51 protein-coding genes, 1 tRNA gene and 2 pseudogenes (1 of these 54 running past the window's edge) are annotated in these 57671 nt (G+C 35.2%); 26 read left to right on the top strand and 28 right to left on the bottom strand.

The features are described from left to right. The 5 genes and pseudogenes from ACQH3L_RS01440 to ubiA form a co-directional block, all read left to right on the top strand. Positions 1-1471 (top strand): annotated as a pseudogene (locus ACQH3L_RS01440) (efflux RND transporter permease subunit) (it extends 1603 nt beyond the left edge of the window). A gap of 88 nt (positions 1472-1559) precedes the next feature. Further along, positions 1560-3122: a transcription termination factor NusA gene (gene nusA / locus ACQH3L_RS01435; RefSeq protein ID WP_425384893.1), complete on the top strand. Its 1563-nt coding sequence runs from the start codon at positions 1560-1562 to the stop codon at positions 3120-3122. Positions 3123-3131: 9 nt separating this feature from the next. Next, positions 3132-5456: a translation initiation factor IF-2 gene (infB, locus tag ACQH3L_RS01430; RefSeq protein ID WP_070357031.1), complete on the top strand. Its 2325-nt coding sequence runs from the start codon at positions 3132-3134 to the stop codon at positions 5454-5456. A gap of 9 nt (positions 5457-5465) precedes the next feature. After that, entirely contained in the window at positions 5466-5864 is a 399-nt protein-coding gene (locus ACQH3L_RS01425; protein WP_006279769.1) for a ribosome-binding factor A, read from the top strand. 3 nt (positions 5865-5867) lie between these two features. Then, entirely contained in the window at positions 5868-6725 is an 858-nt protein-coding gene (gene ubiA / locus ACQH3L_RS01420) for a 4-hydroxybenzoate octaprenyltransferase (protein ID WP_425384892.1), read from the top strand. A gap of 777 nt (positions 6726-7502) precedes the next feature. Here the strand turns inward: ubiA and ACQH3L_RS01415 are convergent. From ACQH3L_RS01415 to ACQH3L_RS01405, 3 genes are all read right to left on the bottom strand, one after another. Next, a complete protein-coding gene (locus tag ACQH3L_RS01415) occupies positions 7503-8981 on the bottom strand; it encodes a UbiD family decarboxylase (RefSeq protein WP_425384891.1) in 1479 nt (492 codons plus the stop codon). Positions 8982-9068: 87 nt separating this feature from the next. Further along, positions 9069-10142 carry a Fic family protein gene (locus tag ACQH3L_RS01410; protein WP_233395584.1) on the bottom strand — a complete coding sequence of 358 codons (1074 nt, stop codon included), beginning with the start codon at positions 10140-10142 and terminating at the stop codon, positions 9069-9071. 16 nt (positions 10143-10158) lie between these two features. Next, on the bottom strand, positions 10159-10311 hold the full coding sequence (locus ACQH3L_RS01405; protein ID WP_010081826.1) for a hypothetical protein: 153 nt from the start codon (positions 10309-10311) through the stop codon (positions 10159-10161). A 256-nt stretch (positions 10312-10567) separates the two neighbouring features. On the opposite strand from ACQH3L_RS01405, the gene ACQH3L_RS01400 reads away from it, so the two are divergent. Beyond that, entirely contained in the window at positions 10568-11326 is a 759-nt protein-coding gene (locus tag ACQH3L_RS01400; protein WP_010963174.1) for a DsbA family protein, read from the top strand. A gap of 190 nt (positions 11327-11516) precedes the next feature. Beyond that, on the top strand, positions 11517-12113 hold the full coding sequence (locus ACQH3L_RS01395) for a TIGR02217 family protein (RefSeq protein ID WP_425384890.1): 597 nt from the start codon (positions 11517-11519) through the stop codon (positions 12111-12113). Between the two features lie 130 nt (positions 12114-12243). Here the strand turns inward: ACQH3L_RS01395 and ACQH3L_RS01390 are convergent, their stop codons facing one another. The 4 genes from ACQH3L_RS01390 to purE form a co-directional block, all read right to left on the bottom strand. Further along, positions 12244-13032, bottom strand: coding sequence for a hypothetical protein (locus ACQH3L_RS01390; RefSeq protein ID WP_425384889.1), 789 nt, complete (start codon positions 13030-13032; stop codon positions 12244-12246). A gap of 244 nt (positions 13033-13276) precedes the next feature. After that, positions 13277-15931, bottom strand: a complete 2655-nt coding sequence (locus ACQH3L_RS01385) for a 2-oxoglutarate dehydrogenase E1 component (RefSeq protein WP_425384888.1) — start codon at positions 15929-15931, stop codon at positions 13277-13279. Between the two features lie 1018 nt (positions 15932-16949). Next, a complete protein-coding gene (mutL, locus tag ACQH3L_RS01380; RefSeq protein WP_138265030.1) occupies positions 16950-18776 on the bottom strand; it encodes a DNA mismatch repair endonuclease MutL in 1827 nt (608 codons plus the stop codon). A gap of 7 nt (positions 18777-18783) precedes the next feature. After that, complete coding sequence (gene purE, locus ACQH3L_RS01375; RefSeq protein ID WP_179943748.1) at positions 18784-19275, bottom strand: 5-(carboxyamino)imidazole ribonucleotide mutase; 492 nt, start codon at positions 19273-19275, stop codon at positions 18784-18786. Positions 19276-19711: 436 nt separating this feature from the next. On the opposite strand from purE, the gene ACQH3L_RS01370 reads away from it, so the two are divergent. The 9 genes from ACQH3L_RS01370 to ACQH3L_RS01330 all read left to right on the top strand — a co-directional run bounded on the left by ACQH3L_RS01370 (position 19712) and on the right by ACQH3L_RS01330 (position 25505). Beyond that, positions 19712-20008 (top strand): helix-turn-helix domain-containing protein, encoded by a 297-nt coding sequence (locus ACQH3L_RS01370; RefSeq protein ID WP_425384887.1) that lies wholly within the window; start codon positions 19712-19714, stop codon positions 20006-20008. 60 nt (positions 20009-20068) lie between these two features. After that, positions 20069-20476: a DNA-directed RNA polymerase subunit omega gene (gene rpoZ, locus ACQH3L_RS01365; protein ID WP_007548528.1), complete on the top strand. Its 408-nt coding sequence runs from the start codon at positions 20069-20071 to the stop codon at positions 20474-20476. Between the two features lie 28 nt (positions 20477-20504). Continuing rightward, on the top strand, positions 20505-20750 hold the full coding sequence (locus ACQH3L_RS01360; RefSeq protein WP_007548527.1) for a monovalent cation/H+ antiporter complex subunit F: 246 nt from the start codon (positions 20505-20507) through the stop codon (positions 20748-20750). Positions 20751-20756: 6 nt separating this feature from the next. After that, positions 20757-21044 carry a monovalent cation/H(+) antiporter subunit G gene (mnhG, locus tag ACQH3L_RS01355; RefSeq protein WP_006279703.1) on the top strand — a complete coding sequence of 96 codons (288 nt, stop codon included), beginning with the start codon at positions 20757-20759 and terminating at the stop codon, positions 21042-21044. Position 21045: 1 nt separating this feature from the next. Beyond that, complete coding sequence (locus tag ACQH3L_RS01350) at positions 21046-21573, top strand: DUF4040 domain-containing protein (protein WP_425384886.1); 528 nt, start codon at positions 21046-21048, stop codon at positions 21571-21573. Next, positions 21566-21985, top strand: coding sequence for a Na(+)/H(+) antiporter subunit B (locus tag ACQH3L_RS01345; protein ID WP_006279705.1), 420 nt, complete (start codon positions 21566-21568; stop codon positions 21983-21985). The genes ACQH3L_RS01350 and ACQH3L_RS01345 overlap by 8 nt, the downstream gene beginning before the upstream one ends. Then, positions 21982-22293, top strand: a complete 312-nt coding sequence (locus ACQH3L_RS01340) for a cation:proton antiporter subunit C (protein WP_006279706.1) — start codon at positions 21982-21984, stop codon at positions 22291-22293. The genes ACQH3L_RS01345 and ACQH3L_RS01340 overlap by 4 nt, the downstream gene beginning before the upstream one ends. Positions 22294-22431: 138 nt before the next feature. Beyond that, on the top strand, positions 22432-24384 hold the full coding sequence (rpoD, locus tag ACQH3L_RS01335; protein WP_425384885.1) for an RNA polymerase sigma factor RpoD: 1953 nt from the start codon (positions 22432-22434) through the stop codon (positions 24382-24384). Between the two features lie 140 nt (positions 24385-24524). Then, entirely contained in the window at positions 24525-25505 is a 981-nt protein-coding gene (locus tag ACQH3L_RS01330; protein ID WP_010082050.1) for an SGNH/GDSL hydrolase family protein, read from the top strand. Positions 25506-25685: 180 nt separating this feature from the next. Here the strand turns inward: ACQH3L_RS01330 and ACQH3L_RS01325 are convergent. The 3 genes and pseudogenes from ACQH3L_RS01325 to carB all read right to left on the bottom strand — a co-directional run. Further along, positions 25686-26274: pseudogene (locus tag ACQH3L_RS01325) on the bottom strand (IS110 family transposase); the annotation flags it as partial. Then, positions 26271-26486, bottom strand: a complete 216-nt coding sequence (locus ACQH3L_RS01320) for a hypothetical protein (protein WP_080717592.1) — start codon at positions 26484-26486, stop codon at positions 26271-26273. The pseudogene ACQH3L_RS01325 and the gene ACQH3L_RS01320, both read right to left, overlap by 4 nt. Positions 26487-26650: 164 nt before the next feature. Continuing rightward, a complete protein-coding gene (gene carB, locus ACQH3L_RS01315; RefSeq protein ID WP_425384884.1) occupies positions 26651-30106 on the bottom strand; it encodes a carbamoyl-phosphate synthase large subunit in 3456 nt (1151 codons plus the stop codon). A 138-nt stretch (positions 30107-30244) separates the two neighbouring features. On the opposite strand from carB, the gene ACQH3L_RS01310 reads away from it, so the two are divergent. Continuing rightward, positions 30245-30418 (top strand): hypothetical protein, encoded by a 174-nt coding sequence (locus ACQH3L_RS01310; RefSeq protein WP_425384883.1) that lies wholly within the window; start codon positions 30245-30247, stop codon positions 30416-30418. Positions 30419-30542: 124 nt separating this feature from the next. Here the strand turns inward: ACQH3L_RS01310 and ACQH3L_RS01305 are convergent, their stop codons facing one another. Further along, entirely contained in the window at positions 30543-31298 is a 756-nt protein-coding gene (locus ACQH3L_RS01305; RefSeq protein ID WP_022626173.1) for an SDR family oxidoreductase, read from the bottom strand. Then, complete coding sequence (locus ACQH3L_RS01300) at positions 31285-32100, bottom strand: YihY/virulence factor BrkB family protein (protein WP_095742838.1); 816 nt, start codon at positions 32098-32100, stop codon at positions 31285-31287. The genes ACQH3L_RS01305 and ACQH3L_RS01300 overlap by 14 nt, the downstream gene beginning before the upstream one ends. Before the next feature lie 136 nt (positions 32101-32236). Between ACQH3L_RS01300 and ACQH3L_RS01295 the strand changes: the two genes are divergently transcribed. The 3 genes from ACQH3L_RS01295 to ACQH3L_RS01285 all read left to right on the top strand — a co-directional run bounded on the left by ACQH3L_RS01295 (position 32237) and on the right by ACQH3L_RS01285 (position 33513). Continuing rightward, positions 32237-32581 (top strand): TrbC/VirB2 family protein, encoded by a 345-nt coding sequence (locus ACQH3L_RS01295; protein WP_425384882.1) that lies wholly within the window; start codon positions 32237-32239, stop codon positions 32579-32581. A gap of 17 nt (positions 32582-32598) precedes the next feature. Then, positions 32599-32952 carry a TrbC/VirB2 family protein gene (locus ACQH3L_RS01290; RefSeq protein WP_425384881.1) on the top strand — a complete coding sequence of 118 codons (354 nt, stop codon included), beginning with the start codon at positions 32599-32601 and terminating at the stop codon, positions 32950-32952. 216 nt (positions 32953-33168) lie between these two features. Beyond that, positions 33169-33513, top strand: a complete 345-nt coding sequence (locus tag ACQH3L_RS01285) for a TrbC/VirB2 family protein (protein ID WP_425384880.1) — start codon at positions 33169-33171, stop codon at positions 33511-33513. A 534-nt stretch (positions 33514-34047) separates the two neighbouring features. Here the strand turns inward: ACQH3L_RS01285 and recF are convergent. From recF to ACQH3L_RS01270, 3 genes are all read right to left on the bottom strand, one after another. Beyond that, entirely contained in the window at positions 34048-35145 is a 1098-nt protein-coding gene (gene recF, locus ACQH3L_RS01280; protein WP_138264925.1) for a DNA replication/repair protein RecF, read from the bottom strand. A gap of 16 nt (positions 35146-35161) precedes the next feature. Beyond that, positions 35162-35629, bottom strand: coding sequence for a thioredoxin-dependent thiol peroxidase (gene bcp / locus ACQH3L_RS01275; RefSeq protein ID WP_010963157.1), 468 nt, complete (start codon positions 35627-35629; stop codon positions 35162-35164). A 189-nt stretch (positions 35630-35818) separates the two neighbouring features. After that, a complete protein-coding gene (locus ACQH3L_RS01270) occupies positions 35819-37246 on the bottom strand; it encodes a HAMP domain-containing sensor histidine kinase (RefSeq protein ID WP_317050438.1) in 1428 nt (475 codons plus the stop codon). A 65-nt stretch (positions 37247-37311) separates the two neighbouring features. Here ACQH3L_RS01270 and ACQH3L_RS01265 point away from each other — a divergent pair, with 65 nt between their 5' ends. The 4 genes from ACQH3L_RS01265 to ACQH3L_RS01250 all read left to right on the top strand — a co-directional run bounded on the left by ACQH3L_RS01265 (position 37312) and on the right by ACQH3L_RS01250 (position 40341). Beyond that, positions 37312-38487 carry an aspartate aminotransferase family protein gene (locus ACQH3L_RS01265; RefSeq protein ID WP_010963155.1) on the top strand — a complete coding sequence of 392 codons (1176 nt, stop codon included), beginning with the start codon at positions 37312-37314 and terminating at the stop codon, positions 38485-38487. Positions 38488-38501: 14 nt separating this feature from the next. After that, a complete protein-coding gene (rimM, locus tag ACQH3L_RS01260) occupies positions 38502-39008 on the top strand; it encodes a ribosome maturation factor RimM (protein WP_006279718.1) in 507 nt (168 codons plus the stop codon). A 62-nt stretch (positions 39009-39070) separates the two neighbouring features. Beyond that, complete coding sequence (gene efp, locus ACQH3L_RS01255; RefSeq protein WP_425384879.1) at positions 39071-39637, top strand: elongation factor P; 567 nt, start codon at positions 39071-39073, stop codon at positions 39635-39637. 8 nt (positions 39638-39645) lie between these two features. Further along, a complete protein-coding gene (locus ACQH3L_RS01250) occupies positions 39646-40341 on the top strand; it encodes an inositol monophosphatase family protein (RefSeq protein WP_006279720.1) in 696 nt (231 codons plus the stop codon). Between the two features lie 118 nt (positions 40342-40459). Here ACQH3L_RS01250 and hemA read toward each other — a convergent pair whose 3' ends face one another. The 5 genes from hemA to ispH all read right to left on the bottom strand — a co-directional run bounded on the left by hemA (position 40460) and on the right by ispH (position 48737). Next, a complete protein-coding gene (gene hemA, locus ACQH3L_RS01245; protein ID WP_006279721.1) occupies positions 40460-41668 on the bottom strand; it encodes a 5-aminolevulinate synthase in 1209 nt (402 codons plus the stop codon). Between the two features lie 64 nt (positions 41669-41732). Beyond that, positions 41733-44498 carry a host RNA manipulator TomO gene (locus tag ACQH3L_RS01240; RefSeq protein WP_425384878.1) on the bottom strand — a complete coding sequence of 922 codons (2766 nt, stop codon included), beginning with the start codon at positions 44496-44498 and terminating at the stop codon, positions 41733-41735. Between the two features lie 38 nt (positions 44499-44536). Continuing rightward, entirely contained in the window at positions 44537-46432 is a 1896-nt protein-coding gene (gene htpG, locus ACQH3L_RS01235) for a molecular chaperone HtpG (RefSeq protein WP_425384877.1), read from the bottom strand. 444 nt (positions 46433-46876) lie between these two features. After that, on the bottom strand, positions 46877-47146 hold the full coding sequence (locus ACQH3L_RS01230; protein WP_244663114.1) for a hypothetical protein: 270 nt from the start codon (positions 47144-47146) through the stop codon (positions 46877-46879). Positions 47147-47807: 661 nt separating this feature from the next. Next, a complete protein-coding gene (ispH, locus tag ACQH3L_RS01225) occupies positions 47808-48737 on the bottom strand; it encodes a 4-hydroxy-3-methylbut-2-enyl diphosphate reductase (RefSeq protein ID WP_010963148.1) in 930 nt (309 codons plus the stop codon). A gap of 20 nt (positions 48738-48757) precedes the next feature. On the opposite strand from ispH, the gene ACQH3L_RS01220 reads away from it, so the two are divergent. Continuing rightward, positions 48758-50305, top strand: coding sequence for a peptidoglycan D,D-transpeptidase FtsI family protein (locus ACQH3L_RS01220; RefSeq protein WP_070357019.1), 1548 nt, complete (start codon positions 48758-48760; stop codon positions 50303-50305). 2 nt (positions 50306-50307) lie between these two features. Here the strand turns inward: ACQH3L_RS01220 and ACQH3L_RS01215 are convergent, their stop codons facing one another. Continuing rightward, positions 50308-50616 (bottom strand): hypothetical protein, encoded by a 309-nt coding sequence (locus ACQH3L_RS01215; protein ID WP_425384876.1) that lies wholly within the window; start codon positions 50614-50616, stop codon positions 50308-50310. Positions 50617-50791: 175 nt separating this feature from the next. Continuing rightward, the gene (gene elbB / locus ACQH3L_RS01210) at positions 50792-51499 is read right to left on the bottom strand and encodes an isoprenoid biosynthesis glyoxalase ElbB (RefSeq protein ID WP_425384875.1); all 708 of its coding nucleotides are present in this window, start codon (positions 51497-51499) and stop codon (positions 50792-50794) included. A 136-nt stretch (positions 51500-51635) separates the two neighbouring features. Between elbB and ACQH3L_RS01205 the strand changes: the two genes are divergently transcribed. Beyond that, a complete protein-coding gene (locus ACQH3L_RS01205) occupies positions 51636-52670 on the top strand; it encodes a hypothetical protein (RefSeq protein ID WP_425384874.1) in 1035 nt (344 codons plus the stop codon). A 36-nt stretch (positions 52671-52706) separates the two neighbouring features. On the opposite strand, the gene ACQH3L_RS01200 is transcribed toward ACQH3L_RS01205, so the two are convergent. From ACQH3L_RS01200 to ACQH3L_RS01175, 6 genes are all read right to left on the bottom strand, one after another. Continuing rightward, entirely contained in the window at positions 52707-53258 is a 552-nt protein-coding gene (locus ACQH3L_RS01200; protein WP_010963143.1) for a 5-formyltetrahydrofolate cyclo-ligase, read from the bottom strand. Beyond that, a complete protein-coding gene (locus ACQH3L_RS01195; protein ID WP_006279429.1) occupies positions 53242-53862 on the bottom strand; it encodes a hypothetical protein in 621 nt (206 codons plus the stop codon). The genes ACQH3L_RS01200 and ACQH3L_RS01195 overlap by 17 nt, the downstream gene beginning before the upstream one ends. Positions 53863-53959: 97 nt before the next feature. Continuing rightward, positions 53960-55105: a SurA N-terminal domain-containing protein gene (locus ACQH3L_RS01190; RefSeq protein ID WP_095742874.1), complete on the bottom strand. Its 1146-nt coding sequence runs from the start codon at positions 55103-55105 to the stop codon at positions 53960-53962. A gap of 176 nt (positions 55106-55281) precedes the next feature. Then, positions 55282-55372 (bottom strand) — tRNA-Ser (locus ACQH3L_RS01185). 399 nt (positions 55373-55771) lie between these two features. Continuing rightward, positions 55772-56278 carry an inorganic diphosphatase gene (gene ppa, locus ACQH3L_RS01180; protein WP_010082061.1) on the bottom strand — a complete coding sequence of 169 codons (507 nt, stop codon included), beginning with the start codon at positions 56276-56278 and terminating at the stop codon, positions 55772-55774. 59 nt (positions 56279-56337) lie between these two features. Next, complete coding sequence (locus ACQH3L_RS01175) at positions 56338-57561, bottom strand: WD1261 family protein (protein ID WP_208571592.1); 1224 nt, start codon at positions 57559-57561, stop codon at positions 56338-56340. Between the last annotated feature and the right edge of the window lie 110 nt (positions 57562-57671).

The following is a 57671-nucleotide window of genomic DNA, read 5'->3' as shown; positions in this document are numbered from 1 at the left end:
CGTTTTGTTTTCATTTAGTGTGCTGTACTTTACTTTTGGTCCTGGAGTAAAGTTTTTTCCGAAAGTGGATTCAGATAATATTTTAATCAGTGTTAAAGCAAAAGAAAGCTTATCAGCCAAAGAACGAGATCTGATACTCAAAGAAGTGGAAGAACGCATTTTGAGCATTGAAAAAGAAATTCATGTTTCTTATGCTAGATCAGGAGCATTTTCAGACAACGTTATCGCCAGAATACAACTAGAACTTATGGATTGGCGCTTCAGGCGCAAAGCTAAGCACATACTAAATGATATAAGGAGCAGTGTGCAAGACATGAAAGGAATAATAATTAATGTTCAAGAGGAAAAGCCAGGACCGTCGGCTGACAAGCCAATACAAATTAACCTCAGCGGGAGTGTATCCAGTTTGAATTTAGCAGCAGAGAAAATTCTAGAAATTATGAACCAACCTTCATCCGGGTTTATAAATATTCAAGATAGCAGATCAGCACCTGAAATAGAGTGGAATATGAGTGTTGATAAGAGTAAGGCTACAAGCTCTGAAGTAAGTGTTGCAACCATTGGCGATTTTATAAAGATGGTTACAAATGGAGTATTGATTGGAAAATATAGACCAAATAACACGGATGAAGAAATCGATATTGTACTCCGTTTCCCCAGAAAGGACCGCAATATGAAGACTATAGACAATCTTTTTATCAATACAGTTAATGGCCCGTATCCTATGAGCAACATAGTAAAATATGCTCCCGAAAAAAAGGTAAACAAACTAAACAGGATTGATGGATTACGCACAGTGACAATCTCTGCTGACGTTGATACTGGCTATCTTGTTGATGAAAGAGTAAAGTTCATTCAGAATTCTATTGCCCAGGATTGGGACAAGGGAGTAAAAATTGATTTTAAAGGCGACAAAGAAGATCAACAAAAATCAGGAGCATTTTTGTTAAAGGCTTTTATATTAGCGATTACACTAATGATATTGGTATTAGTGACACAGTTTAATAATGTATACCATACATTTATCGTAATGACAGCAGTGTTTTTATCCACAACATGTGTGTTTTTTGTTTTCTTTCTTATCCAACAAGTTTTCGTAGTTGTTATTTGTGGAGTGGGGATAATTGCTTTGGCAGGAATTATAGTGAATAATAACATACTATTGCTTGATGCCTTTCATCATCAAATTAAGGTACACAAAAATGACATCAAGCGATGTGTAATAAACGCTGCAATTTCTCGCGTTAGGCCAATATTGCTTACCGTTGCAACCACAGTTCTTGGTTTAATACCGATGATTACCAGGTTAAATATCAATTTTTTTACGCTACAAATCACATATGATGCTCCATCAAGCCAGTGGTGGGTTGACATTTCAACAACCATAGCAAGTGGAATATTGGCTGCAACGGTTTTAACTTTATTCTTTACTCCTGCGTTGCTTGTTATACAAAAACATGAAAAAACTTGACTTAAATTAGCAATCATTTAACATTTAAGATAGTGTTCTTTGCCCGTTGGAGCTATAATTATAACTAATTACATTGGATTTATTTATTATGATTGCTAATCGTAAAAGCAGTGTTAATCAGAAAAGTAACAAGAATAACATAGTTGGAAGCCTTGATGTAATAAAAACAGCAGGAGAGCTTTCACTTCAAAAAGGTTTAGATTTTGATGTTGTAATAAAGGCACTAGAAAGTGCTATAGAAGCAGTGGCTCATCAAAAATATGGTAGCAAAAGTAAAATTGTAGTTGATATAGATAGAAACACAGGCAAAGTTACTTCATATAGAAAACTAAAAGTTATTGATGATGAATCAAATGAAAAAGAGAATACTGAGTGTGAATCAATTACGCTTACACAAGCTAAATTAATAAAAGGAGATGCAAAAGTTGGAGATACTGTTAGTGAATTGCTCTCTCTTAACACTGATCTTGCTTCAGCAAGAATTGCCCAGCAAAAGATTGCTCAAGTAATTAAAGATGAAGAGTCAAAAAAGCAATATGAGGAGTTTAAAGATAAAGTGGGAGAAATAAGGTATGGTATTGTTAAACAAGTAGAATATTCAGATCTTATTATAGACATAAATGGCACTAGGGCATATCTTCCATTGCGAAATTTAACTGGTGGTGAATCATTTCGTGAAGGTGATAAGGTTAAAGCTTACATACAGACTGTTAAGCGCTCTGATGATGGACGTCAAATTATTCTTTCTAGGACTCATGAAGGCTTTTTGGAGGCATTATTAAATCAAGAAATACCAGAAATTGCTGACGGATTAGTGACAATTAAAGGTATAGCTAGAGATGCTGGTTCAAGGTCTAAGGTTGCCGTTTTCTCTCCCGACAAGAACATTGATCCAGTAGGTGCTTGTGTTGGAGTTAAGGGAGATAGAATAAAAACTATTATACACGAATTAAATGGTGAAAAAATTGACGTTATAAATTACTCCTCAGATTTGGGTCAATTCGTTATTAAAGCCATTACTCCTGCAGAAGTATCGAAGGTTATTATTGATGAAAATGAAAATTGCATAGAGTTAATAGTTGCTGAAGATCAATTGAGTTTAGCGATAGGAAAAAAGGGCCAGAATGTAAGATTAGCTTCAGAGCTTGTTGGATGGAAAATTGAGATATTAAGCACTCAGCAAGAATCAGAAAGGCGAAGTAAAGAACTTAGTCAATGTTCAGCTTTATTTGCTGAAGCTTTAAACTTAGAAGAGATTATGGGTCAGCTATTGGTAACAGAAGGTTTTTCAAGTGTAGAAGACATATCTAGCGCTTCAATTAAAGAGCTTGCTTCAATAGAGGGCTTTAATGAAGATATTGCAAACGAACTTCACAATAGAGCAAATAAGTACCTGAAAGCAGAAAATGATAGAAAAATAGAAGAGCTAAAAAGTTTAGGTATGGAGGATGATGTAATCAATTTAACTTTATCAATAGACAATAAAATTGCTCTTAGTAAGCATGATATTAAGACTTTAGAGGACATAGCAGATTTATCAAGTTATGAGTTTTGCAGCATACTCTCTTCCTCATCCGATAGCAAAGAAGATCTAAAAGATACAGTAGATTCAATAATCATAGAAGCACGTAAAAAGCTTGGATTAATATAATAAAATAATATGAATAATGAAGATATCAGTGATAAAAAATTAACGCTCCAAGGTTTAAGCAAGCTTAAATTAGACCTCAATTTAAACTCTTCAGCTAGCCCAAGTACTGGAGCTACAGTAGTAAAAAAAAGAAGAAAAAAATCTCATGATGCAGAAGAACATAATTTATTTGACGAGAGTAAATTATGTTCTTTAACAGAGAAAGAACAAATTTTTCGCATTAATGCTGTGCAGAATGCTGCTTTGCTGAAAGAAAGAAATCAGAGAGAAGAAAAAGAGAAAACAGCAAAAGAAGACAGCAATAAAGAGATTGACGAGAAAAATGAAGCGGACGCTTTATCTAAGGAAATAAATAAGCAAGTTTTAAGTAATACCCACTTAGTTGAACCAAAAGAAGATAGTATTGACCATGAGGACAACGATAAAAAGTCTTTTAAAGTCAACAAAGATATATATTCTAAGCATTCTAAACTGGTAATTGCACAGGCAATAGATGAAAAAACTGAACAACCCCCTGTATTTAAGCAAAGGTTTGGTATAAGAGGTAGAAAGTCAAAGTTTACTAAGGGTAAAAATATATCAAGAGAAGTTATTATACCAGACAAAATAACTATCAGGGAGTTATCTATTCGCATGGCAGAAGATAGCAAGAGTGTGCTAAAAATGTTCAAAGAAGAAGTCGGTGAGAGTTATAGAGTAGATGATCTGGTGGATCCAGATATAGCATGTGAAATAGTGGAAAAATTTAATCATACGGCTAAACGAGTGAGCGATACCAACAGAGAAAAAGATTTATTTTTTATAGAAGGCAGAGAAAGCCTGCCTAAAAAACCTAAACCACCAATCGTCACTTTTATGGGACACGTCGATCATGGTAAAACCTCATTGCTCGATGCATTTCGTGAATCTAATGTTGCAGAAAGAGAGTCAGGTGGCATAACTCAACACATAGGTGCTTATCAAATAACGACAAAAGATAAGCAAAAAATTACCTTTATTGATACACCAGGACATGAAGCGTTCACTGCGATGCGTGCACGTGGTGCCAATATTACTAATATAGTTGTAATAGTAGTTGCAGCTGACGATGGAATCATGAAACAAACAGTTGAAGCAATAAATCATGCAAAAGCAGCAAATGTTTCCATTATAGTTGCTATTAATAAAATTGATAAATCTGAGCCTGGTGATGTAGAAAAAATAATTAATAGTTTGCCTCAATATGATCTCATCCCTGAAGGGCTTGGTGGTGATGTTATGATTATGCCAGTATCAGCAAAAAAGAAAACTAATTTAGATAAACTAGAAGAGGCGATTTTGTTAATCGCTGAATTAATGAAGCTAGAAGCAATAGAAGATTGTCGAGCACTTGGATGGGTAATAGAATCCAAAATAGATAAAGCGAAAGGAATATCAGCCACATTGATAGTTGAGGAAGGAACGTTAAAGGTTGGTGATATATTGGTAGTTGGTACAACATACAGCAAAGTACGTAGTATGGTTAATCACCTCGGTCAAAGAGAAAAAGCAGCACTACCCTCCGCTCCAATTGAAATTACTGGTCTAAATGGTGTACCAAATGCTGGAGATAAATTTGTTGTTGTAAATTCTGAAAAGCAGGCGCGTGAAATTGTTGAATACAGGCTAGAGTTAATCAAGAAAAAGAAAGAAGATTTGGGCGACAATAATTTAGATATATTCAGTCGTAATAACAGCGAAACAGAAGAACTATCTGTAGTTTTAAAGTGCGATGTAACTGGTTCTATTGAAGCAATATCAAGTTCAATTGATAAACTCGGTAAAGACCAAGTGAAATTAAATATCCTACACAAAGCAGTAGGAGGGATAACAGATTCAGATGTGCTGCTTGCAGAAGCATCAAGTGCAGTAATTTTAGCTTTTAATGTAAAAGTGGACTCAAAAATAAGGGACTTGGCAAAACAAAAAGGTATAGAAATACATACTTATAACATAATATACGAGCTCATTGACGACATGAGAATGTATTTAACTAAAATGTTAAAGCCTGTTACACGAGAGGTTCGTGTTGGCTTTGCATCTGTGAGGCAAATATTTAACGTATCTAAAGCTGGTAATATCATTGGATGTTACGTAAGTGATGGAGTCATAAGAAAAGATTCTTTAATTAAGGTAATGCGTGGTGGCAAATTGGTGCATGAAGGAAAGTTAAAAGCACTACGTAGATTTAAAGATGATGTTAAAGAAGTAGGTGTAAACTTTGAATGCGGAGTATCACTAGAGGGTAATGTCGATATTAAAGTTGGAGATATTTTGGAAGCTTATCAATTAGTGCAAGAAGAAAGGGTGTTATAGTAGCTGGATATGAAAAAGGAAATTAGAAACCTAAAGATAGCATCGGTATTGCATAGAGCAATATCAAGAGTTCTAATGGAAGGTAAGGTGTTCAATAAAAATGTAGCGGTATCTGACGTAAAATTAAGTAAAGATTTGAAAAAAGCAGATGTATATATTGTGTTATCTTCATTGAATATTCAAGTAGCTGACTACTTAGATCCAGAAAAAAGACGCACTGGAGATCCTTCTGAGAATAATTGTGATATTAACACTGTTGTTAATGAAATGAACCAGTCTGCATGGTCAATACGTAAATCTATATTGTGTTATGTTGATTTGCGATTTATACCTGAGTTAGTTTTCAAGCCTGATTTAGCGTTCGATAATTTTGTTAATGTAAGCAAAATATTACATAATCACACTTAATTAATGTATTTCAACCATTACTTTTCATTAATGAGGTTGCACAGTTTAACAGGTTTGTGGCTTGTGCTATTTCCCAGTTTGAGCGGTATTCTTTTAGCCTCAACTTCTCTATCGTATCAGGTTCTTTTTCTCCTTGTTTTGTTTACTATAGGTGCATTTTTAATGAGACCCGCAGGGTGCATAATCAATGATATCTTCGATAGAAAAATAGATGCGCACGTTGAACGAACAAAATATAGGCCACTTGCAAGTGGTGCATTAAACATAAAGCAGGCTTTAGCTTTACTTTCACTGTTACTGTCTATTGCCCTGGTAATCTTATTATTAACTAATAAAACTACACTCATACTTGGAATAATCTCAATGTGTATGATAGCTACTTACCCTTTATTAAAGCGGTATGTTTGGTGGACACAATTGTTCTTAGGGTTTACCTTCAATATGGGATCGCTCATGGGCTCAGCAGCAATAACAAACCAGATCAGTATAGAATCCTTGCTGTTTTATATAGGATGCGTCTTTTGGACACTTAGCTATGACACCATATACGCCCATCAAGATAAAAAAGATGATGAAAAACTCGGGATGAAATCTACCGCATTATATTTTGGTGATACAACAAAATCTTGGTTGAAAAGATTTTATTTAATATCTCTTATGACGTGGCTATATGCTGGTATCTTATCATCATTAAATAACATTTTTTATATTGCTCTACTTGCTGTAGGGTTCATATTTCACCGCCAATACAAAAATTTCAATCCTGACGATCCCAGTCAATGCATGTCCATATTTAAAAATAATTCCTACGTAGGGTTGCTTCTCTTTTTTGGCATCCTTTTAGATAGAATTATCACCTAGGTCTCAAGAGTTTTGGCTCTAATGAAGTCAATAAACTCAGGTACTCGCAGAAACGAAAATTGCTTGACAAACTCCGCCAGCCCTCTTATCATGAAACTGAAGCTATTGTATTTGCTTTCGCCAATCTGCAGATTAAAAGGTAAGGATTACTTAATGTATCGGCGTCTTATATTCAATTTTTTGCAGTATATAGATACTGTATGTCTTTACAAAACTTCATCTACATCTAGATTTTTATCTAAATAAGCTGAACGCGCTTATAAAGCGTTACAAGACATCAAAAAATGCCAATACTCGACAGAGATAGTAAAAGACTAGCTAACTCGGGGATTCTTTGTCTTTTTTTCTGCTTAGTAAATTTCTTAAACATTTGCAGCGTAAGTTAGTTGCAATTAAAAGCGGCTGAATCTCGCTTGTCAAGCGTTTAAAACATAAAAAACGCCAATATTTTAAAGCGGATAATAACCCCAGGGCTTCTTTTGCCTTTTTTTCATTTGGTAAATTTCTTAATATTTACAGCTAAACAACAACCGTCATCCCTAAGTATCCCGCTGCTTGTTAGCGGCTGAGATACCGCGAATGAATCGCGGTATGACGGTTCGCGGCAGGATGACGATAAGCTCGTCATCCCACTACTTGTTAGCGGCTAAGAGATACCACGGCGGTATAGCTATAGGATGACAAAAAAAGGGCACTGTGACGAACTTAAATCACAATTATCAGTTAATGCGGCATTATAAAAAACGCCAAACTTTTTTCTGCTTTTATGCAAGAAGTCTAGTCCATATATTCCTCCCACTTCTCCGCGACTTTCCTTACTATTTCCTCACTCATCTCAATTTTCTTTCCCCACTCTCGTTTGGTTTCAGGCGGGATTTTATTTGTCGCATCAAATCCCATCTTACCTCCAAGTCCACTTTCAGGGGAAGCAAAGTCTAAATAATCAATAGGTGCATTTTCTATCATGATTGTATCACGCACAGGGTCCATCCTTGTTGACATTGCCCACATCACTTCCTTCCAATCACGTACATTTATATCATCATCAACAACGATAATAAACTTCGTGTATAAAAATTGCTTTAGAAAGGAAAGTATGCCCATAACAATTCTTTTTGCCTGCCCTGGATAGGATTTTTTTATCGACACTACCGCTATTCTATATGAGCAACCTTCCGGTGGCAGATAAAAGTCCACTATCTCTGGAAATTGATTGATAAGAATGGGCACAAAAATTTCGTTGAGTGCTTCACCAAGAATCGATGGTTCATCAGGTTGCTTGCCAGTGAAAGTGCTGAGATAAATTGGATTTTTGCGCATAGTAATTGCAGTAATATTAAATTCAGGAAATTGCTCAACAGAATTATAGTAGCCAGTGTGGTCTCCGTATGGCCCTTCGTCTTGATAGCTATCCAAACTCACATAGCCTTCCAGAACGATTTCTGCGTGAGCTGGCACTTGAAGTGGAATAGTCTTACAATTTACAAGCTCAAGCGGCTTCTTTCGCAGTAGTCCAGCAAATTGGTATTCTGACAATGTTTCTGGCACTGGAGTTACCGCAGCAATAATCGTTGCAGGATCACTACCGATCACAGCAGCAGCAGGAAATTTCATATCTCTGCCTTCTTCCTTCCAACGCTTATGGTGAGTTGCGCCACCTCTTTGTGCAAGCCAACGCATTAGTGTTGTTTTTTTATCTATAACCTGCATACGATATATTCCAAGATTAAAATTATCTTGCTTTTCTTTCGTGGGTCCTTTTGTTACCACAATCGGCCAGGTGATAAGTGGTGCAGGTTCATTTGGCCAGCATGTTTGAATGGGCAGTAGACTTAGGTCCACTTCATCTCCGGTTAGCACTACCTCTTGACATGGAGCCTTGCTCACGACTTTACTTCGCATCGATAACACGACTTTCAACAAAGGAAACATTTTTATAGCATCCTTAAAGTTTTTTGGCGGCTCAGGTGATTGCAAAAATGCTAAAAGTTTACCAAGATCTCTTAGTTCATCAGGATTTATGTTCAACCCCAATGCAATCCTCTTAATAGTACCAAATAAATTCACCAAAACTGGAATCGAATTTTTGCCATTTTCTGTGATAACATTTTCAAAAATGATCGCTGGCCCTTTGCTTGACAAAACTCTGCGATGAATTTCTGTCATTTCAAGAACTGTTGAAACTTCCTCCTTAATCCTAATCAGATCTTTTTTTTCTTCTAAGGCTTTGATGAAGTCGCGTAAGTTGTTGTACATATTCCAGTTTTTAAAATTTTAAGTTTATATCTAGTTTTCAAGCACTTTATTGAAATTTGACCTATGCACTGTCTAGCGAGCTTTCAGTTAATTTGAGATCAAATCTTCATATTGCTTACTAAGTTTGTATTTCCTTCCTCTATTGGAAAAATCTACAATCTTGATAAACCCCATTTCCACCCACTTTTTACAAAGTTGCGCACTGGTACGAGGCTTAAAATTAAATAGTTCGCCAACCTGACTAGCTGTAATAGCGGAAAACTCCTGGAAGAGCTCAAGAGCTTTGCGTTGTTTAGGATCAAGCTTACGTATAAGATCAGTCTGATCAGTGTGGTATTCTTCTTCATTTATACGTTGTAAAACGTTCTCAAATGAATTTGCCATACCTTCTACGAAATACTCCACCCACTTAGTGATATCTGCTTCAGCTCGTCCCATATAATAATTGTGCGATGGACCTACACTGATTGCCTCATAATAAGCTCCTAGATTCTTAGCATAATATTCTTCCAATGAATAAAGTCCTTTTAGGTCATACCCACCAAGGTGTAAAATTAATGTAGTCAACAATCTTGCAGTACGACCATTACCGTCATAGTAAGGGTGAATTGTTACAAATTGATAATGCGCAATACCTGCAATAATTGGGCAAGGCACTTGCTCACTGTTACGAATCCAATCAATCATACTGCTCATGAGCTTTGGTACATCCTTTGCTTCAGGTGGCATATAAATTATTGCACGTGTAAGACTATCGCGGATAACATTTTGACCATCACGATAAGGTGTTGATTTTATTTTAGATTTTCCACTTGCTATTACTAGAGCATGTAGTGTTTGAACAGCTTTCTCAGTAATGGGTATTCTCCTTGCTGCCCATTGTTCAACTTGAGTTAAAGCTGCATAATATCCTTTAACCTCATTTTCATCTCTCCTATATTTTGGAAAGTGGCTTTTACCACTTAAAACCTCTTCAATCTGTTTAGGTTCAAGTCGATTTCCTTCAATCATAGTAGAATAGTGTGTGGTATAAAGCCGTGCAGTTTCACGAAGAGACAAAAGCATTGATACAGTGAGCGGCAAATGTAACACTTTTTCTTTTGCTGCTTCAATCCTTATAAGACAACTAGCAATTTTAGAAGTAATCGTATAATTTGGCATCGGCATAATATCTGCATTACATTACTTCTATATTATGCTGATAAAATGCAGATAATACAACATTTACACGACGCCGACCATAAACAGCAATAAATTCGGCTGATTGAGAAAGAAGTTTGTCTTGTAGAATAGCTATTTCTTTTTCTCTACCAATTATTGGCTCGTTCATATGTTTATTCCGCGGAAAATTATACACAGCGGAAACAACTTAAATCTACGCTCCGCGCGCCTCTGCTACCAAGTCTTCTGATGAACTTTGTGGTAATGTGCTTGAGTTTTATTGTGTAAAGTTTGCATTTGAGGCAAAACTGGTTATAAAATACACTTGATATAAATGTTTTTATATATTAACATTAGATGCTTCTTTTAATATATAGATAAATGTGTACTAAAAGTTTTATATTGTAGGTTTTTAAATAAATTGTATGTCTAGAATATCGTTTTTATTAATTTTAATAATAGCAATAGCAAGCTTGCCGATAATAAACAATTGGCTTTCAAATCGCAGCCAAATGCTAAACGATGATTATATAGGTGAGAAATTAGATAATTATATAAGCAGAAATTTTGATAAGATCGTAAAAACTCTCAAAGAGGAGTCGATTAAAAGTAGTTACGCTGCTCGAGATAATGTAACCAAAAGTAAAATTTCACAATACAAGGATCAAATATTTGACCTTACTTATCCTTACTCCGGAAATGAAAATAGTAGTGTTATAGCTGTAGGCTTCCTTGACTATTCTTGTGGACATTGCAAAGCTATAAAGAATGATATAAAGCAGTTAATTAACGACGGCAAAATTAAGTATATCTTTAGGGATGCTCCAATACTTGGTAACGCTTCTTTAAAGGCAGCAAAAAGTGCTTTAGCTGTCTATTTTCTCGATAAAGAAAAATATTTCGATTTTCACCATGCTGCTTTAAGTCACAAAGGAGAATTTTCAGACGAAAGCATATTGGATATAGTGAAAAACATAGGGATTGATGAGGACGATTTTAATGATTCCATAAAAGATAACGCGGACAAAATTGAGCAAATGATAAACAACAGTAGGCTTCTAGTAAGAGATTTGGGAGTAGGTGGTACACCTTTTTTAATAATTGGAGATAGCCTGTTTGTAGGAGCAACTGATTTGAATGTATTACGCAAAAAAGTAGATGAATTAAGTCACAAGCAAGGCTAGTTACAGTTTGCCATAAAATTTTATTTTTTTGCTTGACAACTCAAATGAACCTGAGTATAGTAATTGTGGGTGTGACAGCAGTTTAACTCAGTAGTCTCATCCACTTTCCATAGCGTCATTTACTATGTGAAACGCTTTCAAATTACAACATTTTCTTCAACCAAACTATTTTACTTTCACAGGAGGACATATGTCATTCACAGAAATTAGATTTCCAGAAAATATATCTTATGGTTCCACTGGAGGACCGGAATTTTCCACTGACGTTGTAACAACTCACAATGGTTGTGAACAGCGCAACATCAATTGGTCTCATGCACGCACTAGATACAACATAGCTTACGGGGTCAGATCAAACGAGCAGCTACTAGAACTAATAACATTTTTTCATGCACGAAAAGGTAAAGCAATAGGGTTTCGTTTTAAGGATTGGTCGGATTTTATAGCCATCAACCAAGAGATTGGTATAGGAGATAACAAAAAAACGACTTTTCAGCTAATCAAAACTTATGTAAGTGGGGAAGATAAGCATATACGTATGATCAAAAAGCCAGTGCATGGGACAGTAAAGATTTATTTAAATGGTAAAGAAGAGAGTGAATATTCAGTAAATTATTCAACGGGAGAAATAACATTCATGAACCCGCCAGTAAAAGATGCAATAATCACTGCGAGCTTCGAATTTGATGTGCCCGTGCGCTTTGATACAGATTACTTAAACGCTTCTATTGATGACTATGGAAGCAATAGCTGGAATAATATCCCCTTGGTGGAAGTGAAATTTTAGTTATAAGCGAGCATAGATCCACATCATAGTAGGGCTACTAGTCTACCATAAATTGAAAAATTAAGCACCACTGAGGCTCTATACCTAAATGAGCCTCAGTATATGCAATTATTTTAAACTTTATCACCAGCTATATACTACAATGTTGCTGAGCTTTGCTAACATTTACACTTGAAGCTTGGGGAGATTCTAACTCAGTGCTTTTTTCTTCCTGCAAAATAGAAAGCTTCAACAACTCCTTTAGAGTTGATTTTGCAAGTGTTGTATCATCTTTGTTTAAGATGTAGTCTAGCATGCCGTTTTTCTGTAAGAGATTAACAAAATATCTATCTTCCTCATTAAGAACCTCTATCTTGTTAATACAAGATAATACTAAATCCGAATTCTTTGTTGCTAAAATTCCATTCAAAAAGATATCTAATTTTGTTTTATCTTCAGTTAAGTCTTCAGCTAACCTATTTCTGATATTCTCATTGTCAAACACAATGTACTCGAGGTACGAGGAAGGCTCAATAAGTATAAAGTCCTCTAAAGGCACTAGTTCTGGATAGGTGCCAGCGTAATCAAGTATGCCACACTCAGTAATACACCCTCCTTTTCTTATAACACAGCAATTGAGACGACCCTGATACATTGATAACAAAGAAAAAAGACGTATTATACTTGTACCTCTATCTTTCATTTCCTCGAAAAGCTTCCTATCATTTATTAATTTGTGCAAAATGTAATCCATAGCAGGACCTGATTTGCGGAAACGAAACATATTATTCTCTTCAAAAATGGCCTCAGCTAATTCGATAGATTCTTTATCCTCATCTACAAAAGCTTTTTCATTTCTATTTAACTGTATGATCTCAGCTTTGCTATCTCTGCGTAGACCAGTTCTCCTTATTAACATCTCAAATATTTTTGTATTCATATATATCCTATATTAATTAAAGTAAATATTAATAATGTTTACTTTTTAAATAAAAATAAATGAAAATTTTAATAAAAATTAAATTTTTTTTAATAGAATAAAAATCTTTTATATTTGCTTGAGTACCAAAAGGGCTTTATTGGTGTAATGCGTTTTCTATTGCGCCTGGCTGCAGTGCCCAGCGTCAAGATCTGATGAACAATGTTCGCTTGCCAGCTTTCGCTTCAATATTTGCACAATTGTGCTAGATCCCCTGCATAACCTGCTTTAAAATCTCCTCCTGCTGCTGAGTGTGAACACTAACATAACCACATGCAGGAGATGCAGCAGCAGGTCTTGCGATACACTTAGGTCTTTTTGCTTGGATATCGAGATTAGATAACACTTCTTCTATCAATGGGTTGACAAAAAACCATCCTCCCATATTTTTTGGTTCTTCTTGACACCATATAATTTCAGCGTTTTTGTACTTTTCAAGTTCATTACTTAGTTTATCTGCAGGAAAAGGATAGAATTGCTCCAAACGTATTACTGCTATATCGTTTATTTTTTGTGCTTCACATATGTCGTAATAAACTTTACCACTGCATATTACAACTTTACGTATTTTATCATTCGAAACTAAACCTGTTCTACATTCTGGAATTACTGTGAGGAATTTTCCTTCAAAATCAGATAGGTTAGATACTGCTCTTTTGTGGCGCAGTAGCGATTTAGGTGTAAACACTACCAGAGGCTTACGAAAGTCTCTATGCATTTGTCTGCGTAAGACATGGAAGTAATTCGCCGGAGTGGAACAATTAACTACCTGCATATTATCCTCTGCGCAGAGTTGCAAAAATCTCTCTATACGTGCGGAGCTATGCTCAGGTCCCTGTCCTTCATAACCATGAGGCAGCAATAAAACTAGACCGCTTGATCGCAACCACTTTGTTTCTGCAGATGCGATAAACTGGTCGATCATAATTTGCGCACCGTTTGCAAAATCACCAAATTGTCCTTCCCAGAGCACCAGTGAATACGGAGAATCAAGACTATATCCATATTCAAAGCCCATTACAGCATACTCAGATAGTGCGCTATCTATGACCTCAAAGTGAGCTTGCTTTTCATTTATATTGTTTAGCGGAATAAATGCTTCTTCTGTTACCTGATCAACAAGCCTTGAATGACGGTGCGAGAAAGTTCCACGACCAGAGTCTTGTCCTGATAAACGCACTCCTATTCTTTCTGTGAGCAGTGATGCAAACGCAAGACTTTCGGCAGTTGCCCAGTCTATATTACTACCAAAATTTATGCTGTCTATTCTGCCATCGAGTATTTTTCTAACCTTATTGTTAATGTTAAAGTTACTTGGGATATTGCTATTTATACGCACACCTAATTTTTTCAGCTCATCTGGCGGAACACCAGAATCCGTGTAGTATTCGCTCAAATCGTTCAGCTTTGCTCTTCTTAATTTTGACCACACTCCACCGAACCAGTCAGCTTTTTTTGGAGTGTAAGCCGCTGATTCAGCAAGACTTTTATCTAATTTTGCCCTGAATTCACTGCGCAATTTATTTACTTCATCGCCATCTAATACTTTCTCTGCAGTCAATTTTTCTTCATACAATGTTCCAGGAGTTTTATGCTTTGATATCGCCTTATACATAAGTGGCTGAGTGAAATTCGGTTCATCACCTTCATTATGGCCATATTTGCGGTAGCACATTATGTCAATTACTACGTCCTTTTTAAATTTCTGCCTATATTCCATCGCCAGACTTGTAGCAAAACTCACAGCTTCCGGGTTATCTCCATTGACGTGAAACACTGGAGCTTCTATTGATTTTGCTATATCAGTGCAATAAAAAGAGGATCGTGCGCAACATGGGTTAGCAGTAAAACCAACTTGGTTATTAATGACAATGTGCACAATGCCATCCACTTTATAGCCTTCAATATTGCTTAAGGTTAAAGTTTCAGCAACCACTCCTTGACCGATGAAAGCCGCATCACCATGAATTGATATGCCAAGCACAGATCTTATATTCTGTTTTGCTCTTATTCTTCCAGCCAAAACCGGATTTACCGCTTCAAGGTGAGATGGATTAGGGCATAAACTTAAATGTACTTTTTTGCCACCTGAAAGTGCTCGATCAGAAGAGTAACCAAGGTGATATTTAACATCACCGGACACCTCAAGACCACTTGGGTATGCAAGATTGCCTTGAAATTCAGACAGCATTGCCGCATATTCTTTCCCCATCACTTTGGTTAGAACATTGAGTCGTCCGCGGTGAGCCATGCCAAGGACTATTTCTTCAATACCAAAAACCGTAGAATCACTAATGATTTTTTCAATTGCAACGATAGCTGATTCTCCACCTTCAATAGAAAAGCGTTTATATCCAGGAAATTTCATATGGAGAAATTGCTCGAACATCTCAGATTCGATCAAGTGCCTCAGTATTTCCTTTTTATCTTGTGAACTCAGCGTATAGGTTTGATTTTCGATCTTTTCCTTCAGCCACATCCTCTCCTCATAAGAGGAGATATGCATAAATTCAAAACCGATGTTCTTGCAGTAAATATCTCTATAGATTCCAGCGTCACTTGCCGGATATAGATTCGAATATTTCTGATAATCTACTTCCTTATTCACATTGGGTAATAACGGATTAAGATCCGCAAAAAAATGACCGTAAGATCTGAAAAAATTTGCTAAACTAGAAACTGAATCATCCACCTTAGTTACATGTTGTGCACCGCAGGTCTCCGCTTTATTAACTTCTAAATTGCTTGAAAAAATTCTATACCAATCCTCCCCGATTGATTTATCACCCTGCAAATAACGGCTATACATTTCTTCCACAAATTCTGCATTATCACCATAAAGGCAGCTTAAACTCGACATAATCACTATAAAAAGTATCAAATACTTATAAGTATAACTTAAGTTTTTTAAAAAAGAACTTTTTTAGTTTCTATACGTCATACCGCCGCGGTATCTCTTAGCCGCTAACACGTAGCGGGATGACGATTGTCAGGGTGTCATCCCAGTGCGTGACACTGGTTCACTCTATAATGGCAGCGCCCCTATGGTGTCATCCCAGTGCCCAGACTACTTGGATCCAGAAAAAAGAATGGTGTCATCCGAGTAGCTGACACTGGGACCCAGAAGACTTAATTTCAACCAAGTGGCTGCATAATAAAGGCTAGATCCCAGTGTCACGCACTGGGATGACAAGGTATAAACCTTATCGTCACGCCGCCACGAACCGTCATACCGCGATTCATTCGCGGTATCTCAGCCGCTAACAAGAGATCCCGCTAACAAGCAGCGGGATGACGAGCTTATCGTCACGCCGCCACGAACCGTCATACCGCGATTCATTCGCGGTATCTCAGCCGCTAACAAGAGATCCCGCTAACACGTAGCGGGATGACGAGGTTATCGTCATACCGCCGCGAACCGTCATACCGCGATTCATTCGCGGTATCTCTAGATCCCGCTAACAAGCAGCGGGATGACGATTGTCGGTGAACTTAAGTTACTTTAGCCATAAATATTTAAGAAATTTACCAAACGAAAAAAAGGCAAAAGAAGCCCCGAGTAGCGAGTTTTGACTCTATATTACTGTAAGTGGCGCTGTAATAATGTGCTGACGCTTAGTTTAAGCGCGGTTTGGCTGAATGTAGAAAAAATTTAAAAGACATGCAGCCGCTATAATTTTATGTAATCCGCCAAAAAATACCCTGAGTTTTTTACTGAATTTTGTCATTGAGCCTGCAGGTCAAAAACAAGTTTTGAGTCATAAATACCCTTAATACTATAATAAGGGCGCTGGAGGAGTTTGTCAAGGAAGTTTTTTCGTTTCTATGAGCTACTTGGATGACGAGAAAGGAGCACTTACATATTTATGGCAACCTCATTACCTACGCTCAAAAAGTTTTTCAATATCACTGAGTTTCATTTCTATATAAGTTGGTCTTCCGTGGTTGCATTGCCCGGAATATGGGGTTTTTTCCATTTGTCTAAGCAGCACATTCATTTCTTCTAATCTCATTTTTCTACCCGCTCTAATTGATCCATAACAAGCGATAGTGGCCAATATTTTGTTCACTTTATCTTCTACTGGCAATGTATCTTCTATTTCCGTTAATCTATCGACTATATTAATTAGCATCTCTTTCACATCTATTGCTCCCAAAATTGCAGGGATTTCTTTTACTATCACTTTATTTTCTGGTTTGATCTCAATATCAAAACCCATTTCAAATAACTTATCTTTATAGATTTCAATCATCTCCATTCCGGCTTGATTTTTGATTTCAACCGTTTCAGGAAGAAGTAGTTTTTGTCTTTTTACACTTGATTTTTGTTTTAAGCATTCATATACTAGCCTTTCGTGGGCTGCATGCTGGTCGACTATAATCAATTTGTCTCTTACCTCAGCAATAATGTAAGTATTATAGACCTGACAGCGTGCAAACCCGAGCGGGTGGCTCTCTATCAAATCAACTTGCTCTAACACCTTTTTTTCTAGAACCATAGTCTCCGCTTGTGATGGAAATTTCTGTATGCCGGTATAATCAAACGATTTTGACTGTTCTGATAAGCCTTTTGCTTTTTCATTTGGAGAAGCAAATTCTTTTATTAGTTGATTTTTAAAAGGACTTGGTCTTTTTTCATAAAATTCTTTTTGAACATTAGGTTTATCAAAAGGATCCGGCAATGTTGAATCCATTTTCTGGTCATGCGCTGGAAAAGTGCCTATCCTTCTTGACAATGCTTTAATTAATCCTCTTGTCATTATCTCATATATGAGCTTCTTATTCTGAAACCTTACTTCTGACTTATTTGGATGCACATTTACATCTACTTGATCATAAGGTATCTCTAAATGTAACGCTGCAAAAGGATACCTATCGCTTGGAATAAAATCATGATATGCATACCTAACTGCGCCAATAAGTAAATTATCTTTAATTGGCCTTCCATTAACAAACGTATAGATCTGAGTGGACTTACCACGATTGACGGTCGGCTTACAGATGTGTCCCGTAAGTTTAATGCCGTCTTCTTCTTCATTGATCTCCAAAGAATTGCCCTGAAATTCTTCTTCTACTTCACACAATCTATGAAATAACGAAGTCTGCTTAGCGTATTTTAAGAGCTTTTTATTACCTGAAGTGAGAGTAAACCCTATATGATAGTTAATCATTGCTAGGTTGTTTACAATATCAACAATGCTTTGAGTTTCTGCTCTTTCAGTTTTTAGAAATTTTAGTCTATTTGGAGTGGCAAAAAATAAATCTCGTACTTCAATATGTGTGCCTTGTGATAAAGAGTAAGGAGTTTGCTCCCCTATTTTCTCTCCACCCTCATAACTTATAGACCATGCTTCATTTGCTTCTCTTGCCTTAGACGATAATTTTATCCTACTTACTGCTGCTATTGAAGGCAGAGCTTCTCCTCTAAAGCCAAGATGCTTGATTTCTATCAACTCATTGTCGCTCAATTTTGAAGTAGCATGGCGCATAAACGCAAGTTCTAAATCGTTTTTTTCTACTCCGTTACCATCATCTGTCACAATAATAAGGTTACGCCCACCACTTTCTATTTTAATCTCTATTTCTAAACTTCCAGCATCTATTGCATTTTCCACTAATTCCTTTACTACACTTGCTGGCCTTTCTATCACCTCCCCCGCTGCTATACGGTTTATGGTTTTTGTGTCTAAAAGAATTATTGCCATAGATTTATTATGAAACTGGTTTTTCTTTTACTTCTTTGGTCTGCTTCTCTCTCCACTTTTTTAACCTACCTGCAATTTCACTGTTAGAAATTGACAATATAGATACGGCGGTAATGGCAGCATTATGTGCTCCATTTTCCCCTATAGACATGGTTGCAACTGGAACACCCTTTGGCATTTGAACTATAGAGAGTAGGCTGTCCAGCCCATTTAATTGTTTACTATGCACAGGAACGCCGATAACTGGTAAACAAGTTAGTGACGCAACCATACCAGGTAAATGAGCTGCACCTCCTGCACCAGCTATAATAACCTTAAAACCTTCTTCTTGTGCAGATTTAGCAAAATTGAAGAGCCTTTCTGGTGTTCTATGTGCAGATATTATGAATATATCATGTGAAACTTCTAATGCTTTTAACATATCAACAGTATGGACCATAGTGGTGTAATCTGACTCACTTCCCATAATAACAGCAACATCTTTTTTTATTTTTGTCATATTCAACACAATTTTACTTACTAACTAAATAATGTTCCAGCTAAAAAGCAACAAATATTTAAATTATATTATAAATATAATATATAGAATTCTCGTTAAAATAGAAATTTTAAAAATTTAAATAAATATTTATATTAAGATATAGAGATATAAACTTCTTATGTAAGATAAATTTATAAAATAATTATTTTTGTATTTCAAGCTTTGTAATCTTAGCTTGTTCTTTCTATAAATGGTTTTTTCAGATAGACTGATGGTAAAATGGTAATTTAAAATTACTAGAAATTTGATAAAAATATTAATATATAATCAACTTAAAGTTTTAAATATTGATATCATATAATTATTGACAAGTTACATGATATTAATATCTTGGTATATTAAATATTATGTTATAATATTTAATAAAGTTAATTGATATGTGAGTGTAAGAATTATGGAAATAATATCGTTTAATAACTTAGACAGTGCAGGAATAAAAACAAAGTTGCTTTATATAATAAATAAAATTATAGAAAAAAATGCTTGGACTCAGGCTTTTGCAGCTGAGAAACTTGGTATTGATCAGCCAAAGGTATCGCAAATTAAAAATGGTAAAATAGATGGTTTTTCTTTAGAGCGATTGTTAGGATTTCTAAAAAAACTTGATCATGAGATAACAATCACGATGACAGAAAGCCAAGAAATAAAATCTGAGGCAGAAAAAGTAAAACATGAAGTTGAATCGCAATAGATACAAAGTTGACAACTTGTTTTTTGTGATATAGTATAAAACTTATTAAGGTAGTATCTTATGGCTGAGTCTATTGTAGAAAAGTGTATAGAACGGGTAAGTAACCGTTTCAAATTGGTTCTGTTGGCAAGTCAAAGAACACATGATTTAAATACAGGGGCAAGTAATCCAATTCAAGCAGCTAAGTTTAAAGGTCATAAAAATACCATAGTTTCCTTACATGAAATAGCAGGAAAACAGGTGGATACTCATGAGCTGTTTAGCCTTTTGGTAGGTAGATGCAAGGAATACATGAAAGGAAATATGAATAATGTTTACAGCAGTAATACAAGTAAGCTAGCGAATTTATTAAATTTTTCTGATAACACAGATCTTGATGCAAGTCAAGAAAGCCAAGATTATGAAGTGGATGGTGAAATAGATGATGAAATAAATGATCAAGATGGCGATGAAGAAGTATCCGTTTAGAAATCTACTGAAGTCACATAGTCTTTAAATGATTTGCATTGCTATCTATACACTGTTGTTCTGTATGAGTGTAATGTTGTGTTGCATAGTGTCTAAGTCAAATGATGTGTACAATAAGGTTTTAGCGTTCAATAATTTCTCAACGCAAGTAGTTGTACTTATAACAGCAATATCAATCATTCTGAATAATTTTTTTTTAATTGATATAGCATTGTTGTATGCTAGCGTTAGCTTTATATCAACTATAGCACTAATGAGATTAATGTTGTTTTGATAATTTATGATAGGATCCATTTTCATATTTTTAGGTATTTGTTTGATAATTATTTCAAATATAGGAGTGATCAGATTTCCTGATTTCTATACTAGGTTACATGCAGCAGGTATTACAGATTCTAGCGGTGCAACGTTATTGTTAATTGGTTTTGCTTTGCAGAATGGATTTTCAATCAATACTGTTAAAATAGTATTATTAATTTTTATAATATGGGTAGCTAACTCAACTAATAGCTATATTTTAGCGCGCACTCATTATAAAGTTAAGAAAAAAACTGTTAAAGAAGGCTAAGGTGTTAGAAATATTAAATGTAGTGTTACTTTTGTTGTTACTAACAGTTACGGTTTTTATAGTTTTCTCGCGACATTTAGTCGTAAGTGCTGTTCTAATGTGTGTATTTAGTTCACTGATTGCGCTTATATACTTAATTATGAATGCACCTGATGTTGCAATTACTGAAGCTTCTGTTGGTGCGGGGCTCAGTACAGTTTTTACGTTTGCAGCACTCTCCTTGATAAAGAATCATAAAGTAAATCTATCTTATAACCCTATAACGCTTTTTTTTATGTTATTTCTGGCTGTATGTTTGTCATATTTTATGATTCAATTGCCAGATTTTGGCAGCCACAATGCTCCGATCCACTTGCATGTTGCTCCTTATTATGTGGAAAATACCGAAAAAGCTACCGGTATTCCTAATATAGTGACAGCTATTTTGGCAAGCTTTCGTGGTTATGACACGTTTGGAGAAACTATAGTAGTTTTTACTGCTGCGCTTTGTATAACGTTGATATTAAAAGAAGAAAAAGAAAATGATTAAAGATCCGATATTAAATGCAGTAACATTTTTGATGATACCTTTTATCATTTTATTTGGTTTATACATACAATTTCACGGTGATTACACTCCGGGTGGAGGTTTTCAAGCAGGAATAATTATTGCCTCCGGGATAATATTATATTCAATGCTATTTGGTGTATCTACAACTCTAAAAGCAATACCTTATTCTGTGATTAGATTGACTAACGTGTTAGGTATTTTAATTTATGGAGGAACGGGCGTTGCAACAACTTTACTTGGCCAAAATTTTTTATCTTATGATATCTTGTTAACCAATAATAGAACCGGTCAAAAATTAGGTATTTTTTTGGTGGAATTAGGTGTAGCATTTACTGTCTGCTCCTCTATGTTAATTATATATATAAATTTTGCTCGTAGGAAAAAACAATGACTTTATATAATTATACGATTATTATTGTATTAATGGTGCTAGGTTTATATATTATTATAAACGATAAAAATTTAATCAAGAAAATGATAGGGGTAAGCGTCTTCCAAGCATCTGTTTTGTTATTTTACATATCTCTAGGATATATAAAAAGTTCCTTGCCTCCTATATTGGTTTCAAATTTTTATTCATATAGCAATCCTATACCCCATGTTTTAATGCTTACTGCTATAGTGGTTGGAATTGCAACATTTTCAGTTGGATTATCCATAGCAGTAAAAATGGAAGAAAAGTATGGAACAATTGATTAAGACAAGTGTACATAAATTAACAGTATCTTAAACTATATGAAGTAACAAATAGCCACAAGTTAAAAGTAAAATTATAGACTTGCTCGTTGTAAGTTTGTTTGTTAATAAGAAATAAAATTATAAACTATAAAGGTAATGATGTCAACTATTAATGATGCAGAAGATAAGAAAAAAATTATCAAAGATCTGGTAACTAAGAGTATAAAAAAGGGTGGTTTTATCACCTTTGATGATATAAATGATAAATTATCAGATGAAAATTTTTCGTCTGACTTTATAGATGATGCTATATCTTTATTGCAGGATTCCGGAATTAATGTGCTTGAAAGTAGCGAAGATGAAGAAGATATTCCTTCCAACAGTGATGATAGTAAACTTGATGATGATGACACATCGCCAAATGTTACTGCAACTTTAGTACAAAATGATGATCCAGTGAGGATTTATTTACAAGACATGAGCTCCGTAAAGCTTTTATCAAGGGCAGATGAAATCGAGATAGCAAAAAAAATTGAATCTGAAAAGCATAACATGTTACGTGCAATAATTGAAACATCAGTAACATTAAAGGTGATAAAAGTATGGCGTGATGATTTAAGTAATGGAGCTCTCTTACTGAGAGAAATTATAGATCTGGATGCAATTTATAACTCTGATTTTAATGTGGTACCCAAAGAAGAAAGTGAAGAGAGTGAAGAAAGTGCTGAAGATGTTGAGGATTCTGAGGATGTTTCTGAAGATGCTGAGTACTGTAGTGATGATGAGAAAGATAGTAAAAAAAGTGATGATGAGAAAGACGGTAATAATGAAGATATAAGTTCAGTCAATTTAAATGTTTCTATTCTTGAAATGGAAAGTGACTTATTGCCAAAGGTCATAGTTGCATTGGATGAGATAATTACTTTAACAAATGGAGCGTTGATATTAAGAAAAAATTCTAAAAATTTCTCTAATGAGCTAGAAAATTTGTATAATCAAATATGGTCTATAGCATTACAAATTAAGTTAAGTGATGCTGCTGTTGCCAGAATTACACAAGAACTTTATAAGATAAATAGATCCATTACGCTTGAAGAGGCTAATCTTATTGCTGAGGCTAGAAAATACGATATCGATAGAGAAAGTTTCTATAAAGTTTATGATGACGTGCTTTTAAAGCACGAATTGAAAAAGATAAGTCTTTTAAAGATCAATGAAAATCAGTCCTCTTTTACAGGTGAATTAAAAAACAAATTTTTAAGGTTTATAGACGATAACTCTGAACATATAGCTAGTACCTTGAACGGTATTAAGCAGCATATACAGGAAGATAACGTACAAGAATTTAAGGAGCTAATCAAGAGAATACAAAAACACGAACGAGAAGTCTCTGAAGCAAAGCAAGAAATGATTAAGGCTAACTTAAGGCTAGTAGTTTCCATTGCTAAGAAGTATTCAAAAAGAGGCCTTGATCTGCTTGATTTGATACAAGAAGGCAATATTGGTCTTATGAAGGCCGTGGATAAGTTTGATTACAAACGTGGATATAAATTTTCAACTTATGGCACTTGGTGGGTAAGACAATCAATCACTAGAGCAATACCTGAGCAGTCTAAAGTAGTTAGAATACCAGTTCATATGGTGGAAATTATCAGTAAAATCAACAGAGCATTAAGAAAGATGACTCATGAGATGGGAAGAGAGCCGACGTTAGAGGAATTGAGTGTAGAACTGACAATGCCACTGGAAAGAATACGCAAAGTTATGAAAATAGCAAGGGATCCAGTAAGTCTTGAAGCTCCAACAGGAAAAGATGATAGTAATACCTTTGGTGATTGTATAGAAGACAAGCGAGTCTCCAGGCCAGAGGATGCTGCAATACTTGCTGACTTGCGTGGCATTACAACCAATGTTCTTGCAACTTTAACACCAAAGGAAGAAAGAATTTTAAGAATGCGTTTTGGCCTTGGTAAAGATGGGAAGGAACATACCTTAGAAGAAGTAGGAAAAATTTTTAATGTAACACGTGAGAGAATTAGGCAAATAGAGGCAAAAGCACTGCGCAAGTTGAAACATCCAAGCCGTGCTAGAAAACTTAGAGGGTTCTTTTAAGTATACGTGTCAAGTTAAGAAGAAGCTGATTTTGCCCGGAAAAAGTGGAGAGCAAGTTAGGCCAAAGTTGTATAATTTCACCGCTATTTTTCTTTTTCTATGAATCTAATGAAACAACATGCTAATCTACGGTAAATATTATGACAAATAAAAATGACAATTCTAATTCAAAGTATAGAAATTTTTATGTTCTGGGTGATAGCTTATCCGATAATGGCGCAATCATTGGAATTTTAAATAATTTATCCTTTGCAAAAAGCGTAAAATTTGATGATCCTTTTTATCAAGGAAGATCTTTTAGCAATGGCCCTACTGCTGTTGAATATATAGCAAAATATTTAGATTTAGATGAATTTAAACCTGGGTGGAGTTATTCATTTTTTGGGAGATGCCACGAACAGCAAGGTCAGAATTACGCAGTTTCATATGCAACAGCATCTGAAATTTTTGACCCTATTTTTTCTTATTTCTTCAATAAATTTCGTTTAGCTAACCAGCTAGATGCGGTAATTAAACATCATCCAGATATAGGTAAAGAAGATTTATTTTGCATCATAATCGGCGGAAATGATGTTATGGTTGCCACTGCTTATGACGATACTAAAGCGGAAGAAGTGTTGGAACAAGCAGTGAGTGAAATATGTAATGCACTTAAGGTTCTAAATGAACATGGTGTTAAGCATGTAGTTGTTGCAAATGCACCTGAAGTTGGCTCAATACCAGCTTTTAATAGAGATGAAGAAGCAAGGGAACTAGCTACAAAGCTCACGGAGAGTTTCAATGCAAAACTGGCTAAAGGCTTAGATTATATGAAGAAAAGTACAAATCTTGAAATAAAAGCATTTGATCTTAACTCTAAAATGAGAAGTATGTTTAGCGAATACAAGAGCAAAGGTTTAAATTGTCAAGATGCATGCACATCGAACATTGCAGACCAAGTTGGGAGATTTAAAGAAAATATAAAAATACTCTTAAAGTTGATATTTAAAGGGGAACTTGACGTTCACTATAACCCTGGGTGTAGCAAAGAAACACTAAAGGATTATTTCTTTTTTGATTATTTCCATCCAACTGCGGAACTTCATCATGAAGTTGGTAATGAAGTGTATGAGTTGATTTGACACAGTTTTTTGAACATATCCTTTTAAATAGTAACCAGACTGCATTCTGTGATTTTTAGCAAAACACGATCTTTCATTTGAGCTTTCTTCAATTTAAAATAAATACAGAAAATTGCTGCCTATAGCTAAACTGACTTAGATTTACCGATAATTTGAAAAACCGTCATCCCGCTACTATATAGTTATTGATATATATTTTCTTTTAAGCTCTTGGTTTTGATCGATAAATGTAATCATTTCATCTTCTAAAGTTTTAATTTGATTACGTAAAATTGCAAGAAGTTCCTCTATTTGTTTGATTATAGATGTATCAGTTACCTGTTGGATTTGGGTTTTTTGTATTTTTGCTATTTCTACAAGTTGGTTTCTACGAGATAATTTTTGTTTCAAGCAATCAATATTACCATTACTAACTGTTAAAGGAGTAACACGCATATCTGTATTATTAATATAACGTGAGATGATACTGCAGTCTATTTTATCAGTTTTTGTAGTAATACCAAGGCTTTTAGCATAGTCTCTCCCACCTTGGTTGAATGACGTACACCTCAAAACCATTGCTTAGTAAAGTATAGGCACATAATTTTTCGTATCCACCAGTTGCCTCAAGACCAATTTTGGTTACATTATGCAAACGTAAAAAGTCCAGCATTTCATCAATGGATTGTACATTGTTTTCAAATATTTTATAATGCTCAAGTGGGTGAATGTGGAGATCTAATTTACTTTTGCTAACATCAATGCCAGCAATAATGTTTGATGAATTCATAATTCCTCCGTAATAATAACATATACTGCATTTTCCAGCCTTATATACGAGCCTAAAAGCTCAATCAGTTGTTCGGAACTTTCAGTATAATAAACCAGAGAAGAGAACCTTGCTGAACAACGATTCTTATAATCAAGGGGCGTGACGATTCCTCTTCTCTGTGTGTCTTTAATCTCACTACTTTGATATTTATAAAGACTTGTTCTTAACATATAAGGGAAGTGTCCTCTAGGTGAGATTGTGGAGCATTCGTTGCAGCATTTGGCTGTTCAATTACGCTAGTTGATTCTTTAGGTATACTATTTCCTTCAAAATTTCCATCTTTTTATTATGTTCTCTTTAGCATTTTGAGAGTGAATTATTCTAGTTTTGATATTTAAACGTTTTGTATCTGCTGTAATGATTTCACTTCCAGTTTGCTATTCTTTACATATTGAATTGCAAGCACTAACGCTTTACTTCCGGAAGCTGTGGTGCTGTAAGCTATATTTTGCAAAATAGCAGTTCTCCTGATATCTTTGCTGTCTGAGACTGACTTTACACCTTTTGAAGTATTAATCACTAGATTTATTTTTCCATCTTTGAGCATATCAACTATGTGGGGTCTGCCTTCTCTTACTTTATTTACAGCTTGTGCAGCAATGCCGTTATTGTTCAGATACGAAGCTGTGCCTTTGGTGGCATATATTTCAAAACTCAGTTCTTTCAACATTCGTGCAACTGGCAATATATACTTTTTATCATCATCTTTTACTGAAACCAGAGCTGTTCCTTCTGTTGGTAACTTGTATCCTGCAGCCATATGCGTTTTTGCAAGTGCAGCTTCAAATGATGAGTCAATTCCCATCACTTCTCCTGTTGATTTCATTTCAGGACCAAGTAAAGTATCAACTCCTGCAAAGCGGGTAAATGGAAAAACAGCAGCTTTAACTGCAAAATGATTGAAAGGCTTGTTTTCCTGATTCAATTTTTTACCCAAAATAACCTGAGTGGCAAGCTTTGCAATAGGAATATTGATTACCTTGGAAATAAAAGGAACGGTTCGACTAGCCCTTAAATTCACTTCAAGTATGTATACATCACTAGACCTCTTGCATAACTCGATTTCTGAAGGCAATTTTGTCGTCAAAGCTTGTCTGCGCTCCTCAAATACATTCGAGTATTCTGTGGTGCTCATCTGCACTTTTCCTAAAGATTTCTCATCACAAACAGGTTCTGCAAGAGGTCTATTCTCTTGAACAGCAAACTGAATGTTTATCAGACCTTTCACTTTTAATGCTAATGCTATTCTCTCAGTTTGGAGCTCGATCTCTTTTATTACTTCGTCACTCAATGTATTTGTCGGTATTGAGCATGTTGAATCACCAGAGTGGATACCAGCTTCTTCAATATGCTCCATGACCGCTGCAATGAAAACTTTTTCCCCATCACATACAGCATCAACGTCAACCTCAACTGCATTGACTAAAAATTTATCAAGAAGCAGCGAACCATGCTCAAAGATTTTAGTTTGATCTAAGACGTACTCTTTAAAGCTCTGTGTATCGTGTCTAATCGACATAGACTGACCGCCGAGGACATATGATGGCCTGACTACTAGTGGAAACCCCACCTTTTCTGCGTTGGTTAACGCTTCTTCTACTGAATGGCAGATAGAATTTTCAGGTTGTTTTAAATTAAGTTGCAAAGCAAGGTTTTTAAACCTCATGCGATCTTCTGAAAGGTCAATAGAATCAAACGAAGTTCCCAGAATTTTGAAACCTCTCTCGTTAAGCACTTTGGCTAACTTTAAAGGTGTTTGACCGCCTATTTGAACTATTACACCAACCAGTGTGCCATTTTCTTGCTCTTTACTTAGTATTTCAAGCACATCCTCTGCAATGAGTGGTGCAAAATATAAACGATCAGCGGTATCGTAGTCAGTTGAGACAGTTTCGGGATTACAGTTGATCATTATTGTTTCATACCCCATTTCTTTGGCGGCAGAAGCTGCATGTACGCATGCATAATCAAACTCAATACCTTGACCAATGCGATTTGGACCACTTCCTAAAATGACAACCTTTTCTCGGTCAGAAATATTCGCCTCACATTCCGTTTTATTTTCAACATCACCCTCATAGCAGCCATACATATAAGCAGTGCTCGATTCAAATTCAGCTGCACAGGTGTCTACGCGTTTATAAACTTGTTTAATGCCAAATTTTTTTCTTATTTCTTCGATTTGTTTTACTCGATCTCCAGCGTGTAACGCTGGCTGGATCCCAGTGTCACGGACTGGGATGACATTAGAGGGTACTGGAATGACAGAGGTAGGTCTATTACTTAACTTTGCTAATCTTGCATCTGAAAATCCCATTTTTTTCAGCTCTAACATTTCGTACGCAGTTCCAGGAAATCCATTTTCCTTGATTTTTTGTTCAGTTAATATAATTTGCTGTATATTTTGCAGAAACCATAAGTCATATCCTGTAATCGAATTTATTTCTTCTATGCTAATTCCGTGGCGCATTGCGTCAGCAGCAATCAGTAATCTGTTTGGTAGCAATTTTGCTAATTGAGATTTTATGTGATCAATATCAATGTTCTCAGGAAATACTTCATCAAGTCCTGTAAAATCAGTTTCAAGTGAACGGAAAGCTTTCTGTAGTGACTCATTAAAAGTGCGGCCTATAGACATCACTTCTCCCACTGATTTCATGGAGGTTGATAATTCACAATTCGTCCCCTTAAATTTCTCAAACTCAAATCGAGGAATTTTAGTGACGATATAATCAATCACTGGTTCGAATGCTGCTGGTATTATTGGAGCACAGTCGTTACGTATTTCGTCGAGCGAATAGCCAATAGCAAGTTTAGTTACAACTTTTGCAATAGGATAGCCTGTTGCTTTCGAAGCAAGTGCAGAAGAGCGAGAAACCCTTGGATTCATCTCAATCACAACGAGGCTTCCATCTTCTTTAGGATTCACTGCAAATTGAACATTTGCACCACCGGCACTAACATCAATTTCTCTCAGCACTGCTATAGATGCATTTCTCATCTGTTGGTATTCTACGTCACGCAGAGTCAAAGCAGGAGCAACCGTAATACTATCTCCGGTGTGCACTCCCATCGGATCAACATTTTCTATCGAACAGACTATTATGCAGTTATCTTTACAATCGCGGATAACTTCCATTTCATACTCTTTCCAGCCGATAATTGATTCATCTATCTGAACTTCATTTATTGGCGAAATTTTGAGAGCACTTTCTGCGATATTGAAAAACTCCTCTTTATTATATGCTATGCCACTACCTGCACCACCAAGAGTGAATGATGAACGAATGATTGCTGGTAATCCAACGTAATCCAAAGCCTTTTTTATTTGTTCTTGATTTTTTATAATGATACTTTTGGGGTATTTCAGTCCTATTCTATCCATGGACTGACGGAATAACTCTCTATCCTCTGCTTTTTTTATTGCTTCTCTATTTACCCCTATTAATTCTACGTTGTATTTGTCTAACACTCCATCATCTGCAAGTTTTATTGCACAATTGAGCGCTGTTTGCCCGCCCATTGTTGGCAATATTGCGTCTGGCCTCTCCTTAATTATAATTTTCTCTATGATTTCAGGCAGTACCGGCTCAATATACGTCGCATCAGAAAACTCAGGATCTGTCATTATAGTTGCGGGGTTGGAGTTAACCAAAATGACTTTATAACCTTCGCTTTTTAATACTTTACAGCTTTGCGTTCCGGAATAATCAAACTCGCATGCCTGACCTATAACTATTGGGCCTGCTCCTATTACTAATATAGATTCTATATCTGTGCGTTTCGGCATAATTACAATAACGGTCTCTATTCAAGTAATGTTACCAATCTTTCCTGTATATGTGAATTTTTATTAAACCTATTAGCTAATTACTTTTAGGCTTGACGCATAACTGTACGAACATTGCAATTTGCGTGGCAGATTCCAGTGCTTGACACACAGCTGTACAAACATTCATTTTTGAAGGTAAATTGCACAGCAAATGATGTCATTCAAGTAGCTGACACTAGTTCCTTTATGACGGCAGTGCCCAGAGGTGTCATCCCAGTCTGGGATCCAGAAAACTTAACTTTAAATAAGTGGCTGCATAATAAAGACTAGATTCCAGACTGGAATGACACCATAGAGGCACTGGGATGACATCCTTCCTAGTGGAGATTACTCTCAAATCACAATGTTCATACAATTGTGGGCTTAACGGTATCTTTGCAGATACTATGGTAATTTATTCGGGAGATTTGCTGAGCGGTAAGATTTTTCCTGATATGCTGCAGTCTTCAGAAGCTAATTCCACAAATTTATCTGTTAGTTTATCAGGTGACACCAATTCAGATCCAGGAAATGCCTGCTCACTACCCACAGGTCCTTCCGTGTATACAGCATTTACACATAATTTTGTATGTTTTGTCTCAGATGCATATATCTGCACCATTATTTCTAGTGCAACTTTACTTGCAGCATACGGCATCCAATATGGATAAGAGGAAGGAGAAAGTGTCACTTCTGAGGTCATGAATATCGCTCTTCCAGCATTAGACTTTTTTAGCATTGGATCTAAGTTTTTTAGTAAGTACCAATTGGCAGTAAAATTTGTATTCATTACGTTCTGTAGCTCTTCAATCTCACAGTCATGAATGGGGTTCAGTTTGCCTAAAATTCCAGCACACGCAACTAATATATCAAGTGCTCCAGATTCTGATAATTTCAGGCTTTCTATCATGTTTGTCAGTATCTTTACATTCTCAAAGTCTAAAAGATCAAGCTGAATTAGTTTCACAGAGCCTTCTTTAAATTCTTCAAGCTCTTCAATTTCATTATATAGTGGCTTGAGATTATCAAGAGATCTTGAAATCAGAATCACACATGCACCTTCTCTTATAAACCTTTTTGCAACAGCAGAGCCTACTCCACCTGAAGCTCCGGTGATTAAAGCTACTTTACCTTCTAACTTACCCATTTCTTTCTCCTTAGCGAGATTCATTGAAATATTTTAGCTGAAAATTGAATTTTGCTCCATATATAAAAATCAAACTTAGCATATAAAAAAATAGTAATGACACTACCACACCACCTAAACTTCCATATATCAAATCCAGTTGGTCAAAGGAAGCTTTTAAGTATTGCTTAAAAGCTGAAGCAGAAATCGTCCAAAGAATAACAGCTACACAAGATCCAGGAAATACGTCTGATAAATTTTGTTTTATGTTTGGCAACATAAAATATAGCCAAGAGACTACTGTGAAAAGTACAAATTCAATAAGTAAATACCTAGTATAACTTAGTCCCTGATAGGAAAAATCAATTAGCATTGGTACTAGTGTAGAAAACACTATAGTTAGAGTTATAATAAGCGTGATTACTAAAAATTGTAATATACTTAGTACTCTTCTTAATATATAAGGCGGCGAAACCGGAACTTTATAGGCCTTATTGAGTATTGTTCTAAGCCCTTCAATTGTCGATGAAGCGGTCCAAACAGCACCTACAATTGCTAAAGTTAGTAAGCTTTGCGGCGGGCCTGATATTATCTCCCTAATACGCGGCATCAAAGATGATAAAATATCCTGTGGCATGTTATCAATGATAAATACCCAGCCAATGTTGTACTGGTCTAAAAAATTTGCAAATGTTGACGCCACAGCCATTAAAACGATGAGAAAAGGAAATATTGATAACAGAATTAAAAATGATAAATACCCTGCATGCTCCACTCCATCATTATAAATTGTGTCAATCAAAGCACGATAAAGACAATAAACGATGCTGTAAAATTTCTGTGGCACTGTAATATAAACGAACCAAGAAAAGTATTCTAAATGAAATAAAGGATACTTTTAAGCAAAAAAATCCTCACCATTTACTTAAATTTAATCAAAATGGTAGATAATCCAGCATTAAATAGAAATTATCGGAGGCATAATGAAAAATTTTCTTCTACTTGTGGCGTTAATTCTCTCCTTTGCGTTTGATGCAAATGCTAATACTAGTGGTGGCACCACCAACACCGTTTTTGTTGATGAAAGTGATACAACATCATCGGTGATATGCAAGATAATAGGCTATACTCATGGCATAGGTGGACCAATGATCACAATAGTGATAATAGGTGCAGCGTTGCTTGCAATATTCGGCAGAATGCCGTGGCCAGCGCTTTTTGCACTCGGTGCATTTACTGCTGTGTTTTTTGGCGCTCCTGTAGTCGTTTCAAAAATAACACCAGGAGGTGTGATTTGTCAAAACGGTGCAGTAGCGAATAAGCCATAGAAATTATTGGAAGCATAATGAAAAATTTTCTTCTACTAGTGGCGTTAATTCTCTTCTTTGCATTTGATAATGCTTTTGCTAGCAGTGTTACTGATGACGCAACGTCAAATACAATATGCAAAATAGTAGGCTATACTCACGGCATAGGTGGACCGATGATCACAATAGTAATAATTGGTGCAGCATTGCTTGCAATATTTGGCAGAATGCCGTGGCCAGCGCTTTTTGCACTCGGTGCATTTACTGCTGTGTTTTTTGGTGCGCCTGTAATTGTTTCAAAAATAGTACCAGGCGGTGTGATTTGTAAAAATGGTGCAACTGCTTGCCCTGATGGTAAAGTATGGAATGCAACAACAAATACATGCAACTAGGCACTAAAATTTCAGAAAAACATTAGCTAAATGGTGCTCCTTAAAGGAGCACCATTATTCCACAATTGTATAAATGTTGTCCAAGTGAATAACACTGAGATCCGGGAATTTTTATAAACTGATAGGATGACAAATTTACTAGAACCCTCACCATTTACTTAAATTTAATCAAAGCGATAGATAATCAAACATGAAACAGAAATTATAGGAGGCGTAATGAAAAATTTTCTTCTACTTGTGGCGTTAATTCTCTCCTTTGCGTTTGATGCAAATGCTAATACTAGTGGTGGCACCACCAACACCGTTTTTGTTGATGAAAGTGATATAACATCATCAGTGATATGCAAGATAATAGGCTATACTCACGGCATAGGTGGGCCGATGATCACAATAGTGATAATAGGTGCAGCTTTGCTTGCGATATTTGGCAGAATGCCATGGCCAGCGCTTTTTGCACTCGGTGCATTTACTGCTGTGTTTTTTGGCGCTCCTGTAGTCGTTTCAAAAATAACACCAGGAGGTGTGATTTATGAAGACGGTGCAGTAGTGAATAATCCATAGAAATTATAGAAGGCGTAAACGTAGTTTTCTTTACTTGAAAGTGGTAAGACTTACCACTTTCAGTGTCTATAACTACCTAATAAATTCTCTTTCTGTAATCATATCAGTTAAAGTCTGGATTCCAGCGCCACGCGCTAGAATGACAAGGCTGATCGTCATGTCACCGCGAACCGTCATACCGCGATTCATTCGCGGTATCTCAGCCGCTAACAAGTAGCGGGATGACGGTTGTCGTTTAGCCATAAATATTTAAGAAATTTACCAAACGAAAAAAAAGGCAAAAGAAACCCCGTGTTAGCTAGTTGTCACTCTCTAATCCTGCAAAATCGGCGTACTATACTGTCTTAAACGACTTATAAGCGCGTTTCAGCTTATATAGGTAAAAACCCAGAAATGTTGTGAAGACATAAGGTGCACATAGTGCAAAAAATTAAAAATAAGACGCCAACTACGTTGTTTTCTTGCTGTTTAATCTGCACAGATGAAGATAACTGAATACCTTCAGTTTCATGATAAGGGGGCTGGCGAGGTTTGTCAAGGAAGTTTTGCATTTAATTCATTTGATAATTCAAAAAACTTGAAAGAATAAAGATAGCTATTGAAATTATCTTGATTTACATCAGTTATCCAAGTTTGACATTGAATACTTAACACTTCCTCCATTAACGCCTTTCTGTAATGTTTATCCAGATGAGACATTATATCATCAAGTAGAAGAAGTGGTGCCTTATTGTAATGAATACACCTTGCTTTTACACTGGATAAAATAATAGAAAGCAGTAATAACTTTTGTTCTCCAGTGGAGCACAGATTTATTGGTACGTTTCTTTTTTGACAAAAAACCCGAAAATTATCGTTATGCACACCAAAGGTTACTCTACCAGTCAATGAATCTTTTTCTCTGTTTTCCTTTAGACGATTCTGAAAATATTCTGCAGTATCGTCCAAAGTTAGCTGGCTGCTGAATTTCAAACTTGCCTTCGGAAAAAACTCACTGGAATGGTTATCAATTGTGTCTTGTAGTGTCTTTAAAACAGACGATCGCATACGTAAAATACTAACTGCATTAACGGCCATTATGTTTTCAAGACTAGAGAGCCAATTTTCGTCCAAGGTGTTCTCTCTCAACAGTTTACTTCGCTCACGTTTAGCTTTTCTGTGTTTCATGTAGCAGCAAGTGTAATTTTCCTCAAACAGTGAGACTATACGGTCTAAAAATTTTAATCTGTCACTTGGAGAATTAAGAAGAACATAGTCCATTTGTGGAATCAGCCATATTACATTGGATATCTTATACAAAGATGAATAACTCGATTGCGTTTTTCCATCAATTTGTATTAGTTTCTTATCAAAACTCTTTGCGATACCAATTGAATTAAAATCCATTCCATTAAAAAAATCATAGTGCACTACCCAATCTTCATTACTGAATCTATTTTGTATCTCACTGGCTTTTGCTTTTTTCATTCCATTGCTTTTAGCAAGCAACGAGATTGCTTCAAGTATATTAGTTTTACCAATACCGTTTTTGCCAGTTATTACAACTGAGCTATCATCTGAATCCAGTTCAAAGTTTGAGTGGCTACGAAAATTATGTAATTTCAGCTTTTTTATGTAGCAATGGGTAGCCATTAACCTATTCTTTAGTTTATATTCTCTTTACTTCTTCCAGAACCTCATCAACATGTCCACTAACTTTTACATTTTTCCAGATCTTCACTATTTTACCTTTTTTATCTATTAAAAAAGTAGTGCGTTCTATTCCCATATACTTTTTGCCAAACATACTTTTCTCTACCCAAACACCATATTTTCCCAACATTTCAGCATTCTCATCAGAAACTAAAGAAAACGGCAGAGAATATTTTGCTTTGAAGTTAGTGTGACACTTAACACTATCTTTTGATACACCAATTATCACTGTGTCAAGGAAAGAAAAATCATCTATTTTATCTCTAAAGCCTTTTGCCTCCATTGTACAACCCGGAGTATCGTCTTTAGGATAAAAATAAAGAACTACATTTTTTTTATCAAAAAATTCACTCAGTGATAAATTTTCACCAGAATCTGCTGGCAAGCTAAAATCGGGTGCATTATTTCCTACTGCTAATTCCATACCTTGCTCCATTAATAACACTTCCATCTATAGTAGTATATTGTAGTCAGAGTATCAAATTTTATATATAGCTAACAGATAAGATTCTTGATGGGGGCTTATTGATGAATTTCTGCCTACCTTCTCGGCTTGCCGCTCTTGATAAAGTGTGGTTTTCGTCTGATGTAAGGCCATATCAAATAGATCCTATTAAAAATCAATCGAATCTTCACATGTTTGTTCTTCATAAAAGAAGTTCAATGTTATCGTAGTACCAAGTTTTGCTTCACTTTTAATGTCAAAAGTTCCACCCATTAACTCTACTAATTTCTTGCTTAGCGGCAATCCGATGCCCGTACCTTCGTTTCTATACCCCGAATCTGCTTGGCCAAAAACAGACATAACTTTATATATGTCCTGCTGCATTATTCCTATTCCATTGTCATGAAACTCAATAGTTAATAAGTTTTTTTCTATATTTTCTTTTATCACCATTCTTATTAAACCATCTTTGGGAGTAAACTTGATTGAGTTTGATAATAAATTTATTATAACTTGTTTCATTCTCTTGGGATCTGCAATGACTAATAATTGTTTATTAGTCATCTCTTTTTTTAAATTAATCCCGGCTTCTTTTAATTTAGGCAATAGCATATTTACACATGAATCTATTATTTTGTTCAGGTTAAACTTCACTTTTTCTACTGTTAAACTACTTGATTCAGCTTTTGAAAAATCTAACACATCATTAATTAAGGCAAGTAAGTGTGTCCCTGCATTATATATATCGTCTGCATACTCCTTGTGTTGAGAGTTATCCATTGAACCTAAAGTTTCATTTTTGATCAACTCTGCAAATCCAATAATAGCATTAAGAGGTGTGCGTAATTCATGTGTAACGCTTGCAAAAAACTTTAGCTTGTTTGCATTTTCTTGCTCTAATGTCTCTTTTATCTGCTGTAATTCAATGTTAGTTTTATGTTGCTTGGCTAGCATTTGGGTATTAGAAAAGTGCAAATAGAACATTATTAATATTAAGATTATTAATAATAGGCCCAAAAATGTTAAAAACAGGCCATATGCTATAACATAAGAATTATTGTAGTTTCGAAGAATCTTCAAAAAAAACGACGGTTTAACGCTATTTTCATGGAATATAGGGAAAATAGAAGTTAATGTATTTCCTGTAGTATAAAATATTTCTTGGTTACTTAATAGTTTATCAATTTCATCGTTTGTAAGTAACTGTTCATAATCATAATCTTGAGTGTTAAAATTACTGAATATTATTCTGCCGTTTTGATCATACAGTATTAAGCTGAAATCCTTTACTTTGCTCACTGATTGTAATAATTCAGCACGTAGTTTTACTAGTTGGTTTATGTAGTCAAAATTTTTGTATTTAATGTGATGCTTTTCTATTAGTAAATAATGGTATTTTTTTATTATGCCATTTTCCAGTACGCTTTTTAAGTTTACACTTGAATCACGGTAAGAAGAAAGGAAATTACTCCTTAGTAAATGATTACAATATATCACACTGAATAAAATCATAAAGATCGATGAGAGTAATACAATAACTTTTGTGTATTTGTTTTTCTTCAACGCAGAAAACATCAATTTACCTAGCTTATACATATCCTTCTTATTGTGAAACAACGGTTTTTATGTTATTAATAATAAAATTTAGCATATAATATTTTATGACAATTTCTCCTATTTTGCCAGTTTATTCTCCTGTTAATATAAATTTTTCTCATGGCAAAGGTATCTACCTATATGATGTTGATGGTGAGCGCTACGTAGATTTTCACTCCGGAATAGCCGTTAGTAGCTTAGGTCACACTAATTCGCGATTAATTAGTGCTCTTAAATTGCAAGGAGAAAAATTATGGCATATATCAAATACCTATAATATACCTGCTGCCAATAATTTTGCAGAAAAATTAATAAACAATAGTTTCGCTGACACTGTATTTTTCTCAAATTCTGGATCAGAGGCAGTAGAATGTGGACTTAAGATTGCTAGGATCTATCAAAATGGAAAAGGCAATAAAAATCGTCACAGAATTTTAACATTTCATGGTGCATTTCATGGAAGAACCTTTTTAACTTGTGCTACAAACGATAAACAGAAATTTTCTGAATTACTAAATCCCTACATTGATTGGTGTGATAACATCGAGCCCAATATTGAGAGCGTAAAGAAAGCAATTTCAAGTGGTATAGGCGTTATATTAATAGAACCAATACAAGGGCAAGGTGGTATCAAAGTAATGAATGAAGTCTTTATGAAAGAACTAAGAAGGCTGTGTGATGAAAATGACATATTGTTATTTTTTGATTGCGTACAATGCGGTGCTGGTAGGACAGGAAAATTATTCGCATACGAACATATAGGAGTGGAACCTGATATATGTGCTCTTGCAAAGGGAATAGGCGGGGGGTTTCCGCTGGGGGCTTGTCTTGCAACTGAAAATGCTGCTAAATATATGGCGGTCGGTATGCACGGTTCCACTTTTGGTGGCAATCCGCTTGCAACCTCAGTAGGTAATGCTGTGCTCGAAGAATTGCTCAGCCCCGGCTTTTTGAAAAATGTTGAAATTAGAGGTAAATACTTAAAAAATAAACTAGAAGACTTAGCAAGTAAATTTCCAATAATAGAGGAAGTAAGAGGGAAAGGGTTAATGCTTGGAATAAAAGTGAAAGCAGACAATCAAAAGTTTGCAGAAGAGTTAAGTCATCGCGGCTTGCTTACTGTTGGGGTAACATCAGATAACGTTGTGAGAATTTTACCTCCACTCATTATCACTGAAAAAGAGATTGATGAAGGCATCGAGATTTTGACTCAATATTTATCTGAGAAATCTTCTGATTAGATACTTGCATTAATATGAACGACAATCTGGTATGCTTAGGAATTATTACCTCTCCTCACGGAATTAAAGGAGCTGTTAAAGTAAAAACCTTTACTGAAAAGCCTGAAAATATCTCCTTATATGGTAAGCTAATAAGTGGTGATGAGAATTATAAAATAGACTCAGTATCCGTCATAGGTGATAATTTAGTAATAGCTACAATAAGCGGAGTAAATTCCCGTAATGAAGCAGAGCTTTTAAGGAATAAGAAGCTATATATAGAAAGAAGCAAGTTACCAGAGCTAAATGATGAGGATGAATTTTACCAAAGTGACCTTGTAGATATGGAAGTAAGGCTGAAAAGTAATGAATTATATGGCTATGTAAAATCTGTGTATAATTTCGGCTCAGGGGATATATTAGAAATTTTAGTTATCAGCACAAAAAAACGTATTATGCTGTCTTTCACTAAAGAGATATTTCCACATATAAATATAAAGGGGAGGTATATAGTATTAAATATACCAGAATTTATTGACTAATAAAGACTTTGATATTTATATAAAGCTATTTATAATTATAAGATCAAATTGAAAATGTAATTATGGCAGAAAGAGCTAACGATATCAGACCAGGTCAGGTGTTGGAACATAACGGCGGATTATTTTTGGTTGTAGGTATTATGCATACTCAACCTGGTAAAGGTGGTGCATACATACAAGCCGAAATGAAAAACATCAAAACCGGAGCAAAACACTATGAAAGATTTCGTTCTGATGCAACAATCAGAAGGGCAATTTTAGATGAAGAGGAATATGTTTACCTTTTCACTGAAGGAAACATTGTAAATCTTATGCATCCAAGTAATTACGAGCAAATCACTATAAATTTGGACTTATTGGGAGAAAAAAAAAATTATTTACAGGATAACATGAAAATTAAAGTTGTAGCTTATCAAGACAAAATAATTTCTGCGCATGTGCCTGATTATGTTACACTTGCTGTGAAAGAAACAGAGTCTGTTATTAAAGGACAAACTGCTACTGCTTCTTATAAGCCTGCAATTTTGGAAAACGGAATGCGCGTTAACGTGCCTCAATTTATAAAAGAAGAGGATAAAATTGTAGTATATACTCCAGGTGACAGCTATTATGAAAGAGTGAAAGAGTAAAAGGAAGAATGTCCCTCTCATCACCACGAATTAATGTGATGCTTGATTCTGTGCGTAATGCTTCCAAGCAGCTTATGCGCGATTTTAATGAATTGCAAATTTCTAATGTTAAATCAGCAGACTTTATTAATAAAACTTATTCAAAATCCAAGCAAACCATATACGATTGCTTGCACGACTACAAACGAGACTATGGTTTTATTTTTGAAGATGATACTGATCAAGAAGTAAAAGATAACACTTATACCTGGTTTATTATGCCTATAGAGGGCAGGGAGAACTTTTCTAGTTGCATGGTTTATTTTGCAGTATCAGTCTGTCTCATTCATAAAAATAAAGTTGTGGCAGCTGTAATTGATGCTCCGGCTCTTAGAGAAACTTTTTGGGCAGAAGAAAAGAAAGGTGCTTTTCTTGAGGATTTTAGATCTCGTCATGTAAAAATGCGAGTGAAAAGCCGTGAAGGGGGTCTAATAGATGTAAGTGGTAATTTGTTAAATAAATTGCTGCCTGGCAATAGTAATGTACGCTCCATAGGTTCAACAATTTTAGGCTTTGCATACCTTGCGGCAGGAAGGCACAGTGGAATAATTTACTCTGGAGTTAACAAATATAAAGCCTTGCTCGGTAGACTTTTTCTGCAAGAAAGCGGTGGAAGGCTAACGGAAGACAACGGGCTAATCATTGCTGGAGATATAAAACTATAGCTAAAGTAATTTATGTTTACCTACAATTTGATAAGCGTAAAACTCGTCATTCCGCTACTTGTTAGCGGAATCCATGCTGAGATACCGCGAATAAATCGCGGTATGACGTAGGGCTGTACTAGCTATAGCATAAACAGGCTACAGAGATAGACAACTTTTCGAAAACTTTTACAAGAGATTCTGTTAAATGCTCTATCATTTCATCGGTATGATAAGGTGTAGGGGTAATACGGAAACGCTCAGTTCCTCTTGGAACTGTCGGGTAATTTATATGTTGAACATATATTCCATACTCATCAAATAATAATTTTGATGCTTTTTTGGATAACTCTGAGTTGCCAATTATTATTGGAATTATATGAGTTTCTGTTGGAATGAAGTTAATTCCTGCATTTCTCAGTGAGTTTTTTACTTTTTCAACGACTTGCTTTTGCTTTTCCCTTTCAATGTTGCTCGATTTTAGGTGCTCAACGCTTGCCTTTGCTGCCGCTGCTAAAACAGGCGACATAGCAGTGGTAAAAATAAATCCTGGAGCGGAACTTCTTATTACATCTACCAAGCTCTTTGAAGACGCTATATACCCACCCATCACTCCAAAAGCCTTTGATAGTGTACCTTGAATAACGGTTATTCTATCCATCAGACCTTCTCTTTCTGCAATTCCGCCACCATGTGAACCATACATGCCAACTGCGTGCACCTCATCCAAATAGGTAATTGCATTATGTTGATCTGCCAGGTCGCATATTTCTTTAAGCGGAGCTACATCACCATCCATTGAATATACGGATTCAAGTGCTATTATTTTTGGTGTCTTTTTGTCTATAGACTTGAGTAACTGCTCTAGATGATTAACATCATTGTGTTTAAATATATGTTTTGGCCTTTTTCCTGATTTTATGCCTTCTATCATCGAAGAATGGTTCTTCTCGTCTGAAAAAATTACTACGCCCGGAATAACAGACGATAAAGTGCTAAGTGTTGTCTGGTTAGCGAGGTAGCCACAAGCAAAAGTTAAAGCAGCCTCTTTTTTATGCAAACAAGCTAAGGATTTTTCAAGTTCAACAACCTCTTTTGTTGTACCAGATATATTTCTTGTTCCTCCAGCACCAACAGATGAATTTTGGATAGCGGCAATTACACTCTCATTTTGTGACATTCCCAAATAGTTATTACTGCACCAGACTATTACTTCCCTATTTCTTTCATAGTCCATAATGTGGGGGAGCCTACCTGGTAATGACGCAAAGTGCGTAAATTCACGGTAGCGCCCCTCATCTTTTATATCTTTTATTTTATTCAAGAATATTTCTTCGTAGTTTACCAAGTCCTTATTTACCGATAATTAACATAATTATAATAAATTATTAAATGGTAAACTACTATATTTATTATACATGTACGGCAGTAGGTACTTTCCCCGTGTTGAAAGGTTTGTCAACCTTGTTGTTTTCAACTTGGCTTTTAGGTGTACAGCAGTATATAATTGCAGCGGCAACCAGACAACAAGCTCCAACTGCTATTCCTGCAGCTAGCATTTCCAAATAAACTGCAATAGCTACTCCTGAAACAACTCCAGATACTGCTAACGTCCATGTAGCTATGGTAGGCCACTTACTCTTTTGCGTATTTTGTGTTGCAGTAATAGAGGTTGATTGATTGTTTATAGCACTAGTTTTTTCTACTGCTGCAGGCTTTTCCTTACTGTTAATAACACCTCCAATTGTAGACACATTGTCAGCATTCGAAGAAACTTCACTTACCCCCAACTTCTTTTCACAACCCGTAATTTCTGGAGTTGTGGTAAGTGTACTATTGCTTCCGGTATTATTAGAACTTGTAGATTGGTCTCCTGAATTTGGCAAATCGTTGTTCAGTGAAATATTAACATTACCTTGTTTTGTATTATGGTTTTTAATTTCTTTTTTAATTTCTTCTACTTTACCCTTAAAGGGACCGTCTTTATTTTTTACATATTGTAGTACAAGAGTAGGAGAGTTACTTTTTAGAATATTTTCGAGTTCTTCTCTTGAGTTAGTACTGGTTTTGCTTATAAGTCCATCAATCTTTTTCTTAACAGGACTGGCAAGTTGCTTAACACCTTTTTTTCCGCTGCCTTTTTTGATTTCACCCTCCTCAAAATTATTAATTAAAGGCTCCTGCGTTGAAACCCCTGTGTTATTTAAGATAGCATTTTCTTCCTCCCCTGCAAGAACATTTTTTTCTGTCTGTTGACTGCCAGCACTTTTGGATTTTGGGTTTCTTTGACTGCTTGGTTGATTGTTATTCTCTTCATTTACTACAGCCGTATCGCCTTTTATAACAGGTGATACTGCATTATCACTGCTGCTTCTTTTATTAACTTGTGTATTCGCTTGTGTCTGTATATTTGCTTTACTGGAAGTATTGATTAATTTACTACTTTCTAACAAATTTCTAATTAGATATAGATGACTCAAAGTATCTCTATTTTTTTGATACTCATTACGAGTCATACTTGGAGAAAGTTCCATACTTATTTTTTCAAGCTGTTCTGCAATTACTGGTAAAGCTTTCTCAAATTCTTCCTTGCATATTGCCTGAAGAGCTGCGAATTTTAGGTCAACATGCTGACATAAGGGTACAACAACTCCATAACTAGCTTCTTTTATTGCATTTGTCAGTATATTTTGTATGGTTTGCCTGACTACTTGCTGTTTATTATTGAGTATGCTTTGATAAATTTGAACATGAGCTAGAACACTGACTATAATGTCTTGACTTTCAGTATTAGACAATGCAATCAGAATTGATTCATATATTTCATCAAACTCGTTGTTTTTAGATTTATGATCAAGATAATTAATAACATCATTGCTGCATTTAGCACATTTTTCACACAAGTGCTCGATAAATGCAATATTACCAGCATCCAATGCAGTTTTCAGAATTAAATCATAAATTTCTTTTCTGCCACGAGCTCCTATGTTTTTCAGGATTTGTTGCCTTAGTATTGTAATAACTTTATCATCTGCAAATGCTTGTTCATATACATCGTAAATGGCACGATCTGCACTATTAGTGTATCGTTTGCACAGGTATTCAATGACAGATGTGTGTTCCTGGCTTATCGCAGTTTCTAACAAGGTAGCAAAGCTCTTTTTTAATAACTCTTCTGTTGAGGCTTTTTTAGTTAGCTCATTAATATATCTTTCAAATGCATCTAGCACTATCGTGATGAATTCTTCATTTTTGATCAGAGATGCTGTTTCAAGCGCACCATACAAAGGATTAGGTTTACTTGTTTTTAACACCTGTCCAAAATCTCTTAAAACGTATTCGACAAAAACTGTCTCTAGTAATTCTTGCTCTTTTCTTAGTGCTATAACTGAGAAAAAGTCAATCTTATTAGGTTCGACAAGTTGTATAGCTTGACCTTTTAATCTTCTATAAACTCCATCAGTACCATGGAATTTTTCTATAAAAGCTTCAATATATTTTTGACCACCAACAAGTACAGGTAAAAGACTTAAATTTTCTTCAGCAAAAAGAAAATCCTGATATTGCTCTACTAGCTTGTCATTAGCTGCAATTGCCAATAATACCAATTCTTTTACTGAATAATCACACTCAAAATTCTCCTGATCAAATTTATACTGTGATAGTACATTTGAGTATATATGTTGATGATCGCTTCTATCTTGTAAATCTAAGTTAAGTTGTTGCTCACAAAAACTCTTTAAATTTACATTATCCAGCGTAATAGACCTGCCTTCATAATCTTCAATATTTTGTACAACCTTGTCTAGTTCTTCACAATTATCTTCTTGTATAGCTTGATTTAGGATATTTGTTATTTCAGCGAAAGTTAAACTTTTAGGAATGGTATCAAATGAACCTTCATCTTTTGATTCTACGGTAAACGACCTATCACAACCATCAGGAAAGTTTGCAAGTATTGCATTCTCTAAACTTAGATCTTCAGAGGGTGTGCTACATGGAGTAGCTGGTATCTCTTGACTTTCGCTATCTAAAACTTCAAACTCTTCTTCAATACCTGAATCTTCAAAATCTGGTTTTTCAAAACCATGCCAACTTTTGATTAATCTTTCAGAATTTGATTGGCCCTGTGAAGTTGTATCCTGTGATACAAAGTCTCTAAAATTGGAACCAAACATGTTTTACCTCCTAACTAGCAGCTAAGCTAAGTATAGCATTAAACAGAAATCTTGCCAAGCAAATTATTCAATCTCTTAGCAAACAGACTTACATCATCCATCTCTTCACCTTCCACGATGCAAGCTTGGTAAAATAATAAATGAATCATGTCTTCCAATGTTGGGTTTTCACCACTTTCAGCATAAGATTTCATTATACTCTTTATTACAGGATGCTTAGTATTAATTTCAAGCACCTTTGGCGTGCGGTAATTTAGCTGCTTTTGTTCACGCAAAAAACGCTCCATGCGAAGATCCATAGCACCTTCATCAACCGCTAGGCATACGGGACTATCAGTCAATTTTTTGGAAATTTTTACGCTTTTTACTGAATCTCCAAGCACTGTGGTAAAATATTGCAGTATAGTTTCCTCAGTTTTTTCTTCATTCGATTTATTTTCTTCATCTGTCTTATCTTCTTCTGAAGAGAATTTTTCCAAATCAACATCTGCACGGGTTACAGACTTGATTTTCTGATCTTTGTATTCATGAATTACACTAGTCCAAAAGTCATCAACTGGATCAACAAATAGGAGCACTTCTAGTCCTTTACTGACGAATCCCTCAAGTTGCGGACTGTTTTTCACTGAATCCAAGCTATTTCCAGTGAGATAATAGATATGCTCCTGCTCAGGCTTCATTCTGCTTATATAGTCATCAATGCTGACTAATTTCTCATCACCAGTGCTATGAAATCTGCAAATCGAGAGCAGCGCTTCTCTCTCATCAGTTGGCATAGCTTCACAAAGACCCTCTTTTAATACTGCACCAAAATTGGTCCAGAATTTTGTGTACTCCTCTAAATTCTCTTTTGCCTTTTTACCGAGCTCTGATATCACGCGTTTAGTGAGGGATTTCCTGATTTGCTCAACAACACGATTATTCTGCAACGTTTCTCTGCTGATATTAAGAGGTAAGTCCGGTGAATCAACAATACCTTTCAAGAAACGTAAATACTGCGGTATGATCTGTACATTATCTTCAGTGATAAATACTTTATTTACATATAACTTAACAGAGCAACGTCTATCTGGATGGAATAAATCAAAAGGTTTTATAGAAGGAACATAAAGCAAATTTGTATATTCTATTGCACCTTCATTTTTATTATGCAATATCATCCAGGGCTCCCCGCCAACGTGGGCAACACTGCGGAAAAAATCGTTGTGCTCCTCTTGAGTAACGTCATTTTTTGGCTTAGTCCAAATTGCAGCCTTACTGTTTAACTTTTCACTTTTTCCTTCTTCGTCTATAAATTCAACAGGAAAATTTATGTGATCAGAGTAAGTAGTGACAATATTTTCAACACGAAATTTATCTAAAAACTCGTTTTCTTCAGGATGCATAATGAGCGTAATTTTGGTTCCGCGAGGGACTTGATTATCTGACTTGCTGATTGAATATTCCCCATCTCCTTTGGATTGCCAGATCCAAGACTCCTCTTCTCCAGCTTTTCTCGATTCTACTATTACTTCTGATGCAACCATAAAGCTTGAGTAAAAACCAACACCAAACTTCCCAATCAGCTCCACAGTTTGGCTTGAATCCTTGCTATTCTTAATCGCATCCAAGAACTTTTGCGTACCAGAGCTTGCAATTGTACCAAGATTGTCTATTAAATCCTGTCTATTCATTCCAATGCCATTATCAGTGATATATAGCTCGTTCTTATCTTTATTGGAGCTGATAGTGATTTTTAATTCGTCACTCAAATCTAGCAAATTAGGGTTTAGTTGAGATTCATAGCGCAACTTATCACATGCATCTGATGCATTTGATATTAATTCACGCAGAAAAATGTCTTTATTGGTGTAAAGTGAATGAATCACTATATTCAGTACTTTCCCTACCTCAGCGTCAAATTTTAAATTTTCAGTTTCTTGTACATTATGCATTTTGAGCTCCATTATTTGCCTACTACCCTAATAATTTAAGTATTGAATCACGATCTTTCAAGGTCACGTACACCAAAATTAATGTGGGTGTAGTTATTATGACACCCAATTTATGGGATCTCTTGCATAACAAACTTTTGGCAGCGCATTGGATGAAACGAAAAACTTCCTTGACACCCTTCGCCAGCCCCCTTATCATGAAACTGAAGCTATTTATTTATCTTCGCAATCTCTGCAGTGGATTAATGACAAAAAAACTTAATGTATTTGGCGTAAATCATGCTTAATTTTTTGCACTATGTGCACCTCATGTCTTTATCAAATTTCTAGCTACACAAGCTGAAATACGCTATTTAAAACATCAAAAAACGCCAATATTTTAAAGCGGATAATAACCCCAGGGCTTCTTTTGCCTTTTTTTTCGTTTGGTAAATTTTTTAATACTTAGATTAGTTGCAATTTAAGAGACCAGAAATGGTCAGTGCTTGGCACTGGAATAACGTCCTCCTTTGTTATCCCAGTGCCCAGACACTGGGATCCAGGAAACTTAATTGCAAGTAATGCATTGGATTTGGTGAGTATGGGTTTTATGTTATAGAATGAAACACTTTTGGTGAATTTGTAAAGAAAACTGGATCCCAGTGTTTGGGCACTGGGATGACAAGGTATAAACCTTATCGTCATGCCGCCGCGAACCGTCATACCGCGATTCATTCGCGGTATCTCAGCCGCTAACAAGAGATCCCGCTAACAAGTAGCGGGATGACGGTTGTCGTTCAGCCACAAACATTAAGAAATTTACCAAACGAAAAAAAAGGCAAAAGAAGCCCTGGGGTTATTATCCGCTTTAAAATATTGGCGTTTTTTATGTTTTAAACGCTTGACAAGCAAGATTTAGCTGCTTTTAATTGCAACTAACCTATGCTGCAAATGTTTAAGAAATTTACCAAGCAGAAAAAAAGACAAAGAATCCCCGAATTAGCTAGTCTTTTACTATCTCTGTCGAGTATTGGCATTTTTTGATGTCTTGTAACGCTTTATAAGCGCGTTCAGCTTATTTAGATAAAAATCTAGATGTAGATGAAGTTTTGTAAAGACATGCAGTATCTATATACTGCAAAAAATTGAACATAAGACGCCGATACATTAAGTAATCCTTACCTTTTAATCTGCAGATTGGCGAAAGCAAATACAATAGCTTCAGTTTCATGATAAGAGGGCTGGCGGAGTTTGTCAAGCAAGTTTTTTCGTTTCTATTCCCAATAAAAGTTTGTTATATGGTTATGCAAGAAGTCTAATGAATCGCGGTATGACGTCTTAGCTATAGATGCTGGTTTGTGTGATTTCAAGAGAAGTTTAGTAGATAAGTTGTGTTTTAAACCAGATTCGGTATTTTAAACTGAACATTTTCAGTAATACCACCTGGCATAACTGAAATTTTTACACTCAGGTTTACTTTTAGGTAGTCTATTAATTCATCAACTAATATGTCAGGAGCGGAAGCACCTGCGGTGATTCCTATCTTTTCTACGCCCTGAAACCAGCTTTTATTCACACAGCTGTAATTATCAATCAAGTAGGCTCTTTTTCCTCTGGCAGTGCACAGATCTAATAAGCGGTTTGAATTTGAGCTATTTTTACTTCCTACAACTAATACCATGTCTACAATTTCAGCTAGCTTTTTAACAGCATTTTGTCTGTTTTGCGTTGCATAGCATATGTCCTTTAAATCTGGACCTGTTATGCCTGGAAACCTTAATTTCAAGGCAGCAATAATGTCACGGGTATCGTCGATGCTTAACGTAGTTTGTGTAACATAAGACAAATTATCTGGATCTTTAACCTTTAAATCATATACATCCTGCAAAGTTTGCACTAAAGTGATAGGATTGTTTACTCTTCCCCTAATTCCCTTAACTTCTGGATGGTTTTCATGCCCAATGAGAATTAATTCTTTACCACTGTTTTCATACCTTTTTGCTTCTTTATGCACTTTGTTGACTAAAGGACATGTTGCATCAATCACTTGAATACCCTTTCTTTTTGCCTCATCTTCTATATTTTTTGATACTCCGTGCGCGCTGAAGATCAGTATTCCTTCATTATCTTCAATTTCCTCGATACTGCTTACAAAAACCACTCCTTGTTTCTTAAAGTCCTCTACTATATATTTATTGTGAACAATTTCGTGTAGCACATAAACTTGGCGCTCGTTTTTGTATTTTTCTAAAGTAATAGCTAATATGTCCACAGCTCTTTTTACCCCGGCACAAAAACCTCGTGGTTCAGCTAAGATGATTTCCATTTTTGTCAAATCAAGTAAATATGCAAGCATTACTTAAAAATAAGCTCCGCTCACTGTGTTTTATAGTACCATTATTTATATTTTATATAATAATTATTTTTCGCATATTCTCTTTAACATTTGATCAACTTACTACTTCAGAAAATTTTAGAAAAGATAATATAGTACATAAACAACCTGATATTTTAGATAGAAATGGAGTGGTAATAGCAACAAATGTGCCCACAACATCACTATATATAGATGCAACCAAAGTAAAGAATCCGGAAAGTATAGCAGCACAACTGTGTTCTACTTTGCATGACCTCGAATACAAGAACTTATATAGAGTACTTACTTCAGAAAAGAAATTTGCTTGGATAAAGCGGCACTTGACTCCAAAAGAATTACTAGCGATCAAAAACGCTGGTGTACCAGGAGTAAATTTTGATGACGACATAAAGCGTATATATCCTCACAGTAATTTATTTTCACACGTGCTTGGTTACACTGACATAGATGGCAATGGTATTGCAGGAGTTGAGGCGTATATAAGTAAAAACAATGAGCAAGAAAAGCCCATAATACTATCCTTAGATACACGAGTGCAAAGCATAGTGCATGAAGAGCTAACTAAAGCTGTAAGCAGATATCAGGCACTTGGCGGAGTAGGAATTGTTTTAAATGTGAGAAATAGTGAAGTTATCTCGATGGTCAGCCTACCTGATTTTAATCCCAACTTACAGAATAAGGCAGAAGACGTACAAAAGTTTAATCGCGCCAGTCTTGGGGTATATGAGATGGGGTCGGTATTAAAATACTTTACAATAGCCGCAGCGCTTGATGCGAACGCTACAAAAACTAGCGATTTATATGACGTATCAACACCAATCACCATCGGAAAGTATAAAATTCAGGATTTTCATAAATCTAAAATTCCAAAAATTACTGTGCAAGATATATTTGTAAAATCATCCAACATTGGTGCAGCAAAAATTGCAGTCAAACTAGGTATTGAAAAACAGGTAGAATACTTTAAAGCTATGAAGCTATTTTCTCCTTTGAAAATAGAAATACCAGAAAAATCCACACCGATAATCCCGGATAAATGGAGTGAAACCACTTTAATAACAGCATCTTATGGTTATGGCATAGCTGTAACTCCTATACATCTTGCACAAACTGCAGCAGCATTAATCAACAATGGGATATTTCATAACGCAACCTTGATGTTGAATAAAAGAAGTATAGGAGAGCAAATTATCTCAAGAAGAACTTCCAGGGAAATGAGAAAATTATTACGTGCAGCAGTAACAGATGGCACTGGCAGAAAAGCAAAAATAAAGGCATATTCAATAGGAGGAAAAACTGGATCGGCGGAAAAAGTTGTAGATGGTAAATATAGCAAAGATGCAAACATAGCATCATTTATAGGAGTGCTAACTATGCTTGACCCAAGGTACATAGTGCTAATTGCTATTGATGAGCCTCAAGGGATGCACCATACCGGGGGAATAATTGCTGCGCCTATAGTAAAGAACATTATAAATAGAATAGCGCCTATACTAAATGTTACACCTGAGATGTAAAATTATGATTGCTTTACTACAACTTCAAATTTATCATCACCAAAATCCTTATTAATATACCAAGAACCATCATCTTTAGTTACAAATTCAAGACCTTTAAGGTCTTTTTTTATTTTCTTTCCATTTTGACCATCAATAGCGATATTAATATCGAATGTAATAATGTCTAGATTTATCATAGCTTCTTTCCCGCTGCACGAATTTAGACTGAACTTGCCTAACATGACATCATTTAAACTCACTTCCCCTGTATAGACATCACACTGACCGTCCACACAACACGTAGTTTCAATATAGAAAAGATCTGACATACAAAATACCTTAAAAAAAAGAACTAAACATATATGGCCACTACACCACACCGCTAACAAGTAGTAAAGCGTCGATAAACCTAAGTTACTTTAGCTACGTAGCCATAATACAGCTAGAAATGTAAAATTCAACAGTTAATTGTGTGATTAATAGAGAAGTCTTATTTAGTACACCTTATAGGAATGGCTGTTTAGTTTTTTTGTTAATCTTTTTTACCATGCTGTCAATCATATGCTTTATCCCTTGATATACAGAGTATGTACTTTCGTCGCTACGCATATAAGCAGAACAGGAAAATACATCATGTTCTTCGTCTTCTATTGATAACTCTGTATCGCATTTTATGTGCTCGCCGCCAAGCCTTTCTATCAACTGTTCTCTGTCATCTCCTATAGTTACCTTAACCTTACTTTCTTCTTTACCTATCTTGCTACTTAAAATTGAAACAATGATGGCTGGAGATATGCATATCGCTCCTATTGGCTTTTTTGTAACAAAAAATTCTGAAACTAATCTTTCAAATTCAGGCATTACTGTCACCATGTCTTTACTTTCAGCTAAGTCAGATAAATTTTTCGCAACCCCGTATCCACCAGGTACAACTAGCATGTCAAAATTTTCAGCTTTGGCTTCTTTTAAGTCATATATTTCGCCTCTTGCGATTCTTGCTGCTTCCACAAGTACATTCCTTTTTTCTTTTGTTGCCTCTTTTGTTCTATGATTCATAACTTGTGTGATATTGATATCAGGTGCAAAGCATTTAACATCCACTTCCTGCTGATCAAGCACAAGCAAACTTAAAACCGCTTCTCTTACCTCTGCACCGTCAAGGTGACCACACCCTGATAAGACCACAGCAGCTTTTAATTTTTTTTCACCCATAAAGTACCTTGATTTCATATAATCTAGATATTTTAATACAAATTCTATATTTGGAAAGGGGTATGTTATATCAATTATAATATAATTAATGATTAGTATGTATAATTAGGCATATTTATAATCAACGAAGCTGAATATGGCATCTAGCAATAGTATGTTTTTTGACACTGACTATCCAGAACTAAGAAAAGCTATTTCAGATATAATAGAAAGTATTGCACAATCCTCACAAGAGGGGAAAAAAGAGTTATTTACAACCCTATCAGAACAAGTTAAAGGGATGAACCTCAAAGATTTAGGTTTAGCGATTAATGACCAAGGCTTGCAAAAGGAGGTCAACAAAGAATTATTTATAAAATTCATTGAAGAAGCGCTTGAAGGTTTAACTTCTGAAAATGTTGACTCAAAAATAATAGAAGAGGCGTTAAAATCTGTTAATCAGCAAGCAATAAGTAATGTTATAAATAATAATAAAGGTCCACTGGACAATTTAGTCAATTATTTTAAATCAGCATCTGCAAATAAAAAAATTGGAATAGCTTCTGCCGTAATGGTATTAGGAGCAGCATTTTCTCCACTTATTGTGCTTGCTACATTAATAGCACTTGTAGGTATTGGAGCACGTTATGCAGGAATAGGTATAGTAAAGGCAGGGGAAAAAATAAAAGAAGGTGCGATTGATGCAGGAAAAGCAGTGAAAAGTTTATCTAAAAATTTAGGGGATAAATTGCCTGAGGTTGGGCCAAAAAAAGATAACTTTAGTAAATTATACAACAGTTTGGCTCAAGAGATTATAGGCTATAATATGTCCGAAGAAGGTGAAAAAATAAAAAACGCCCAGAGTAAAGCAAAGGTCATAGGCATGCTTCAAAATGAAGGGCAGCGATCTGCTATACAAGAGTTAGTAAAGAATGGAACTATTCAAAATTTTTCAGAAGATGACATGAAAAAGCTTAGAGAAAAAGGTACTAGTACTTATGAAAGTGATAAGGAAGCACTTGAGGAACTTATGGAGAAATTTCAATCTAAAATTATGGCCATTGGTGAGGGTAAAATAGAGGAGGTAGAAAAAATGGTTAATGATAAAGTTAACCAAATGAAGTCACCAGTTCCTCAATTAGATAGTCCAAGTTCTGAACAAGCGAGTACAGGAGAAACCAAAACCCTCTGATGGCTTGGAGAGGGAGGGAATGGAAAAGGTAGAGATCTATTCTTTTTTATCCACTTTTTTGAGCAATCCACTTCCACATCTAACACACATCTCAGTGATTATAATATCCAATTTTTGATCATGTTTTTCTACAGGTAAATCTTTACAATATTGTTTCTCATAGGCTACACCTATAAATATTTTTCCAAGTGGCCGCAGTTTTTCTATCATTGTATCATACCAACCACCGCCAAAACCCAATCTATTAAAATGATCATCAAAAGCAATAACAGGAGTAATGATTGTGTCGGGAATTACGTCTTCATTTGTTTTGTTCCATTCCTCAAATTTTAGTAACTTATTTTTATTAGGAATTGCTACTTTATAATCTAAATCGAGTAAACTATGCATCAAAGGCACAACATCTATTTCCTCATCCATTGGAATGTAAGCTGCTATTGTTTTGCCTTTAACGTAGCTTAAGTTCTGATTAAAGAGATTAATAAGGGAATTTGCCGCATAACTGGAATAACTTTCATCAATATCTTTTCTTATAGCTCTATATTGCTCTCTTATTTCCTTTTTGTGCTGTTTAATATCTTTGAACATGATCTATCCATTTTGCAGTAAGTTTTTCTTGTAAACTATTTTGCTTCAAGCGCTCACTTAAAAAGTCAAAGTCAACACACCCCATATCCTGGTCTTGATTACTGCAACTATAAACAAAACTCCTTTCTCCTGTTTTCGCATTTATATGTTGCTGCACACACTGAGCGCAGATTTCTTTCATCATACACTGCATAGGAGAATTAACTGATGATATCGCTATGTGGCCTGATTTCAGATATGGCTTTAAAATTGTTTTTCTAGCTTCATTCACAGCTTTCATCATTTTGTCAGAACCAATAGTGATAATTTTATCTATAACGTTCAAATTAATACCTAATCTTCCTTGTTGATAAGAGACTATTGCATCAACTATATTACCATGAAAGGATTTATCTTGATCTCTGCTTGTTTCTATCAATCCTTCTTCACATGCCCAAACTACTGCATTTGATGCACGCTCTATCAGTGCTCGTTTAAATACATCACTTAACTTCTTATAGCCAGCAAAGTACAAAACCTTGTTATTATTTTCAAGACATGCCTTCCCTATCGAAAATAACACTGCATTTCCAACTCCACCACCAATTAGCATTATATTCTTCATGTGCTATTTTAACTGCATTTGTTCAAATTTTTTGAAATTTTATAGAACAAAGTAATTTATATAGTTCTATACACAAAGACAAGAACACTCTCTGACTTCAACTATACCGATAACTGATAGCTGCATTTTTACGCATATCATCTAATAACAAGTTGCTTTGTATCATAATCTTTTGTTGGTACATTTTCTGTTTGATTGCTTCTATACCCGCTACATTACTCTTGATATCACACAACATCATCAACTTTGCAGTGCCATTTTCTCTCAATTCTACTATTTCATTCACACTTGTTTTACTAAATAAAATCTGTAAATCAGGATTTAAATCTCGCATTTTTATTTCAAATTCTTTTGCGTTTGGCAGCTTAAAATTATCTGCCAATTTATCAAAATTTAAACAACTGACCTTTTGCTCCTTGAGATTATCTAATAAACTTTCTGAACCTTCAACCACAATCTGTTTTAATTTTAAAGTGCTTTCCAGCAGTGCATGATTAAGTTGTACTTTATCTATTACTTTTATAACGGAGTAACCTTCACTGAAACTGAATGGACCTGCTATGTCGCTGGTTTCTAATCCTTCTAAAACGCTCTTGAGTTTTCCTTTTAGCTGACTTAAATTAACTGTTGCTTTACGCATCTTTATTGGAGATTCTGGGTTATCACTGTTGCGTAATTTTTTTACTAAATCTTCAGCTATACCATAAACGTCCTTGTCTTTTTGATCAGGAATTATAAACTCTTGGAACGTGATAAGATAATCCGGCTTTTCTGTTTGCCTTTTTACATCATCTACTTCTTTATCGCTTATATTAATAAATGGCACAATTCTTACTTCAATAATTTTGCTCCACAGTAACTGACATTTTATTTGTTTTCTTAAAATACCAAGATCTATATTATGCTTCTCTATGTATTGATCAACTTCATTAGCCTTAAGTTTAAAACTTTGGGTTAAAAATAACATAATAGCATTATCTAACTCCTCGTTGCTCAATTTTATATTCAGCCTCTGTGCTTCATTGATAATGATAATTTCGTCTATTAGCTCCCTAAGCACTTGAGGCTTTGCTTCTTTTTGATTAACACTTTGAGTGCCAAACAATGAATTTATAAAGTTGATGCGTTTTTCGATATCTAAATTTGAAATTGGTTCACCATTTACATCTGCAACAATTTCAATCTCGGTTGCAAGCAACCTAAGTGGCAACACTATCAACAGTAAAATTAGTATTTTATACATACAAGTAAAGTTAATAACCAATTCTATAATAAATACTGAGTCAATGCTAGCCAACTTTTTAATAGTGATCTCAGTGACAATGGAAATAAAAACCATTGCAACAAAATCAGGTACGCTGGTAAATAGGCTAAAAACATGCTAATATAGCGAATTTAAACCGTGCTAAAAACAGTATACGGAAGGAGAGGGATTCGAACCCTCGATACGACTTTTGGGTCGTATAACGGTTTAGCAAACCGCCGCCTTCAGCCGCTCGGCCACCCTTCCAAATTTAGAACCTAAAGATTATATAATACCAAGACCTCTACCACCTGTCTAATGCTTTTAATTGCAATATTTGTATCTGTTCAGATGCATGGCTAATGCTGAAACAAAAATTCCAGTACTCCCTTTCTTGTCATCCCAGTGCCCAGACACTGGGATCCAGGATTTTGATTAGCACTAAGTTGGTGAGCATATAAGTGTTATGTTAAAATATAACGTTTTTACGGAAAGTCTGGATCCCAGTGTCACGCACTGGAATGACATCGTTTACTATGTGCCATATTGCAATGTTCGTACAGTTGTGCGCGGTATACATTCCGCTAACAAGTAGCGGAATGACGAATTTGTTGTTTTTCAAATTGTGGGCAAACCTAAGCCACTTTAGCTATAAATCAATAAAAACTAATTTCTGCTTTTTTCAATGATTTTCTTTGCTTCTTCCACACCAACCCATTCTCCAACTGCTACCGTTTTTCCCTTTTCCAGATCTTTATAATGAGAAAAGAAATGAGTAATTTTATCTAGTAGGCTTTTAGATAAGTCAGAATAGTCCTTTATATTGTCATAATAGCTATCAACACTGGAAACAGGCACTGCTAATATTTTCTCATCTTCTCCTTTTTCATCTTTAGTGAGTAATGCGCCTATTGGACGCACCGATATTAAAACACTAGATGCTAAGGGAAATTGAGTTAGCACCAAAACATCCACAGGATCACCATCACCTGCGCAGGTATTTGGTACAAACCCATAATTGCAAGGATAAGTCATTGAGGTAGATAAAAATCTGTCAACTTGTAACAACCTAAACTCTTTATTAAATTCATACTTTACAGGCTCAGCATTCGCACTTATTTCAATTACCACATTCACCGCATTTGGTCCTGCTGTTATTTTACTTAAATCCATAAATTACCTCTTAACTTAAGAATAAGCATTATACAATATATGCTTTTAAGTTGCTACATTTATGTAATTCTAAACTTATTTTGCACGGGCTGTCCTAAATTTTCATTCGTCATCTTATTGACTGTTGAAAGTGGTGGTTCCTGTGATAATTGAAATAAAGCATATACTATTACGATAGTAAGCACTGCAGCAATTACTAGATTAGCAAAATTATCCTGTGGTAGGACACCTTTTATTGGATTAAATAATTTTTGCTCCATAAAGAAATAATCAGCAACATATAACCCAACAGATAATACAAACATACCTAAAATAAGTTTACAGACTGTGTTTTTATGGTCTTTTTCTTTTTTCTTGCTGGTGATAGGATTTGGCCTACATTCATTCTCTTCTTGCAGCACTGAGTAGTATATATTATCAGGGCTCGTTATTAATTGTTCAAATTCATCACTATTTTGGTTTTTTAACAGTTGCTCTAGGGTGTTTTTTGTATTTATAGGATATATTAATCCATCCATTTTCAATGCTTTCTCTTGCCGATCCACATTCTCATGGTCGATTGTATATTTATCTCTACTTGATAATCCGATCATGTGTAGTTTGCCAGCTAAGAACATTATATAGCTCTCTATTAACTGATTCTCACATATCTCTAATACTTCTCTTTTTACTGTTTTGTTAGATGACGAAAGTTCTTTATAGTGACCACCCAAAGAAAAGAACAATGCTATATCTTTATCTGCTTTTATGTCATGAATGGAATAATAGCTGCTGATAACGCACTTATTTAATGCAAATTCTCTGTCATATTTGTTTAATGTATTTCCTTCACTTAGTAACTTTCTAAGACCAATGAGTACTTTATTTTCAAAATCTTCTTCTGTTTTAAATATTGGTTCTCTCTTTGGATTTGCTAAGATGTTAAGTAAATCTAATTTTCTTCCATCTACTACTTCATTTATATATTCATTTAACTCAGATCCTTTAATAACTTCATATATTTTATCTATGACATCTTTAGTATTCAGGTTATTGTTTTCACTTAGAATTTGATAAGCTTGAGCATAAATTAAAAACAGCCCTTGTAGACTAAATTTTAAGTTAAAATATTTATCTAATGGTTCCTCTTTTTTTCTAATGAATTCAGACAAACCAAAATGATTTCTGTGATCCATAAAACGACCTAAGTCAGCATGTTGAAAGCTACCTAAAAAAATAAATAACGTCTCTAATAAATTACCCTTACCAACAATTTTTATTAGTTCTTCAATTTCTTTTATCATTGCTGAAACCTATAATGTTCTACTTTATAGTATAAGGGATACATGGCAAAATAGCAATAAATGTTATTAGACTTCTTGCATAACCCAAACTAAGTAGAAAAAGGTATAGC

Source organism: Wolbachia endosymbiont (group A) of Sturmia bella (genome assembly GCF_964030905.1).
GTDB lineage: Bacteria > Pseudomonadota > Alphaproteobacteria > Rickettsiales > Anaplasmataceae > Wolbachia > Wolbachia pipientis.
The sequence above is the reverse complement of the archived record's forward strand: the minus strand, read 5'-3'. Positions and strand labels throughout refer to the sequence as shown.

What these genes read in the sequence shown, in the direction of transcription:
- efp (WP_425384879.1), top strand. Translation starts at nt 39,071, where the DNA reads ATGGCAGAAAGAGCTAACGATATCAGACCAGGTCAGGTGTTGGAACAT.
- ACQH3L_RS01290 (WP_425384881.1), top strand. Translation starts at nt 32,599, where the DNA reads ATGAAAAATTTTCTTCTACTAGTGGCGTTAATTCTCTTCTTTGCATTT.
- nusA (WP_425384893.1), top strand. Translation starts at nt 1,560, where the DNA reads ATGATTGCTAATCGTAAAAGCAGTGTTAATCAGAAAAGTAACAAGAAT.
- ppa (WP_010082061.1), bottom strand. Translation starts at nt 56,278, where the DNA reads ATGGATTTAAGTAAAATAACAGCAGGACCAAATGCGGTGAATGTGGTA.
- ACQH3L_RS01250 (WP_006279720.1), top strand. Translation starts at nt 39,646, where the DNA reads ATGTCCCTCTCATCACCACGAATTAATGTGATGCTTGATTCTGTGCGT.
- ACQH3L_RS01305 (WP_022626173.1), bottom strand. Translation starts at nt 31,298, where the DNA reads ATGAATCTCGCTAAGGAGAAAGAAATGGGTAAGTTAGAAGGTAAAGTA.
- infB (WP_070357031.1), top strand. Translation starts at nt 3,132, where the DNA reads ATGAATAATGAAGATATCAGTGATAAAAAATTAACGCTCCAAGGTTTA.
- ACQH3L_RS01395 (WP_425384890.1), top strand. Translation starts at nt 11,517, where the DNA reads ATGTCATTCACAGAAATTAGATTTCCAGAAAATATATCTTATGGTTCC.
- recF (WP_138264925.1), bottom strand. Translation starts at nt 35,145, where the DNA reads ATGGCTACCCATTGCTACATAAAAAAGCTGAAATTACATAATTTTCGT.
- ispH (WP_010963148.1), bottom strand. Translation starts at nt 48,737, where the DNA reads ATGGAAATCATCTTAGCTGAACCACGAGGTTTTTGTGCCGGGGTAAAA.
- htpG (WP_425384877.1), bottom strand. Translation starts at nt 46,432, where the DNA reads ATGCATAATGTACAAGAAACTGAAAATTTAAAATTTGACGCTGAGGTA.
- ubiA (WP_425384892.1), top strand. Translation starts at nt 5,868, where the DNA reads ATGTATTTCAACCATTACTTTTCATTAATGAGGTTGCACAGTTTAACA.
- ACQH3L_RS01190 (WP_095742874.1), bottom strand. Translation starts at nt 55,105, where the DNA reads ATGTATAAAATACTAATTTTACTGTTGATAGTGTTGCCACTTAGGTTG.
- ACQH3L_RS01410 (WP_233395584.1), bottom strand. Translation starts at nt 10,142, where the DNA reads ATGCCAAATTATACGATTACTTCTAAAATTGCTAGTTGTCTTATAAGG.
- rpoZ (WP_007548528.1), top strand. Translation starts at nt 20,069, where the DNA reads ATGGCTGAGTCTATTGTAGAAAAGTGTATAGAACGGGTAAGTAACCGT.
- purE (WP_179943748.1), bottom strand. Translation starts at nt 19,275, where the DNA reads ATGACAAAAATAAAAAAAGATGTTGCTGTTATTATGGGAAGTGAGTCA.
- rpoD (WP_425384885.1), top strand. Translation starts at nt 22,432, where the DNA reads ATGTCAACTATTAATGATGCAGAAGATAAGAAAAAAATTATCAAAGAT.
- ACQH3L_RS01360 (WP_007548527.1), top strand. Translation starts at nt 20,505, where the DNA reads ATGATTTGCATTGCTATCTATACACTGTTGTTCTGTATGAGTGTAATG.
- ACQH3L_RS01330 (WP_010082050.1), top strand. Translation starts at nt 24,525, where the DNA reads ATGACAAATAAAAATGACAATTCTAATTCAAAGTATAGAAATTTTTAT.
- bcp (WP_010963157.1), bottom strand. Translation starts at nt 35,629, where the DNA reads ATGGAATTAGCAGTAGGAAATAATGCACCCGATTTTAGCTTGCCAGCA.
- ACQH3L_RS01230 (WP_244663114.1), bottom strand. Translation starts at nt 47,146, where the DNA reads ATGAATCGCGGTATGACGGTTCGCGGCGGCATGACGATAAGGTTTATA.
- ACQH3L_RS01270 (WP_317050438.1), bottom strand. Translation starts at nt 37,246, where the DNA reads ATGTATAAGCTAGGTAAATTGATGTTTTCTGCGTTGAAGAAAAACAAA.
- elbB (WP_425384875.1), bottom strand. Translation starts at nt 51,499, where the DNA reads ATGGGTGAAAAAAAATTAAAAGCTGCTGTGGTCTTATCAGGGTGTGGT.
- ACQH3L_RS01200 (WP_010963143.1), bottom strand. Translation starts at nt 53,258, where the DNA reads ATGTTCAAAGATATTAAACAGCACAAAAAGGAAATAAGAGAGCAATAT.
- mnhG (WP_006279703.1), top strand. Translation starts at nt 20,757, where the DNA reads ATGATAGGATCCATTTTCATATTTTTAGGTATTTGTTTGATAATTATT.
- ACQH3L_RS01415 (WP_425384891.1), bottom strand. Translation starts at nt 8,981, where the DNA reads ATGTACAACAACTTACGCGACTTCATCAAAGCCTTAGAAGAAAAAAAA.
- mutL (WP_138265030.1), bottom strand. Translation starts at nt 18,776, where the DNA reads ATGGCAATAATTCTTTTAGACACAAAAACCATAAACCGTATAGCAGCG.
- ACQH3L_RS01345 (WP_006279705.1), top strand. Translation starts at nt 21,566, where the DNA reads ATGATTAAAGATCCGATATTAAATGCAGTAACATTTTTGATGATACCT.
- ACQH3L_RS01215 (WP_425384876.1), bottom strand. Translation starts at nt 50,616, where the DNA reads ATGTCAGATCTTTTCTATATTGAAACTACGTGTTGTGTGGACGGTCAG.
- rimM (WP_006279718.1), top strand. Translation starts at nt 38,502, where the DNA reads ATGAACGACAATCTGGTATGCTTAGGAATTATTACCTCTCCTCACGGA.
- ACQH3L_RS01175 (WP_208571592.1), bottom strand. Translation starts at nt 57,561, where the DNA reads ATGATAAAAGAAATTGAAGAACTAATAAAAATTGTTGGTAAGGGTAAT.
- ACQH3L_RS01400 (WP_010963174.1), top strand. Translation starts at nt 10,568, where the DNA reads ATGTCTAGAATATCGTTTTTATTAATTTTAATAATAGCAATAGCAAGC.
- ACQH3L_RS01195 (WP_006279429.1), bottom strand. Translation starts at nt 53,862, where the DNA reads ATGAAGAATATAATGCTAATTGGTGGTGGAGTTGGAAATGCAGTGTTA.
- ACQH3L_RS01385 (WP_425384888.1), bottom strand. Translation starts at nt 15,931, where the DNA reads ATGTCGAGTTTAAGCTGCCTTTATGGTGATAATGCAGAATTTGTGGAA.
- ACQH3L_RS01320 (WP_080717592.1), bottom strand. Translation starts at nt 26,486, where the DNA reads ATGTTAAGAACAAGTCTTTATAAATATCAAAGTAGTGAGATTAAAGAC.
- ACQH3L_RS01220 (WP_070357019.1), top strand. Translation starts at nt 48,758, where the DNA reads ATGCAAGCATTACTTAAAAATAAGCTCCGCTCACTGTGTTTTATAGTA.
- ACQH3L_RS01340 (WP_006279706.1), top strand. Translation starts at nt 21,982, where the DNA reads ATGACTTTATATAATTATACGATTATTATTGTATTAATGGTGCTAGGT.
- ACQH3L_RS01265 (WP_010963155.1), top strand. Translation starts at nt 37,312, where the DNA reads ATGACAATTTCTCCTATTTTGCCAGTTTATTCTCCTGTTAATATAAAT.
- ACQH3L_RS01390 (WP_425384889.1), bottom strand. Translation starts at nt 13,032, where the DNA reads ATGAATACAAAAATATTTGAGATGTTAATAAGGAGAACTGGTCTACGC.
- ACQH3L_RS01205 (WP_425384874.1), top strand. Translation starts at nt 51,636, where the DNA reads ATGGCATCTAGCAATAGTATGTTTTTTGACACTGACTATCCAGAACTA.
- ACQH3L_RS01240 (WP_425384878.1), bottom strand. Translation starts at nt 44,498, where the DNA reads ATGTTTGGTTCCAATTTTAGAGACTTTGTATCACAGGATACAACTTCA.
- ACQH3L_RS01425 (WP_006279769.1), top strand. Translation starts at nt 5,466, where the DNA reads ATGAAAAAGGAAATTAGAAACCTAAAGATAGCATCGGTATTGCATAGA.
- ACQH3L_RS01285 (WP_425384880.1), top strand. Translation starts at nt 33,169, where the DNA reads ATGAAAAATTTTCTTCTACTTGTGGCGTTAATTCTCTCCTTTGCGTTT.
- carB (WP_425384884.1), bottom strand. Translation starts at nt 30,106, where the DNA reads ATGCCGAAACGCACAGATATAGAATCTATATTAGTAATAGGAGCAGGC.
- ACQH3L_RS01405 (WP_010081826.1), bottom strand. Translation starts at nt 10,311, where the DNA reads ATGAACGAGCCAATAATTGGTAGAGAAAAAGAAATAGCTATTCTACAA.
- ACQH3L_RS01295 (WP_425384882.1), top strand. Translation starts at nt 32,237, where the DNA reads ATGAAAAATTTTCTTCTACTTGTGGCGTTAATTCTCTCCTTTGCGTTT.
- ACQH3L_RS01370 (WP_425384887.1), top strand. Translation starts at nt 19,712, where the DNA reads ATGGAAATAATATCGTTTAATAACTTAGACAGTGCAGGAATAAAAACA.